The organism is Cupriavidus gilardii, assembly GCF_013314895.1.
GTDB classification, from domain to species: Bacteria; Pseudomonadota; Gammaproteobacteria; order Burkholderiales; family Burkholderiaceae; genus Cupriavidus; species Cupriavidus gilardii_C.
The window spans coordinates 1-56874 of sequence record NZ_JABTYE010000013.1 but is presented as its reverse complement, the minus strand read 5'-3'; the positions used below and the strand labels follow the sequence as shown (position 1 = coordinate 56874).

The following is a 56874-nucleotide window of genomic DNA, read 5'->3' as shown; positions in this document are numbered from 1 at the left end:
TGCGCGAGTCGCATGTCCACGACGTGCAGATCACCAAGGAAGCACCGAACTACCATATCGACTAACGTCAGCGACTGACCGGCGAGCGCCGCGCCATGCGCGATGCCGCCGATGCGCGGCTGCACGGCCAGAGGGCGGTGCAGCCGCGCGTCACATCCGGGCCCCCGTATTGAACGGTTTGGCCGGTGATGCTCACTGGCCCGCTGGGCTCAGTCGGTGTCAGTCCACCAAGGAGAATCGATGAAGGTCCTGCTCCGCGCCGTGTTGTTCTTCGATGCCCTGTTCGACCTCGCGCTCGGCGCCGTGCTGCTGCTCGCGCCGTTCGCCACGTTCTATGCCGCGCTGCAATTGCCGCAGCCGCAACCGGCGCTGTATGGACAGCTGCTCGGCTTCACGCTGCTCGGCGTCGCGTGGCTGCTCGCTCAGGCCGCCTTCCGCGGTCAGTTGACCGTGCCGGTGGCACGCATGGCAGGGCCTGTCAATCTGGCGTGCGCGTTGCTGATCGCGGCATGGCTGATCTTCTTCGATCTGCCGGTGCAGGGCGCCGGACGAATCTGGCTCGGTCTGCTCGCCGCGATGCTGGCCTTCTTCGCGCTCGTGCAGATTCCGCTGGCCAAGCGCATCCGCAACCGCGAGCGCGAGGAACTGCTGCGCCGCGAAGCGGAACTCGCGGCGGCCAACCGGCCCGCTCCCGCTGCCCCGACCATTCATCCATCCCCATCCCCCGAATTCCGGCGCGAGCCGGTCATCACGCCGCCGCCCGGCTACGGTCCCGGCACCGAAGTGGTGACCGATGTCGAGCCGGTCGACACGTCAATCGCTCCCCATCATGCACGACAAAATCCTCATCCTTGATTTCGGCTCGCAAGTTACGCAGCTGATCGCGCGACGCGTCCGCGAGGCGCACGTCTATTGCGAGATCCATCCGAACGACGTGTCGGACGAATTCGTGCGCGAGTTCGCGCCGAAGGGCATCATCCTGTCGGGCAGCCACGCCAGCACCTATGAAGACCATCAGCTGCGCGCGCCGCAGGCGGTGTGGGACCTGGGCGTGCCGGTGCTCGGCATCTGCTACGGCATGCAGACCATGGCCGTGCAGCTGGGCGGCAAGGTCGAGTGGAGCGACTCCCGCGAATTCGGCTACGCCGAGGTGCGCGCGCACGGCCATACCGAACTGCTGAAGGACGTGCAGGACTTCGTTACGCCCGAAGGTCACGGCATGCTGAAGGTCTGGATGAGCCACGGCGACAAGGTCACCGAACTGCCGCCGGGCTTCAAGCTGATGGCCTCGACCCCGAGCTGCCCGATCGCCGGCATGGCCGACGAAGCGCGCGGCTACTACGCGGTGCAGTTCCACCCCGAGGTCACGCACACGGTCAAGGGCCGCGAAATGCTGGAGCGCTTCGTGCTGAAGATCGCCGGCGCGCGCCCGGACTGGGTGATGCGCAACCATATCGACGAGGCCGTGGCGAAGATCCGCGAGCAGGTCGGTGATGAGGAAGTGATCCTCGGCCTGTCCGGCGGCGTCGATTCGTCGGTCGCCGCGGCGCTGATCCATCGCGCGATCGGCGACCAGCTGACCTGCGTGTTCGTCGATCACGGCCTGCTGCGCCAGGACGAAGGCAAGCTCGTGATGGAGATGTTCGCGGGTCGCCTGCATGCCAAGGTCGTGCACATCGACGCGTCGGAGCAGTTCCTCGGCCATCTGGCCGGCGTCACCGATCCCGAGCAGAAGCGCAAGATCATCGGCCGCGAATTCGTCGAGGTGTTCCAGGCCGAGGCCAAGAAGCTGACCCGCGCCAAATGGCTGGCCCAGGGCACCATCTACCCGGACGTGGTCGAGTCGGGCGGCACCAAGACCAAGAAGCAGACCACGATCAAGAGCCACCACAATGTCGGCGGCCTGCCCGAGACGCTGGGCCTGAAGCTGCTCGAGCCGCTGCGCGACCTGTTCAAGGACGAAGTGCGCGAGCTCGGCGTCGAACTCGGTCTGCCGCCCGAAATGGTCTACCGCCACCCGTTCCCCGGCCCGGGCCTGGGCGTACGGATTCTGGGCGAGGTCAAGCGCGAATACGCCGACCTGCTGCGCCGCGCCGACGCGATCTTCATCGAAGAACTGCGCGGCACCATCGCCACGCCTCAGGACGCCGCTGCGGGACTGTGCACGGAAGAGCAGGTCGGCAAGAGCTGGTACGACCTGACGAGCCAGGCCTTCGCCGTGTTCCTGCCGGTCAAGTCGGTCGGCGTGATGGGCGATGGGCGGACCTACGACTACGTCGTGGCACTGCGCGCGGTGCAGACCACCGACTTCATGACGGCGCACTGGGCGCATTTGCCGTATGCGCTGCTGGGGCGCTGCTCGAATCGGATCATCAATGAAGTGCGGGGTTTGAACCGGGTCGTGTATGACGTTTCGGGGAAGCCGCCGGCGACGATCGAGTGGGAGTGATCTGGTATCTCCCACCGGCTGCCACATAGAAGCCTCCCAGTACATCGAAGCCCGCTTAATTGCGGGCTTTGCATTTGCGATTGACCCGGCCTTTCATGCGATGCGATCTCTCGCGTCAAATGCCCCGTATTTCACCAGTCAGATGCTGCATTCCCCATGATCTCGGTGCACCAGTCGATGAAGGCACGAATGGTCGGTGCAAGGTGGCGGCTGTGGGGATAGAGGATGGATACCGGCTCGGGTGGTGCTTCGATATCCGCCAGCAGCCTGACCAAGCGGCCGTCCGCAATATGCTGTCGCACCATATAGCTGGCCACGCGGATCAAGCCCAGGCCGGCTACGCCAGCCGCCACATAAGCATCGGTGTCATCCACGCTGACATGCTCCGACATCGGCAATGTGACGACGTTTGTGCCTTGCTGGAAAATCCACCGGATTGAACGGCCTGTTTGGCTGTGGATGTAACCGACCGCAACGTGCCGCTTGAGCGCGTCCAGCGTGGTGGGCTCGCCATGGCTTTGCAGATAGTTTGGTGAAGCACATACATACCAATGAATCTCGCCAATGCGCCGCGCAACCAGCCGGGACGGGGAAGGTTCTCCGGCTCGAATGACGCAATCGAGGCCGCGCTGGATGATATCGACGGTGGCGTCATCCAGCTGAAAGTCCAGCGTTATCCCCGGGTAGCGTTCACGAAAGCTTGGCAACGCCGGGATAAGGAAATTCTTGGCAAGCGATGGCGTGGTGCCGACCCGGATGGCTCCCTGCAGCATGCCTGTCTCTTGCGCAACCATGCTTTCGGCCACCCTCACATCCGACAGGATCGCCTTGCAACTGTCGTAGTAGCGCAGCCCCGCGTCGGTCATGCTGAGGGCGCGTGTCGTCCTGTTCAGCAGTCGCGCACCCAGGTGCGACTCGAGCTCCTTGATCGTGCGTGTCACGGTGGAAGGAAGCACGTGCATGGTATCGGCCGCCTTCTTGAAGCTGCCGGCTTCGATCACGCGAACGTAGGTTTCCATGGCCTGCAGTCTATCCATGCGATTTGCCTTGCCTCATGTGTTGTGGCGTTGCGGGCGAGATTATTCGATTAAATCAAATGATGAAGTTGACCCGCTGAATGCTATTTCTACGCTGATTCGGTGCAGCATAACGGCTGTCGACACCAGATCGCCTCGTTTGCTGGTATTCGGCTCCACAGGGTGCAACGAAAAGGATTGGGATATCCGTGGGCACTTCGTGGAGGTCGGGAAATTACATCGAAATTCTGAAGGAATAAAGAGCATGACTCAGCGTGATTCGGTCCGGCAGGACGTGCTTGTCCTGGGCGCTGGCCAACTGGGGATGGCCGTTTTGCGCGCGCTCGCGCCGCGTATGCGAGCGCGGCAGGCGTCCGTCACCGCACTGGTATCGCCCGGTACCGTCGGCAACCCATCGCGGCAAGATGCCAAGCATCTCGCTGAACTTCGGGAGTTGGGGGTAGCCGTCATCGGCTTCGATCTGGCTTCCGACGAAGAAGCACTGAAGAAGCGATTCGAGGCGTACGACACTGTCCTGAACTGCACGGGCTTCGTTGCCGGGCCTGGCACGCAATTGAGGATCACCCGTGCGGTGCTGGCGGCGGGTGTGCCGCGGTACTTCCCGTGGCAGTTCGGCGTCGATTATGACGTCGTCGGTCGTGGCAGTGGCCAGCCCGTCTTTGACGAGCAATATGAAGTCAGGCAATGGCTGCGTACTCAGAATGGGACCGAATGGGTGATCGTCTCGACGGGGATGTTCACAAGCTTCCTGTTCGAGCCGGCTTTCGAAGTGGTGGATCTGGAACGCAGGACGATTCACGGCCTCGGCAGCTGGGATACCAAGGTGACCGTGACAACGCCCGAAGACATCGGCCGGCTGACCACGGAAATCCTGCTGGCCGAGCCGCGGATTGCCAACGAGGTCGTATACGTGGCCGGTGACACGATCTCATACGGACAACTGGCGAAGGTCATCGAGCGTGTCACGGGGGAGACGTTCGAGAAGGCCTTATGGACCCTCGACAAATTGCGCGCCGACCTCGCGGCTGCCCCGGGCGACGCGATGGCGCGTTATCGTGCGGCGTTTGCCCTTGGCGACGGCATGTGGTGGGACAAGGCTGCAACTTTCAATGCCCGTAATGGGTACCAGACGATTGATGTCGAGCAGTACTTGCGTTCCCGCTTGCGCAAGCTGGACCGCCTGGCCTGATCTGATCGGGATTTCTTTTTACGATCGACAACGACAAGATTGCCGAACCGAATATCCCCTAAGCAGGGCCGACGTGCGATTAAGCCTGGCGCCGCGCTCGTTGCGCGGGCCGCCGGCGCTTCGCGACTGGCCGTGTCTCCGATGAAGGAAACACGCGCGCACAAAGAAAATCGACAAAAGCCCGCACCTTGGGCGACGGGTGCTTGCTCGCCGGCCACAGCACGTAAAACGGATTCGACCATTCCAGATAGCCTTCCAGCACGCGTGTGAGCTGACCGCTGACGACCAGATCCCTGACCGAAAAGTCGGGCACGAACGCGATCCCCAGGCCTTGCAGCGCAAAGCAAACGCGCGTCTCGATGTTGTTGCAGATCATCGATGTCGGAAGCTGCAGTTCCGGTTGGCGGGGCGCACGACGGAGCGGCCACGTTTCGAGCTTGCCGCTGTTGGGGAACCGATAGTGCAAGCAGGCATGGGCCAGCAGATCGGCTGGCACCTTCGGTGTGCCGCGTCGCGCCAGATAGTCTGGCGAGGCCACCAGCATCCCTTCGAAGACGCCCAGCCGGCGGGCTGACAGGCGTGAATCGGTCGGTTCGCCGGTTCTGACCACCGCGTCGAAACCTTCCTCGATCACGTCGACCATCCTGTCGGTGAAATCCAGATCGAGCTCGATGTCGGGGTAGTCGCGCATGAAGTCGGCAAGGACCGGCAGCAGCAGCGAACTGACCAGTGGCAGGCTGACGCGCAGCCGGCCTCGCGGTGCCTTCGTCGCTTCCGACAGTTCCAATTCCGCGGCTTCGATCTCGGCAAGGATCCGGCGGCTGCGCTCGAGGAACCGTGCGCCTTCGGCCGTCAGCGTGATGCTGCGGGTGCTGCGGTGGAACAGCCGTACGCCGAGCTTGTTTTCCAGCCGGGCCACGCTTTTGCCGATGGCGGAAGCCGACACGCCGAGTATTCGCCCGGCCGCGACGAAGCTGCGGGTTTCGGCTACCTGCACGAAGACCATGAAGCCGTTCAGGCTGTCCATGTCGCGATCTCCTTCTCCATCCTGACCTCTATCTGATTGCCGACATATTTGTCCGCATAAAGCGGAAATCTACCCCACTTTTTCTTCAATGCAGTGCTCTCTATCGTGACGGCGTCATTCCTCGAAGGAGAATTGCGTTGTCCGATTCCACACTCGCATTGCGCAAGACGGCTTGCGCGACGCCCCTTTCCGAAAGCATCGATACGGTTGTCCAGAAGGCGCTGGACGAACGCCGGCTGGTAGGCGCCGTCGTGCTGGTCGCCAGAGACGGGGAGCTCGTCCACCGCCAGGCCACAGGGCTTGCCGATCGTGAAAGCCAGCGGCCGATGGCGGTCGATACGGTGTTTCGCCTGGCTTCGATCAGCAAGCCCATCGTTTCGGCGGCAGCGATGGTGTTGGTCGCACGCGGGCAGATCGCTCTCGAAGATGGCATCGACCGTTGGCTGCCGGAATTCCGCCCGTGCCTGGCCGATGGCCGCGTGCCGCGGATCACGGTCCGGCAGTTGCTCAGCCATACCGCGGGCCTGGGCTACCGCTTCCTCGAGGCCGATGAACAAGGACCCTATGCGAGGGCCGGCGTATCCGATGGCATGGACCGGATCGGCATCGATCTCGACGAGAACCTGCGGCGCATCGCGAGCGTGCCGCTGGTGTACGAGCCGGGCACCGCGTGGGGCTACTCGGTAGCCACCGACGTACTCGGGGCCTTGATCGAGCGGGTCCATGGCGCGCCGCTCGACGTGGCGGTGCGCCAGCTGGTGACCGGGCCGCTTGGCATGATCGACACCGACTTCGTTGCCCGCGACGCGCAGCGCGTCGCCACGCCTTATGTCAACGATCGCCCGCAGCCGCATCGCCTCGGCGAAGGCGAGATCGTGCCGGTCTTCGACGGCACGGCGGGCATCCGCTACAGCCCGGCGCGCATTTTCGACCGGCACGCGTTTCCGTCGGGCGGGGCGGGCATGGCGGGCACGGCGGACGACGTGATGCGCCTGCTGGAGGCGCTGCGTCAGCGGAACGGCGCGTTATTGCCGAACGAACTGCTCGCCGAAATGGCACGGGACCAAACCGATGGCCACGAAGTGCCAGGCGCCCCGGGGTTTGGTTTTGGGCTGGGCTTCTCGGTATTGCGCGATCCGCTGCTCGCGGCATCGCCCGAGTCGGTCGGCACGTGGCGCTGGGGAGGCGCCTATGGTCACGCCTGGTTTGTCGATCCGGTACAACGGCTCAGCGTCGTGGCGCTGACCAATACCTTGTACGAAGGGATGTCCGGGCGTTTTGTCACCGATTTGCGTGACGCGGTGTATGGCGCGCTGGAGCAGGCATGAACGCGCCTCGTGAAGGTTTCCCCACCGAACTGAAGGCTGCACCGGCGCCGGGTTGCGACAGCCTGCCACTGGGCGCCTTGCTGGCGCTCGCCATGGCCGCCTTTATCACGATCCTGACTGAAGCGCTGCCGGCCGGCTTGTTACCGCAGATGGCCGTCAGCCTTGCCGTTTCCGAAGCCCTGGTCGGCCAGTTGGTCACCGTCTATGCCATTGGCTCGCTCATCGCGGCGATTCCGCTGACTGCCGCGACACAAGGGCTGCGGCGCCGGCCGCTGTTGCTGTTCGCCATTGGGGGCTTCGCCGTTGCCAATACCGTCACGACGCTTTCGAGCAGCTATGCCGTGACGATGGTGGCCCGCTTCGTGGCCGGGGTCTCGGCCGGGCTGCTATGGGCGCTGCTCGCGGGCTATGCTGCGCGCATGGTCCCCGAGCACCAGAAGGGCCGCGCGATTGCCATCGCCATGGTCGGGACGCCGCTGGCGCTGTCGCTCGGCGTGCCGGCGGGCACCTTTCTCGGTGCGCTGGCGGGATGGCGCGTCTGCTTCGGCATCATGAGCCTGTCCGCGCTGATTCTGTTGATCTGGGTGCGGACAAAAGTGCCGGACTTCGCCGGGCAAGCCAGCGGCAAGCGAGTACCGCTGACGCGGGTGATCGCCATGCCAGGCGTCCGCGCCGTGTTGTTCGTGGTGTTGGCGTTCGTGCTGGCGCACAACATCCTCTACACCTACATCGCGCCATTCCTGGGCGCCGCCGGCATGGCCGACAGTACGGACCTGGTCTTGCTGGCGTTCGGCATCGCGTCGCTGCTTGGCATCTGGATCGTCGGTGTTCTGATAGACCGTCACCTGCGTACGCTAACGCTGGCCAGCACGCTGCTGTTCGGCATGGCGGCATGGGCGCTCGGCGCCGCCGGACATGCGCCGCTCGTGGTGTATGCAGCGGCCGGTGTCTGGGGACTGGCCTTCGGTGGCGCGGCGACGCTGTTCCAGACCGCACTGGCCAAGACGGCCGAGGAAGCTGCCGATGTCGCGCAGGCCATGCTGGTTACCGCGTGGAATGCGGCCATTGCGGGTGGCGGCATCATTGGGGGCGTGCTGCTCGACCACTTTGGCGTCGGGGCGTTCTCTCCGGCCTTGCTTGCGTTGCTCGCGGTAGCGCTAGCCGTCGTCTGGGGCGCCAGGCGGTACGGTTTTGCTGCGTCAGTCGACTGAAATGTCGCGACTCAACCTGCGCGCTGGGGCAACCGCACCACCGTCTCCGACGGCCGCACCACCTTGCCGTCGGCAGTGCGGGGCTCCATCACGGTGAGCGGTTTTCCGGTGCTCTTGTCGACCAGCACCGAATGCGCATCTCTCGATCCGAACAGATACCGCTCCCCCCATTGCCGCAACGCCACGATCACGGGAAATAACCGTTCTCCCTTCGGCGTCAGCACATATTCCTGATACGACGTCCCGTCCGATGCCGGGCTGATCTCGAAGATGCCGGCTTCGACCAGCAGGCGCAGGCGATCGGCCAGAATGCTGCGCGCCACGCCGAGTCGGCGCTGGAATTCGCTGAAGCGCCGCACGCCATCGAACGCATCGCGCACGATCAGCAGGCACCAACGGTCGCCGATCAGGTCGAGCGAGCGGGCGACCGGGCAGGTTTCCGTCTCGTTGTCGCGGCGTCTTGCCATCAATGCTCCTTCGGTAAGGCGTGGGCCATCACTTGTTTCGTCGTAGTGGTTTCATTTTAAGACCACTTTGCCTACAATCCAACCGGTCTTGATTTGAAACCAGTGTCAGACCCACCTCGACGAAAGGAGAAACCATGCCGGACGAACCGCCGACAGGGCCTGTGCCAAAGCACCAAACGCCGTCCGCCAGCGCGATGCCCAGCGCATTGGTGGCGCTGTTCGCCTGCGCCTGCGGGCTCAGCGTGGCCAACGTCTACTACGCGCAGCCCTTGCTCGACGCGCTGGGCGCCGAGTTTGCGCTGGACCATGCAGCGGTCGGCGGCGTGATCACCGCCACGCAGATCGGCTGTGCGCTGGCCTTGCTGCTGCTGGTGCCGCTGGGCGACCGGATGAACCGGCGGCGCTTGATGCTGTGGCAGGCGGCCGCGTTGGTAGGCGCGCTGATCGGCGTGGCCACGGCCGCATCGGCACCGGCCTTGCTGGTCGGCATGCTGGCCGTGGGCCTGCTGGGGACCGCGATGACGCAGGGATTGATCGCCTATGCGGCGACCGCCGGCGCGCCTTCGGAGCGTGGCCGGGTGGTGGGCGCAGCGCAGGGCGGTGTCGTGATCGGCCTGTTGTTGGCCCGCGTGCTGGCCGGTTTGATTGCCGATATGGCCGGATGGCGCGGCGTATATCTGTTCTCGGCGGTGATGATGCTGGCGCTGTCGCTGATCCTGTGGCGTCGTCTGCCGGCGCAGGTCGCCGCGATTGCCCGGCTCAGCTACCCACGGCTGATCCTGTCGATGCTGACCTTGCTGTGGCAGGAGCGCGTGCTGCAGATCCGGGGCACGATCGCGATGCTGATGTTCGCGGCGTTCAGCGTGTTCTGGAGCGCGCTGGTGTTGCCGCTGAGCGCGCCGCCTTATGCGATGTCGCACACGGCGATCGGGGCGTTCGGGCTGGTCGGCGTGGTGGGCGCATTGGCGGCCGCGCGTGCCGGACGTCTTGCCGATCGCGGCCTGGGCCAGCAAGTCACGGGCGGTGCGCTGCTGGTGCTGCTGCTGTCATGGCTGCCGCTGTGGTGGTTCGATTCGCACGGCCTGTGGTGGCTGGTGATCGGCATCGTCGCGCTGGACCTCGGCGGGCAGGCGATTCATGTCGCCAACCAGAGCATGATCTTCGCGGCCAAGCGTGACGCGCACAGCCGGCTCGTCGGCTGCTATATGCTGTTCTATTCGGTGGGCAGCGGGCTGGGCGCCATTGCATCGACCTGGGTCTATGCGCTGGCGGGATGGCAGGCGGTTTGTCTGCTCGGCGCCGGCATCAGTGCCGCGGCGCTGGCGTTCTGGGCGCTGACGCTGCGCCATATGCCGAAGGTATCGACCTGCGCGCAACCCGCCTAAGCTGAAGGTTTCGAAGAAGGGGCCGCAAGCGCAGGCACAACGCCCGCCCTTTCTTCGTGCCACCGACACGCAGGAGAACGCCATGGACGACGACATCGATGCGATGAGCCGCGACCAGCTGGTCGAAGAAGTGAAGCGATTGCGAGCGGGCATCCGCCGCCATCGGGATGCCTCGGGCCACGACCTGTGCTGGCATCACCCCGACCTGTGGGCCTTGCTGCCCGATGCCGCCACGCACACGCCCGCGGTTCCTGACTGGCCGCAGTTCCTGCGCGGCTGCGTCAAATACCGGGAATCGCTGGACCGGCAGTGCCCGCAGGCGCCGCGCATCCAGCAGGAGTTCGGCGGGTAGGCGCAAGCGCGGGGCGATAGCGAATGCGCGGCTCGCTGCGCCCGCCTTACCCGAACACCAGCATCACGCCGAACCCGACCAGCAGCGCGCCGAACGCTCGGTCGATCCAGTGCCGCACGGCCAGCAGCCGCTCGCGCACCGGGCCCGTCGACAGGCACACGGCGACCAGGCTGAACCAGCCAATATGCGCGAGCGAAATAAAGGCGCCGTAGCCCAGTTGGGTGGCGAGCGGCGTGCCGGGCCGCACCACCTGCATGAACAGGCTGACGATAAAGACGGTGGTCTTGGGGTTCAGCGCATTGGTCAGGCAGCCGGTGCGCAATGCGGCGAGATCGGACAACGAGGTGACGGTGCTGCGAGGCAGGGCGCTGTCCGGTCTCGTTCGCAGCATCCTGATGCCGAGATAGACCAGATACGCGGCAGCGATCAGCCTGGCCGCATGAAACCACCATGGCGATTGCCGGATCAGCACGCCGACGCCCAGCAACGTGTAGCCGACGTGCACCAGCACACCCAGACCGATGCCGAGCGCCGTCAGCACGCCGGCGCGGCGCGACAGCAGCAGGCTGTTGCGGGTGACCATGGCAAAGTCCGGGCCGGGGCTGATCACGGCAAGCAGCGTGATGGTGATCACGGCTAACAGCTCGGTCATGAATTACTCTTTCGGTTCTTATTGCGGAATGCGGCGGCACGAGCCATATCTTATGGATACCGGCCACCGACGAATAACGATGTTTTCTGACCATCATGGTGAGTCCGACTCACCATCGAACGATGCCCGCCTGCCTTCGCTGCTGGCCCTGCGCTGCTTCGAGGCGGCGGCGCGGCTGGAGAACTTCAGCCGCGCCGCAGACGAACTGCATCTGACGCATGGCGCTGTCAGCCGCGCGGTGCGCGCGCTCGAGGACGACCTCGGCGTGGCGCTGTTCGAACGACGCAGCCGCCGCGTTTTCCTGACCGATGCAGGGCGCCGGCTGTCACAGGCCGTGCACGACGGGCTCGGCCTGATGCGGCAGGCCACGCGGGAGTTGCGCGCCAGTGCGAGGCAGGCGCGGCAATGGGTGCTGTCGTGCGAGCCGACCTTGCTGATGCGCTGGTTGATTCCGCGCTGGCCGGACTTCAGGGCGCGGCACCCCGGACTGGACGTTCATCTCGTCGCAGGGGGCGGGCCTGTTGCGTTCGACAGCGGCATCGACCTCGCGATTCGGCGCGATGACTTCGCTTTGCCCGACAGCATCCACGCGATGCCCTTATTCGTCGAACGCGTCGGTGCAGTGTGCCGGCCGGACAAGTCCGCCGCATGGTTCGCAGCGCGCAAGGGCCAGAAATGCCTGCGTCCTTCCGCACCGCGCCTGCATACGCGGACAAGGCCGAATGCCTGGCGGACCTGGGCCGACATCAGCGGACAGACGCTGTCGCGCGCACCGGAACAGAGCTTCGAGCATTTCTACTTCAGCCTGCAGGCGGCGGTGGCGGGCCTGGGCGTCGCGATCGGGCCCTGGCATCTGGTGCAGGACGATATCGCCAACGGCATGCTGGTCGAGCCGATGGGGTTTGTCGAGGACGGTTCCCGCTATTGCCTGTTGTCCCCGGCGCCGATCCGGGCCGACACGCCCGCTGCCGCGGTGCTCGAATGGCTGAAAACGACGGCGGCTCTCGACCGATTGCGTGCGGATTGAGCAGGTTCGACTATCTTGTTTGCGCGGGTCTTGCCGCAGCGCCAACGCCTACGCCTCGATCGGCGCCGCGGAGTCGCTCGCGCGCGGGGACAGCGCCTCGATCCGCTGCGCGATCCACGCGTCTGCCAGTGCCTGTGCTCGCTCGAGATAGGCGGGGCCACGCCGCAGATTGTCCAGCCGCAATACCGACAGGTCCTGAAGGCCCGCGGTCGCCAGCGCGTGACGCAGATAGGGCGTCAGAAAGTCCGGCTGCCCCTTGCCGTCATCGCCGAGCGGCCCGCCGTTGCCGACGATCAGGTAGACCGGGCGGCTGGCCAGCAATCCCTTCTTGCCTTCCGGCGTGCGCGCGAAGGTGCGGCCGGGGCGCAGGATCTGATCGATCCAGGCCTTCAGCGCCGCCGGCACCGTAAAGTTGTGCATCGGCGTGGAGATCACGATGCGATCCGCGGCTTCCAATTCGGCGATCAGCGAGGCCGACAACGCGAGCACGCCCGTAGCGCTGGCACCATCGGCCGCCTCCGCCGCGAGACTGGCGTGCGCAAACGCCTGGTCGACCAAGGGCGGCGGCTGACGCGCCAGGTCTCGTTCGATCACGCGCAGCGATTCGCGCTGTCGCATTCGTTCGATCAGCACGGCGCCCGTGCGCCGGCTGTTCGACGCGTCCCCATTGGGACTGGCGCTGATATGAAGTACGGTTTTCATCGTTGTTTGCGCTCGCGGATGCGCTCGCGCGTGTCTTTGTCGATCAACTCACGCATCGCCCGGAACAGCGGGTGCGTGTCGGTGTGCCGCTTGCCGTAGTCAAGGTTGAAGCGATAGTCGAAGTCCGGTGGATTGCTTCCCTGGTTGTGCTGGAGCAGCGTTTCCAGCTTGTCCAGCGCCTTGACGGCCTTGGTTTCCTGCGATGCCGCGGCTTCATATTCGTCCCACAGCGACAGGATGCCGTTCCGCACCGAGGCATCGAGCCCGCTCGTCAACGCCAGCAGGTCCTGCCGTTCGCGCTCGCCCTTGCCGGGGCTCGCCGCCTGTTCCGTGGCGGGAATGTCGCCATGGATCGCCTCGCCGAGGTCGTGGACGATGCACAGCTTGAGCACCTTGAGCCAGTCGAGCCCGGGCAACTGGTCCTCGAGCACCATCGCCATCAGGCATAGCCGCCAGCTGTGTTCGGCGGTGCTTTCGGCGCGGCCGGACGAGGTGCGCGCGCTGCGCAGCACGTCCTTGAGCCGTTCGGCGGCGCGCAGGAAGTCGAGCCTGCCCTCGATCAGTGCGATATCCATCGGTAGCGGTGTCCTGAAGCAGTGCGGGCGCTCAGCGTACGGCGCGTCCACGGCGCGGTCCACGGATAAAAGATGCGCCGTGCCTATCGCAGCGTTTCGACCAGCCGCGCCGCGGTGCCGTCGGACAGTGCGAGGCGGGTCCAGCGGCACAGGCTCGACCGGATCGGCACCACCGGCGAGCGGTTGGCGCCGCTGCCGAACGTCAGCGACGGCGGGGCGATGACATCGCGCCAGCCGATATCGTCGAGCTTGCGCTCCTGGCTGGCGATTTCGTCGGTCGCGTAGCGCCACAGCGACCGCCCCAGCAATTGCCGCACCGGCACACCGAATTCCTGCGCACGCGACGGCGAGCACGCCAGCAGGCGATGGGTCAGGTCGCAAACCAGATGGACGGCGCGGGGGCTCTCATTGACCAGGCCCGCCAGCACCCGGTCGGCCGCGGCCTCAAGCCTGGCTGACAGCAAGCGTTCGAGCTTGGCGCGCTCGGCCGGCTCCATCTGCTGGATGCCGGCCTCCCAGCGCGAAATGGTCGACTGGGCGACGCCGAACAGCTCGGCGGCGTGGCTCTGCTTGACGCGATGCAGCCGCCGCCAGCGGCGCAGCGCCGCGCCGAGCGAAGGTGGGGCAAGGACGAGGTCTGTCATATCGGATCCAGGAAGTCGGACCTGGCGGGCCGGAACACTATACCGCCATGGCGCTGGGTACCAGCGGTGTGCCTGCGGTGCGCCCGTGGTGTGCTGGCCGCACGCCCGTTTCAGCCCATCGCCTCCGAGAACCGCAGCCCGATGATGCCGACGACCGTCAGCGTCAGGAACAGCATTCGCTGCCACTGCACGCCTTCGCCGAAGCTGACGATGCCGATGGCAACGAGCCCCAGCGTGCCGATGCCGGTCCAGATGGCGTACGCAGTGCCGACCGGCAGATTGCGCAGCGCCTTGGCCAGCAGATAGATGCTGGCCAGGCCGGCCGCCACCGCCACCACGCTCGGCAGCAGCCGTGTCCAGCCCTGGTTCAGCTTCAGCGCGACGCCCATGACGATTTCCAGCGCGGCGGCGGCAAACAGAAAGGTCCAGGCCATCGCTCAGGCCTCCGTGGCGTGCTGCGTGGCGTCCTGCGCCGCAGCCGTCGGCCGGCGCAGGGCCGCCAGGCCGCGCTGCACCGCGGGACGTTCGGCGATGCGATCGAGCCAGCGCAGCACGTGTCGATATTCGCCGATGTCGAGCTGCAGCTCGTCATGGGTACGCAACCACGGAAACGCGGCAATGTCCGCAATGGTGTAGCGGTCCAGCGCCAGCCAGCCCGATCGGGACAGCTGACGGTCGACCACGCCATAGAGCCGATGCGCCTCCTTGGTATAGCGCTCGATCGCCTCGCGATTGCCGGTGCGCGAACCATGCCGGAACCACCACAGCTGCCCCAGCATCGGGCCGATGCCGCCGATCTGGAAATGCAGCCATTGCTGGACCTGCCATTGCTCGTGGCGATCCGCCGGATGCAGCGCGCCGTAGCGGCTCGACAGGTAGCCGAGGATGGCGCCGGATTCGAACACCGTGATGCCTTCGCCGTGATCGACCAGCGCCGGGATCTTGCCGTTCGGATTGATCGCCAGATACTCCGGTCGCTTCTGCTCGCCCTTGTCCAGGTCGATGTCGACCTGCCGGTAAGGCAGTCCCGCTTCGTGCAGATAGATGCTGATCTTCTGGCCGTTGGGCGTATTGGCGGCATAGAAGGTCAGGATGGGGCTGGCCGGATTTGCCGAGATGGCCGATGACATGATGATTCCCTCCGATGGTGTGCCGATGAATTGCAAATGCAATCGTTGCAGATGCAACTGTAGACGATGAAAGAGGCTTGGGCAAGCGGGGCCATCGGCGGAAGATCAAAAAGGAGGACGCATTGCCGCTGGCACGCGGGGCCGGGGCGAGCGCGTGCCTCGCCGGCGCGGCGACCGCCGGGGCACGTCAGGGCCAGGGTGCTGTCAGACGGCCGAAGCGTGGCGCAACGACCCAAGCAGGAGCGTCAGGACGCGCGCGGAACGGCCGCCGCGGCGCGAACCGCCTGGGCGGCGCGCTCCAGCGCGTCGGCGAAGCGTTGTTCGTCGTCGGGATCGAACTGGGACAGGAACAGGTCGGCGATCGTGGCCTGATAGACCTTCCACATCTTCTTGCGCAGCGCACGGCCTTCGCGCGTGATGGTGACGAAGGCAGCGCGGCCATCGTCGGCAGAGCGGGTTCGCGTGACCAGGCCCTCGCTCTCCAGCCGGTCGACCAGGCGGGTCAGGTTGTAGCGCTCGATGACAAGCGCGTCGGCCAGTTCATGCATGCGGCGCGCGCCGCCCGGGCCACTCTCCAGACCCCAGAGTACGTCGTACCAGGCATAGGTGGGCAGCCCCGCGTCGGCGAGGCGACGTTCCACCTCGCGGATGATCAGCCGGTGCGCGCGCACGAAGGAGAACCACAGGTCGGGCCCGTTTGTCGTCATGATGCTGTCCGGTATCGTTGTCGTTGCGTATTGTTGCAGTTGCAATTATGCGCGCGAGCGATGCCGTCGAACAGCGCCGGGGCAGGCGATGCGCTCCTGTCCCGGCTCCCCTCCGCTTACCAGCGGTGCTGATACATCGCCGTCAGCGTGATGCCCGACGCCGGCAGGCGGCTGGTGTTGTTGCTGTTGCGCAGCAGCTGGCTGTACAACGGGTAGTAGTCGCGATTGAGCAGGTTCTCGATGCCGATCGTGATGGTGTCCTTGCGCGTCAGCTGGTAGCGGCTGATCAGATCGAGCGTGGTGTAGCTGCCGGTATCGCGCCGGCCGAAGCTGTTCTGCCCGTTCAGGCGATAGTCGCGTCCGGCGTAATAGCTCAGCTGCAGCCGGTTGCTCCATTGGCTGACCGGCCGGTATTGCACATAGGCCGTCAGCTTCAGCGGCGGAATGCGGTAGCCCGTCATGTTCTGGAAGCTGCTGCCGCCTTGGGGCTGCTCGCGTCCGCGCATCCAGGTGAAGGTCCCGCCGACGCCCCATTTCTCGTCGTCGGTCAGATAGTCGGCCGCGGCTTCGACACCGAAGATGCGCTCCTTGGTGCGGGTCAGGATCAGCCCGTTGTTGAAGCTCTGCACGTCGCCCAGCTTCGAGGTCGTGTAGAACACCGCCACGTTGGCCAGCGTGTTGCTGCCGAGCGCGCCGCGCCAGCCCAGTTCGTAGTTGTTGGTCTTGACCGGTTCCAGGCTGGAGGCGTTGATGTCGAAGCCCGGACGCGCATTGCGGATCTGCAGGCCGATGTCGGGCAGCTGGAAGCCCTGGCTGAAGGCGCCATAGAATTCCTGGCCCTTGACCGGCGCAAAGGCCGCGCCGATGTTGAACAGCCAGGCGCCGTAGTCGACGGTGCCGCCCTTGACGCCGACCGGGTTGGCGACCTTCGATTGCGACAGCGGCACGAAATCGTCGAAGCTGGCGCTGGCGCGCTCGTAGCGCACGCCGCCTTCCATCGACCAACGCTCGTCGAACTTGTGCTGCAACTGGCCGAACACGCCGCCGCTTCGCGTGGTCAGCGGCGGCATATAGGTCAGCTGGCCGGTGCGCTGGAAGACCAGGCCGCCGCTGGCGTCGTAGCGCGACGCGTCGAATACGTCGAGCGGCATGTCGCTGCGTTCCTGGTTGTAGTCGGCCCCCCACAGCAGCTTGGTCTGCTTGCTTGTGCCCAGCGGCGTACCGACTGTCAGCCGGCCGCCGAATACGTTGCTGTTCTGGCTGATCTGATCGACATTGCCGCCGCGCGTGGCGACCGCGCGCGCATCGAACGGCGGAAAGCGCGTGAAATAGTCGCGATAGTAGAACTGCGTCGACACCGTGCTGCCGTAGAAGTCCTGATGCTGGTAGTCCAGGTTCAGCACCGTGTTGCGCAGCTCGTTCTGGTTTTCCAGCTGCAGGCCGCGAATCGCGCGTGCCGTGGCGGAGCCGGCAGGCAGCCGTCCGACCGAAGGGTCGGAGGCGTAGTCGGTGTTCTGCCGGGCTTGATACCGGCTCAGGCTCAACTGGACGCGCTGCTGGCCGTCGATGCGCCAGCCGAGCTTGCCGCTGATGTTGTAGACGTTGGAATCGAACAGATCGCCCTGGCTCGGCTCTGGCGCGATACGGTGACCGTGCGCATCGTAGGGGCTGCCGATGCGCTGCGCACCGACGTGGAAGGCGTAGTCGATCGGCCCCTGGCTGCCGGAGAAATGCTGCTGCACGTTGGCGCTGAGCCCCTCCTTGCTGAGCCGCGTCAACGGCGTGCCCAGCGTCACCGTGGTGTCGGCACTGGGCGGACCGCCCGCGGTGCGGGTCGTGATCGAGATGATGCCGCCGCTCGCGCCGGCGCCGTACAGCGCGCTGCTGCCGCGCAGCACCTCGATCCGCTCGATATTGCTCGGATCGATCGTGGCGAGATTGCGGGCGGAATCGCGGTTGGTATTGAGCGGAATGCCGTCGACCAGCACCAGCGCGCTGCGTCCGCGCAGCGTCTGACCGAAGTCCGTCACGGTGCGGCTCGAATCGGCCATGCCGGGAATCAGCTTGCCGAGCATCGTCGTCAGGTTGGTCGAGCCCGTCTTCAGCTCTTCGATCTGCTCGCGCTCGATCACGGTGACCTGCCGCGTGGGATTGACCAGATCGCTCTTGATCCGGTCGACCCGCACCTCGACGGTGTTGAGCTCATGCGCCGCCGCGGTGCCGCGGTCGGCGGACGGCGCCTGCTGCGCCAGCGTGGAAAGCGGGGCGCCGCCGGCGATGGCCGCGGCGATCAGGGCCGACGGCGTCAGCCGCGACGGTTGCAAATAGGCCAGTTTTTGTCTCATGGCGCGTGGTCCGGGCTCTCTCGTAATTTGCGGTTACAAAAAGCCGTCAATCTTATTGATAACCATTCCTGTTTGCAACATAAGACCGCATCCCGTCGGCGCCCCGGAACATAAGCAGGTCGGTCAGCCTTGCGCGGCGATGCGGGCCAGGGCTTCTCGAAACGCTTGCGCGGCGGGCCCGAGCGGCTGGTCCACGCGGTGCGCCAGATAGGCTTCGTACAGGACGCGCGCGTCGCGGCCCAGCGCAGTGGTGGCCACGCGCACGAGCCGGCCTTCGCGCAGGTCGCGTTCGACGAGCCAGCGCGGCAGCCGGCCCCATCCGAGGCCGGACAGGATCAGCGCGTATTTGGTGTCCTGAGTGTTGACGCGACACGTCTGCGGCGACAGCACGCCGAAGTCGCGGCCGGCGGACAGTGGCGTGGGGTCGGACTGCACGATCTGCAGGTGATCGGCCAGATCGGCCAGGCTCAGCGGCGGACCGCGCCGCCGCGACGCCAACGGATGGCGCGCCGACACGACCGCCACCACTTCGGTCGAGGACAGTGCCTGCAGCGCGACGCGCGGATCGCGGAAGCCTTCGCCGACCATCACGGCCAGGGTGGCACGTTGCTCCAGCAGGGCGGCGAGCGGTCCGCCCAGCGGCTCGACCGCCAGGCGGACCGCCACCGAGGGATAGCGCGCGCGCATCGCCTCCAATGCGGCACCGATTTGCGCCAGCGGAAACAGGTTATCGACCACCACGGACAGTTCGAGCTCCAGCTGCTGGCCGAGCCCACGCGCGCGCGCCCGCATTGCGTCGACGCGCAGCAGGATGTCGCGCGCATTGACCAGTAAATCCTGACCCTCCGCCGTCAATACCGGCCGGCGCCGGCTGCGGTCGAACAGCGCCACGCCGAGCTGCGCCTCCAGATTGGCGATCGCATGGCTGATGGCCGACTGCACGCGGGCCAGCCTGGCGGCCCCCGCCCGAAAGCTGCCGGCTTCGGCGACGGTGACGAAGGTGCGCAACTGGTCGAGGGTCAGGGCGTCGAGCATGGGGTCGTCCTTCTTTGATCTATCCAATCGATCGTTTGGATCGAACTTATATCACTTCCGTCGATTGACGACCGATGCGATGCTGTTCGCCATCGCGGTGTTTCAGTGCAGGAGAGCCTGATGAGCGAATGCGTGAACGGCCGGCCGGCATGGTCCGCCGGCAAAGGACAGGGCGAGGCCGCGTCGGTGCCCGCGCCGGCGGGCAAGGCGGCGATGTGGCTGACGGTGGCGGTCGTGGTCGGCGCCGGTGTCGTCGCGGCGCTGCAGATCGGCAAGGCCGCCATCGCGACGCCAATGCTGCAGGCGGACCTCGGCGCGAGCCTGGCACAGGCAGGCTGGCTGATGGCGATCGTGGCGGTGCTCGGCTCGCTCGGCGGGATTCCGGCCGGTGCCCTGGTGCCGGCCTTCGGCGACAGGCGCGTGTTGCTGGGGGGCTTGCTGACGGTGGTCGCCGGCGCCTGCGCTGGTGCGCTGGCCCAGACGCTGACTGCCCTGATGGCGTCGCGTTTCGTCGAAGGGCTGGGCTTCCTGCTGATCGCGGTGGCCGGCCCCGCAGTGCTGCAGCGCGTGGTGCCGCTGCGCCAGCGCGATATCGCGTTTTCACTGTGGAGCTGCTTCATGCCCGCCGGCATGGCGCTGGCGATGATTGTCGGTCCGTTGTTCGATGAATGGCGGGGACTGTGGTGGGGCAGCGCAGCGATTGCGGTCGTCGCGATGGCGGCGGCGCGGCTCGCGATTCCGGCCGAGGCGCAACGACAGGCATCGTCTGAGCCGTCCCTGAAGTCGCCATCGCCATCGCCATCGCTATCTCATGGTGCTGTCGCCATCGCCGCGGGGATGCGCGCCGATATAGCGGCGGTGCTCCGCGAGCGCCAGCCGCTGCGCCTTGCCGCCTGCTTCGCGCTCTACAGCCTGATGTTCTTTGCGTTGTTCAGCTTCCTGCCGGTGCTGCTGATCGAACGGATCGGCGCCTCGCATCGCATGGCAGGGCTGCTGACCGCGCTGGCGATCGGCGCCAACATGATCGGCAATCTGGCCGCCGGCTATCTGCTGGCGCGCGGCGTGTCGCGGCCCGTGCTGGTCGCGAGCACCGGTCTGACGATGGGGCTTGCTGCGCTTGGCATCTTCCTGTCGCTGTTCGGCGATGTGCCGACCTTCCTGCTGTGCCTGGTGTTCTCCGCGGTGGGAGGACTGATCCCGGCCGCCTTGCTGGCGAGCGGTCCGATCGTGGCGCCGACCTCCGCACTGGTGCCCGTCGTGATCGGTTTGCTGATGCAGGGCAGCAACCTCGGACAGGTGGTCGGCCCGATCACCGTGGGCGCCGCCATCGAGGCTTATGGCTGGCCCGCCGCTGCAGCCATCGTGGCGCTGTCGGCGTTGGGCGCGATGCTGCTGGCGCGGGGCATGCGGTTTTCGCGCGATTCTTCGCCCTGATCGTCGTGGGCGTCTCGGGGCGTTTGCGCACTGCTACCCGCACAGCGTTATGGCGCGGCAGATTTTCCGCGCCGTCGCGCCGTCGCCGGTGCGCGGGCCGGCGACGGTGCAGTGACGCGTTCGTCCAACGCCTGCAGGCTGTCCCAGACCCGCATCGCGCAGTCCACTACCCGGTGCAGCCGTTGGCGCGAAGCCCCGGTGCGGGCCTGGATCGACAGGCCCTGCAGCACCGTTTCGAAATACGCGGCAAGGGCGCCGACGTCCGTGTCGGCTGGTAGTTCGCCGGCCTCGACGCCCTGTTTCAGGCGCTGGCGCACCGACTCTCCCACCGTGCGCAGCTTGCTCGACAGCATGGTCTTCATCTCGCTGTCCTCGTCCGGGCAGGAGGCGGCCACCGATACCACCAGGCAGCCGCGCGGCGTCGTCGGGTCGCAGTAGGCGTCAACGTTGTCGCGCAGCATCGCCTCGACCGCGGCGCGCGCGGTGGGGCGGGCCAGCGCGGGCGTGGTGAAGTTCATGGTGCGCTGGTACAGCGCCGTGGCCTCGCGGAACAGCTGGGCCTTGTCGCCGAAGGCGGCATAGAGGCTGGGGCGGTTGATGCCCATGGCGGCGGTCAGCTCGCTCAGCGACGCCTGTTCGTAGCCGCGCTCCCAGAACACGCGCATCGCCGCCTGCAGGGCGGTGTCGCGGTCGAAAGCGCGGGGTCTTCCTCGTTGGCTCATGGATGGAACGGTGAATTCTGTACTGGCCAGATAGTAAATCCCTTGACCGTCGACGACAACGTGCCAATAATTCGCTTTAAATTTGTACCGACGAGTACAAATTGTAGATGAAACACGCGATGCCGCTTCGGCCGCCCCAGGGACGGCCGAAGCGGCGGACCCGGATACACCGTTGAACCACACGTTGAAGGAGCATGACATGGCATCACTGCAAGGAAAATCGGCCCTGATCACGGGCGGCAGCCGGGGCATCGGCGCGGCGATCGCGCGCCGGCTGGCGAAGGAAGGGGCGGACGTCGCGCTGACCTACGCCAGCGCCGAACAACAAGCCGAGGAAGTGGCAGCGCAAGTGCGGGCGCATGGACGCCAGGCGCTGGCGATTCGCGCCGACAACGCCGATCCCAAGGCCGTGGCCGACGCGGTGGCGCGCGCGGCGGAGCAATTCGGCAAGATCGATATCCTGGTGAACAACGCCGGCATCTTCCGCGTCGGCCACCCGACCGAACTGACCGTCGACGATTTCGACATCACGATGGCCGTCAATGTGCGCGCGGCCTTTGTCGCGGCCAAGGCGGTGGCGTCGGTGATGCCCGATGGCGGCCGCATCATCTCGATCGGCAGCAATCTGGCGGTACGCGTGCCGGGGCAGGGCATGTCGCTGTACAGCGCCAGCAAGGCGGCGCTGGTCGGCATGACGCAGGGCCTGGCGCGCGACTTCGGTCCGCGCGGCATCACGGTCAATGTCGTGCATCCCGGTTCGACCGCCACCGACATGAATCCGCCGGACGGCCCGCACGCCGAATGGCAGCGCTCGCTGATGGCCGGGCCGCAGCGTTTTGCTTCGCCGGACGATGTCGCGGCCGTGGTCGCCTTGCTGGCTTCGCCTGAGGCGCAGGCGGTAACCGGCGCCGCATGGACCATCGATAACGGTACCAACGCCTGATCGATCGGTTAAACGCTGGATCGCTGGATCGCTCGAACGCCCGAACGCCCGAACAGTCGGGCGATCGAGCCCGGGAAGGTGGGCACGGCAACATCCGCGTCCACGCTTCCCGCTTGACATCCGAATTTCCACGGCGGTATAAAGGCGCCGTGGGTAGAAGCGGTCGATTGAACAAGCAGCGGCGCAATGCCGCGATCGTTCAACTGGAGATTGCTCACTGACGGAGTACCGTCGGTGGCGCATTCTTCCAACGCTCCCCTCGACAGTGCTCCCGAACGCAACGCGCGCCCGGCCAGTCCCGCAACGACAGGCCCGGTCCCGCATGCCTTCAACCTGCAGCATTGCGAGGAGACACCCGCATGATCATCGACACCAGTTGCTATCCGACCAACCTGGTCGATCTGGCATGGCGGCACGATGGCGAGCCCTTCACCGGCGAGCGCCTGATCCAGATGATGGATGGCCCATTCCTGATCAATGGCAAGCCGCGCCGCATCGATCGCGCCTTTATCCAGCCGCCGCAAGGCAACACCATCTACACCTGGACCGACGGCAGCAAGTCGGGCAGCGAATCGATCGACGCCTATATGGCCTACACGGTCGAGATGGTGCGCAAATATCCCGACCGCTTCATCGGCTGCTTCGTCTACAACCCGCGCTGCGGCGTCGAGAACGGTGTCAATGCCATCGATCACTACGTGCGCAAGCTGGGCTTCAAGATGGTCCAGTTCCAGGCCAACATGCACGCCTATCGGCCCGACCGCGCGCTGGACTGGCTGCGTCCGGCGCTGCAGAAATGCGCCGAACTCGGCGTGCTGGTCAAGCTGCATACCGGTGACGGCCCCTACAGCATTCCGACCGAATGGGTGCCGATGATCAAGGAATTTCCGACGGTCAATTTCATCATGGCCCACTTCGGCGTGCAGACCGGCGGCGTCTATTGCTTCGAGCCGTTCCAGATGGCGATGGACATGCCGAACGTCTATTGCGAATCGGGCTGGTGCCTGCAATCGCGCATCGTCGAATTCGCCAAGGTGCTGCCCAAACACAAGATCCTGTTCGGCTCCGATACGCCGCCGAACGAGCCGGGCATGTGGCTGCGTTTGCTCGAGGTGCTGTGTTTCGAGCCGCCGCAGGGGCTCAATCTGGACGAAGACACGCTCGAGGACTACCTCGGCAACAACGTCGCGCGGATGATCGGGCTCGAACCGACGCCGGTGCCGCGCACGATCGAAGAGGCCCGCGCCAGGCTCGCCGCCTGATGTCCGCCCCGATCGTTTTCGTTCCCAGATAACGCAGCCCCGCACGGAGCCATTGCAATGATCATCGACACCCATCTGCATCCCACCAACCTGGTCGACGAGGCCTGGCGCCATACCGGCGAACCGTTTACCGGCGAGCGCCTGCTCAAGATGATGGACGGTCCCTACATCATCAACGGGAAGCCGCGCCGCATCGACATGGGTTTTATCCAGCCGCCGCCGGGCAATACGGGCTATCGCGACGGCAATCGCCGCGGCCGCGAAGGCGTGCGCGACTACATGGCCTATGTGGCCGAGCTGTGCCGGAAATATCCCGATCGCTTTATCGGCAATTTCACGTTCAATCCGCGCTGGGGCCCGGAAGAGGGTGCGCTGGAGCTCGAATACCACGTCAAGGAGTACGGCTTCAAGATGATGAAGCTGCATGCCAACATGCACGGCTATCGTCCCGACCGTGCCCTCGATTGGCTGCGGCCCGCATTGAAGATGTGTGCCAAGTACAACGTCGTGGTGCTGATCCATACCGGCGACGGGCCGTACACGATTCCGACGATGTTCTATCCGATCATCCGCGAATTTCCGATGGTCAATTTCATCATCGGCCATTTCGGCATTCAGACCGGCGGCAATTATTCGTTCGAGGCGTTCTGGATGGCGATGGACACGCCGAACGTCTATTGCGAGTCGGGCTGGTGCTTCCAGTCGCGCATCGTCGAATTCGCCCGCCAATTGCCGCGCAACAAGATCGTGTTCGGCACCGACACGCCGCCGAACGAGCCCGGCATGTGGCTGCGCGAACTGGAGATGCTGTGCGGCCCCGCGCCGCAGGGCATGGATCTGGACGAGGACGGGCTGGAGGACTACATGGGCAACAACATCGCCCGCCTGATCGGTCTGGAGACCACGCCGCCGCCGCGCACGATGGAGGAGGCGCAGGCCCGGCTGACCGACACCTACGCCGGCCTTCGCTGAACGGGCCGCGCCATGCGGCCGGGCCGGGCAGCGCCTGCGTGCGCCGCCCGGCCGGCGTGACAAGGAGAGATCGATGACATCGCGGCTCAATCCGGGAATCGATTCCGGGCCCAATTCGGGGCCCAATTCGGGGCGCTATTCGGGGCGCTATTCGGGGCGCTATTCGTCCTCGCAGGACTTTCGCGACTTTCTCGCGGCCTATCGCGACGCGCATCCCGACGATGTGCTGGTGGTCCGCGACGAGATCGGCGCGGATCAGGATGCGACCGCCGTGGTCTGGCAGCTGGCCGCTCAGGGACGCCATCCGATGCTGGTGTTCGAGCGCGTGCAGGGACTGGAGGCGCCGCTGGTGACCAATGTGTTCGCTTCGCGCGAGCGCGTCGGCCGGCTGCTCGGTGTCGGCGCCGACGGCATCCATGCCGAATACCAGGCGCGCAGCCGGCGTCTCGTGCCGCCGCGCGAGGTGGACAGCGGGCCGGTGCTGGACGTTGTGCAGACCGACGGCATCGACCTGCGCACGATCCCGGCCATCCGGCATTTCGCCACCGACCGCGGACCCTATATCACCAACGCGATCCTGATCGCGCAGGACCCCGAGACCGGCATCGGCAACGCCAGCTATCACCGCTCGATGGTGCATTCGCCGAACGGCATCGCCACCAGCCTGCATTCGCGCGGGCACCTTTGGCGCATGCAGCAGCAGGCCGCCGCCAGCGGCAAGCCGTTGCCGGTGGCGATGGTGATCGGCGCGCATCCGCTGTTCATGCTGGCCGGTGCGGCGCGCCTGCCGTACGGCGTCGATGAGCGCCACGTCGCGGGCGGCCTGTTCGGCGCGCCGCTGGAGGTCGTGCGCACGCCGCGCCATGGCATCGCGGTGCCCGCCAGCGCCGAGATCGTGCTGGAAGGCGTGATCGATCCCGAGGCGCGCGTCGACGAGGGGCCGTTCGGCGAATTCACCGGCTATTCGTCGGATCGTTCTACCAACAACCTGCTGCGCGTCGAGACGATCCTGCGCCGGCGCGACGCGATGCTGATCGACGTGGTCGGCGGCAATTCGGCCGAGCATCTGAATCTCGGGCGGATTCCGCGCGAGTCCGAGATGGTCGAGAAGCTGAAGGAGCGTTTTCCCAGCGTCACCGCGGTGCACTACCCGAGCTCGGGCACGCATTTTCACGCCTATGTCGCGCTCAAGCCGATGCGCGCGGGGGAGGCGCGCCAGGTCATGCTGGGGTTGCTCGGCTGGGATCCGTACCTGAAGACGGTGATCGCCGTCGACGAGGATGTCGATATCACGCGCGACGAGGAGGTGCTGTGGGCCGTCGCCACGCATCTGCAGCCGCATCTGGACGTGGTCGTCGTCGACGGCCTGCCGGGCAGCGCCCTCGATCCTTCCGCGTCTGGAGCGGGCACCACCTCGCGCATGGGGCTGGATGCGACGCGCGGCCCGCAGTTCGACGGCATCCGCGCGCGCATCGGCGACGATGCGATGGCGCGTGCGGCCCGTCTGCTGGCCGGCGCCGGAGCGGGGCCGCGATGAGCCGGCGCCTCGTCGTCGCCATCACCGGTGCCAGCGGCGCGATCTACGGCGTGCGTCTGCTGCAGTGGCTGGCGCAGCAGCCGGACTGGCGCACCGATCTGGTCGTGACGCCCTCGGGCTGGCTGACGATCCAGCACGAGCTCGGTCTGCGCCGCGCCGAGGTCGAGGCGCTGGCCGACGTCGCGCACAACGTCCGCGATATCGGCGCCACCATCGCCAGCGGCTCCTACCGCTGCGCCGGCATGGTGGTGGCGCCGTGCTCGATGCGCACGCTGGCGGCAATCGCGCATGGCCTCGCCGACAACCTGGTCACGCGCGCCGCCGACGTGATGCTGAAGGAAAGGCGCCGGCTGGTGCTGCTGCCGCGCGAGACGCCGCTGCATCTGGGGCATCTGCGCAATCTGACCGCGGTGACCGAGATGGGCGCGATCGTGCTGCCGCCGGTGCCGGCGTTCTACCACCGGCCCGGCACCATCGACGATCTGGTCAACCATACCGTCGGGCGCACGCTCGACCTGTTCGATATCGACCATGCCGGTCTGGTTGCGCGTTGGCAGGGGATGCGTCCCGCGCCCGCCGATGCGATGCCGACGGCCATGGCGGAGGAGGAGACACGATGAATGCCCTTACGTCCCTGACGTCCCTGAGGTCCCTGACGTCCCTGACATCCCTTGCACCCGAAGCGGTGCGCCCGGCCACCGTCGAGCAAGCCGCCGCACATCCTGCCGAGCGCGCTGCCGTGCCGGTTCCGGTGACAATCCTGACCGGCTTTCTCGGCGCGGGGAAGACCACGCTGCTGAACCACATCCTGACCGAACGCCATGGCCATCGCATTGCGGTGATCGAGAACGAGTTCGGCGAGGTTGATGTCGATTCGGATCTGGTGCTCAGTTCCGACGAGGAGATCTACCAGATGACCAACGGCTGCATCTGCTGCGTGGTCGACGTGCGCACCGATCTGGTCCGCATCCTGCAGAAGCTGCTGGCGCAGCCCGAACGCTTCGACCACATCATCGTCGAGACCAGCGGCCTGGCCGACCCGACGCCGGTCGCGGCGACCTTCTTCATGGACCACGAGGTCGCGCGCGAGGTGGCGCTCGACGGCGTGGTGACGCTGGTCGATGCGCTGCATATCGAAAGCCATCTCGACGACCCGCGTCTGCGCGGCTTCGACAATCAGGCGGTCGATCAGATCGTCGCGGCGGACCGCATCGTGATCAACAAGACCGACCTGGCCGAGCCGGCGGCGGTCGATGCGCTGGAGGCGCGCCTGCGGCGGCTCAACGAGGGCGCGCAGATCCTGCGCTCGAACTATGCGCGCGTGGATCTGCGGCAGATCCTCGGCATCGGCGGGTTTACACCGGGGCTGGCGGTGCTGGACGACAGCGAGAAGGAGCACGGCCACGGTCCCGATCACGGTCACGGTCACGATCATGACGGGGACCATGTCTGCGACGAGCACTGCGGCCATGACCACGAGCACGAGCACGAGCACGCGCACGCGCACCGGCACGATCCCTCGGTCACCTCGGTCTCGCTGGTGTTCGACCGGCCGTTCGACGGAGACCGTCTGGCCAGCGCGGTGCGCGCGCTACTGGCGGCGCAGGGCGACGATCTGTTCCGCATCAAGGGCATCGTCGCGGTTGCCGGCAGCGAGCGCCGCCATATCCTGCAGGCCGTGCACCGGCAGCTCGATCTGCATGCGGGCGAGCCGTGGATGGACGCGCCGCGCGACAGCAAGCTGGTCTTTATCGGCCGCAACCTGGACCGCGCCCGCCTGCAGACGATGCTGGGAATCTGCCTGGCACGCTGACGCGATGGCGTAGCGGACCGGCGCCGTGGCGGCCGGGGAAAAGCGCCGGCCGTCGCGGTGCGGTTCGATCGGTGTCTGCCGCTATGCTTCGCGCCGCAGCGCCCGGCGCAAGGTCTCGGACGGCAGCTCGCCGAATTCGCGCCGGTATTCGCGCGAGAACATGCTCAGATGCGAGAAGCCGTGCCGCAGCGCGATTGCGGTCACGGCGCCGGGCTGCCGCGGTGCCCGCAGCAGGCCGTCGCGCGCGCCCTGCAGGCGCAGCAGCCGCAGATATTCCATCGGCGTGGCGTTCTTGCTGCGCCGGAAGCCGACCTGCAGCGAGCGTTCCGACACGCCACAGTGGTCGGCGAGTTCGCGCATCGTGATCGGGCGATCGAGATTGCGGCGCAGATACTGGATCGCGCGCCGGACATAGGCAGGCAGCGTCGGCTGAAAGCGCCGCGGCAGCGTGGCGCCGTCGCCGGAGAACTGGTCGAACAGCAGCGTCGACACCACCATATGCTCGATGCTGGCGTCGATGGTCGGATTGGCGGCGCCGGCCCGGCGCGTGCGCATCTCCGCGCGCAGATAGCCCACCAGCGCGTGCCAGCGCTCGGCCAGCCCATTGAGCCCATCATCGCTCGCCAGCCGCGGCGTGAAGGCGATCGGCGCAGGCGGTTCGAAGCCGAAATGCTCGCGAAACGCGTGCTCGATCGCGCGCCGGCGCAGCACTACGCAGAAGCGTTCGCAATCCCCGTCGAGCAGCAGCCGCGTGCGCAGCGTCGGCGAGGCGACCAGCGTGCTGCCGTGCGGGAAATGCTGCGACTCGCCGTCGGTCAGCGCTTCGCAATGGCCGGCCAGCGTGGTCTGAATCACGTATTCGTCCTTGCCGGGCTGCGGCTCGATTTCCATCGCCGTGCTGTAGCGGACTTCGATCAGCGACAACTGCCCGATATGGCATTGCTCTACCTCGACATGCAGCGGCGCCTCGGCGTCGAGCGGCCGCAATCGCGTGGGTCCGAACAAGCGCGCGCACAGCGCCTCCACATGCGGCAATTCGCTGGCACGGTATCGATGGACGGCGCCGAGGGCGGGCGTGGAAACGTCGGAAGGCGGCTGCATGGAAGCGCGGATCGGGGATGCGATGGCAGGCACCTGGAGCGGCGGTGCGCGCTATCGTAAGGGCCGTCATTGCCGGCGGCAAAGCCGGGACAAACCCGCAGCGCCGCGGCATCGCCTCGCCATCGCGGACCTTGGCACGACCGGACGCACGACCGACGCACGACCGTCGCACGACCGTCGCACGACGGTCGCTCGGCGCGCCTCACATCGCTGCGCTTTGCGCCTATCGCCTTCGCAATTGCGCTATGACCGCGCACGTGCGGCCGCTACTGTGGCTGCAGGCGCCGCTTCGAGCGCCCTTCAGCCACCACCAAGGAGACGACGATGGCTTCGCCCCTACACCCGGTCGACGCGGTGCTGCCGCCGCGCGCCATGCTCACGCTGGGCTTCCAGCACATGCTGGTCAGCTATCTGGGCGCGATCACGGTGCCGATGATCGTCGCCGCCGCGCTCAAGATGACGCCGGCACAGACCACGCTGTTGATCAGCACCGCGCTGTTCACCTCGGGCATCGCCACGCTGCTGCAGACGGTCGGCATCTGGAAGTTCGGCGTGCGGCTGCCGATCATGCAGGGCGTCGCCTTCAGCTCGGTCGGGCCCGTGATCGCGATCGGCACCGATCCGTCGCTGGGCTTCCAGGGCGTCTGCGGGGCCATCATCGGCGCGGGCGTGATCACGCTGCTGCTGGCGCCGGTGATCGGGCGGCTGCGGCAGTTCTTCCCGCCGGTGGTGACCGGGTGCATCGTCACCGCGATCGGCCTGTCGCTGTTCCCGGTCGCCTATCAATGGCTGGGCGGCGGGCGCGGTGCGCCGCAGTTCGGGGCGCCGGTGTTCTTCGCGGTGGCGATCGGCGTGGTCGCGCTGATTCTGGCGATCAATCGCTACGGCAGCGAGTTCCTGCGCAACCTGTCGGTGCTGATCGGCTTGCTGGCGGGCGCAGCGGTCGCGACCGCGCTTGGCATGGGCGACTTCACCGAGGTCAAGCGGGCTCCCTGGTTCACGATGGTGCAGCCGTTCGCCTTCGGCCTGCCGGTGTTCGATATCGGCGCGATCGTCACGATGACGATCGTGATGCTGGTGCAGATGGTCGAGTCGATGGGGCTGTTCATCGCGATCGGCGATCTGGTCAAGCGCCCCGTCAGCGAACGCGAGGCGACCAACGGCCTGCGCGCCAACGGCCTGGCCAGCGCGATCGGCGGCATGTTCGCGGCCTTTCCGTATATCGCCTTCATGGAGAACGTGGGGCTGGTGATCGTGACCGGCGTGCGCAGCCGCTGGGTGGTGGCGACCTGCGGCGTGATGCTGTGCGCCGTCGCGCTGGTACCGAAGATCGGCGCGCTGTTTGCATCGATCCCGGCCGCCGCGCTGGGCGGCGCCGCGCTGGTGATGTTCGGCGTGGTCGGCGCGGCGGGCATCAAGACGCTGGGCCAGGTCGACTACGAACACAACCGCTCGAATCTGACCATCGTCGCCATCACGCTGGCCTGCGCGCTGATGCCGGTGATCATGCCGTCGGTGCTGGAGAAGCTGCCCGAAGCGCTGCAGCCGTTCGTGCACAGCAGCGTGATCATCGCCTGCGTGGTGTCCGTCTTCCTGAACCTGCTGCTCAACGGCGTGCCGCGCCGCGATGCACCGCTGGCCCATGCCGGCGAACATGCCCCGGAGATCTGATCTTGACTGAAGTCCAATGCCTGAACGAAAAACAGCGCGAGACCCTGCGCGAGAACCTGCTGATCCGCGGCGCCGCTGCGGTGATGACGGGCCTGGCCGGCCCGGCGGCGCGCGCCGGCGCGGCCGATATCCGCATCCGCGACGGCCGCATCGCCGAGATCGGGCCCGCACTGGCGCCGCTGCCCGACGAGCGGGTCATCGACGTCCCGGGCTGCGTGGTGTATCCGGGCTGGATCAACACGCATCACCATCTGTTCCAGAACCTGCTCAAGGCCGTGCCCGCCGGCATCAACGCCGATCTGCAGGCCTGGCTGGCGGCGGTGCCGTATCCGCGCCTGGCGGCGTTCACGCCCGAGGTGCTGCGGGCCGCGGTGCGGCTCGGCATGGCCGAGCTGCTGCTGTCGGGCACCACGACCTGCGCCGATCATCATTACCTGTACCACCACGGCCACGGCGCCGAGACCGGCGACCTGCTGTTCGAGGTGGCGCAAGAGATGGGGATGCGGCTGGTGCTGTGCCGCGGCGGCGCCATCCAGTCGGCGGCCGACCATCCCGGCATGTCGAAGACCGCGCTGGTGCCCGAGACGCTCGACGAGATGGTGGCCGATATCGAACGGCTGACGGCGCGTTATCACGATCCGGCCGGCGATGCGATGCGGCGCGTCGCGGTGGCGCCGACCACGCCGACGTTCTCGCTGCCGCCGGCCATGCTGCGCGAGTTGGGCGACGTGGGGAGGCGGCTTGGGCTGCGCCTGCACACGCATCTGTCGGAGACCGACAACTATGTGCGCTTTTGCCGGGAGAAATATCGCTGCACGCCGGTGGAGTTCGTCGGCGAGCATGGCTGGCTCGGTCCGGACGTCTGGTTCGCGCACCTGGTGACCTTGTCGCCCGACGAGATCCGCATGCTGGCGGCCACCGATACCGGCATGGCGCATTGTCCGGTCAGCAACGCGCGGCTGGGCAGCGGCGTGGCGCCGGTGCGCGCGCTGGCCGACGCCGGCGTGCGTATTTCGCTTGGCGTGGACGGCGTCGCCTCCAATGAATCGGGCAGCATGGTCAACGAGGCCAATTTCGCCTGGCTGGTGCATCGCGCGGTCGGCGGTGCCGCGCAGACCACGGTGGAAGAGGTGATCCATTGGGGCACGGCAGGAGGCGCCGCCGTGTTGGGCCTGCCGCGGATCGGCACGCTGGCGCCCGGGCAGTCGGCCGACCTGGCAATCTACGACGTCAGCGGCCTGCGGTTTCACGGCTTTCACGACGTGGCGGCGGCGCCGGTGGCGGCGGGCGAACCGACGCCGGTGCGCCATGTGTTCGTGCAGGGCCGCCATGCGGTGCGCGACGGAGCGATCGTCGGGCTGGATCTGGAGGGACTGCGCCGCGAGGCAGGCGATGCGATGCGGGCCCTGCAACGGCTGGCCGCGTGAGCCAGGCACGGACGCGGAGGCCGGAAGCCGGTCGGCACGCGGCTCAGTCTGGTAAATCCGGTGCGCGCGAACTGTAGTCTTTACCGGAATGCCGCACGCTTGGCGGGGCGTCAACGCGGTGTCGCGTCAGCGGTCCAGGCGTGCCGCGCCGGACGCCGGCACGTTGCTGACGACTTCGATCGCCGGCACGGCGGCCCGCTCGTCGTCCGGTGTCAGCGGATGACGGCAGCACTGCCGCAGCGCTTCCGCCAGGCGCCGCCGCGCGGGCGGGCACAGCATGCGACCGACCACCAGCGTCTCGTTGCCGTAGCGCAGCACGATGCCGGGCGTAGGGCCGTCGACCTCGAAGCGCACCAGCGAAGCGACCAGATTCCGGCGCATGGTCGCTTCGCAAACGGTGATCTCGACACACAGCACGTCGTGCGCGAGCGACAGACGTTCGTGATCGGTCGCGTGGCGGCAGTATCGCAGCAGCAGCGCGGCCAGCAGCGCCACCTCGACGAAGGCGAACAGCAGTACCGGCCAGTGACCCATGACCGTGAAGGCGAGCCCGATCGCCACGATCACGATGCTGGCGGCGGCGAAGCCGAACACCGTTTGCGCCGGTGTCAGCGAGCAGTTCTTCTTGATCAGCCAGACTCGCATGCGCGTTCTCCAAGGGGCGTTCGCCAATGCGTTGCTGCGGGCCCCGGCGCAAGGCGCGTGCCAATGCCGCAGAGGCGGGGTGCGAGTGGGCGCGCCGACCAATGGCATATCGATTGCTTGCTTGCCGGTTCCTGCCATCGCCAGCCCGTGTCGAGGGAGCCGACCATGAACAGCACGCAAGACGCCGCCACTGTCTCGCCCGGCGGCATCGCTGCCGACCATCCCGCTGCCGAGCCTTCCGCTGCCGACCACGACGCGCATCCGCATCATCCGGCGGGATGGCGGCGCTGGGTGTTCGCCACCAACCACAAGGACATCGGCACGCTGTATCTGTGGTTCAGCTTCACGATGCTGCTGGCCGGCGGCATCCTGGCCCTTGGCATCCGGCTCGAGCTGTTCATGCCGGGCCTGCAGTTCTTCCGGCCCGAGCTGTTCAACCAGATGGTGACGCTGCACGGACTGATCATGGTGTTCGGCGCGATCATGCCGGCCTTCGTCGGGCTGGCGAACTGGATGATTCCACTGATGATCGGCGCGTCCGACATGGCCTTCGCGCGGATGAACAACTTCAGCTTCTGGCTGCTGCCGCCAGCCGGGCTGCTGCTGGCGGGGTCCTTCTTCGTCGAGGGCGGCGCCACCGCGGCCGGCTGGACGCTGTACGCGCCGCTGTCGGTGCAGATGGGCGCGGGCATGGACATGGCGATCTTTGCGCTGCATCTGATGGGCGCCTCGTCGATCATGGGCGCCATCAATATCATCGTCACCATCCTCAATATGCGCGCGCCGGGCATGCAGATGATGAAGATGCCGATGTTCTGCTGGACCTGGCTGATCACGGCCTTCCTGCTGATCGAGGTGATGCCGGTGCTGGCGGGCGCGATCACGATGGTGCTGACCGACCGGCATTTCGGCACCACCTTCTTCAATGCCGCGGGCGGCGGCGACCCGGTGCTGTACCAGCACATCTTCTGGTTCTTCGGGCACCCCGAGGTCTACATCATGATCCTGCCCGCGTTCGGCATCGTCTCGCAGGTGGTGCCCGCCTTCTCGCGCAAGCCGCTGTTCGGCTATGCGTCGATGGTCTATGCGACCGGCGCGATCGCAGTGCTGTCGTCGATCGTCTGGGCGCACCACATGTTCAGCACCGGGATGCCGGTGGTCGGGCAGCTGTTCTTCATGTACGCGACCATGCTGATCTCGGTGCCGACCGCGGTGAAGATCTTCAACTGGATCGGCACGATGTGGCAGGGCAGCCTGACCTTCGAGACGCCGATGCTATGGGCGATCGGCTTCATCTTCGTGTTCACGATCGGCGGCTTCACCGGCTTGATGCTGGCGGTCACGCCGATCGACATCCAGGTCCACGATACCTACTACGTGGTCGCGCATTTCCACTATGTGCTGGTGGCTGGGTCGCTGTTCGCGCTGTTTGCCGGGGTCTACTACTGGCTGCCGAAATGGACCGGCTTCATGTACGACGAGCGGCTGGGCAAGTGGCACTTCTGGACGTCGATGATCTCGTTCAACGTCGCCTTCTTCCCGATGCACTTCCTGGGCCTGGCCGGCATGCCGCGGCGCTACGCCGACTACGCGCCGCAGTTCACCGACTTCCATTTCATCTCGTCGGTCGGCGCGTTCGGCTTCGGGCTGTCGCAGCTGCTGTTCCTCTATATCGTGCTGAAGGCGATCCGAGGCGGGGAGCCCGCGGCCGCGCGGCCCTGGGAGGGGGCGCAGGGCCTGGAGTGGTCGGTGCCATCGCCGGCGCCATTCCATACCTTCGAGGTGCCGCCGACGCTGCGGTAGCGGCGGGGCGGCGCCGGGCGGCCGATGCTTACGCCGAGCGCGTGGGGTCCGCCCGGCAAATGGGACGGCCCTGCGCCAGCGGGCCGCGCCGATGGCGCGGGTTTCCGCCGGCGCAGGGCCGGTTTGCGCTGCTGAAGGTCAACGGCCGCTGGAGCCGCCCGTGCCACCGGTGCCGCCCGTGCCACCGGTGCCGCCGCCCGAGCCGCCACTGGTGCCGCCCGAGCCGCTCATGCCGCCCGACGACGTGCCGCCGGTTCCGGTGCCGCCGGTTCCGGTGCCACCCGATCCCGACGTGCCAGAGCCCATCGAACCGGATGGGCTGCCCGTGCCGGTGCCGGAACCGCTGGTGCCGGAGCCACTGGTACCACTTGTGCCCGAGCCACCGGTACCGCTGCCGCTCGTGCTGCTGTCGCTGCCCGAACGCGAGCGCTTGCTGCTTGCGCCGCTCTTCTTCTTGTCCGACTTGCTGTCGCTATCGGTCGCACTCGTGCCGGTGCCGCCACTGCCGCTGCCGGTCGCACTTGTGCCGGTGCCCGCGCTGCCGCCGCCGCTGCTGCTGCCACTACCGCTGCCGCTGCCACTTCCGCCACCGCTGCCGCCACTTTGGGCGAGCGCGCCGCCGGCGGCCAGCGCCAGGCAGGCGGCGACTGCCGCTGCCAATGTCGTTGCTTTCATGTGTCTCTCCAGGAAGTGTGATGCCGGGCCAGGCCCGGCTTGGTCTTGTCTTTGCGCGTAGACGAACAATGCGACGCAATTTGCATGCCGTAGGGGCATGCATCACATCCACGGGGGCGGGCACGAACCGGTTTGCATCATTGGAAGCATTGGCGGGGAGGCGGTGCAGATTCGGCACCTGGCGGCCGGGTCGCGCAGTGCCGCCACGCTGGGTCGCAGGGCCTCTCGATGCGACTCGCCGCGACTCGCCGCGACCTGGCGCCACTCACCGCGACTTAGTGCGATATCGCGCCCGCGATACCGCCACCCCGATGGACCACGCCGTCAGCGCGATCGAGGCGGCCGCTCCAGGCCGTCAATGCCAGCGCGACGAGCACCACCACGGCACCGATCCACGGCGTATGCATCAACCCCAGGTGGGTCACGATCAGGCCACCGGCCCAGGCCGCGCCGGCGATGCCCAGATTGAACGCGGCGATATTGAGGCCCGAGGCGACATCGACCGCCTGCGGCGTGAAGCGCTCGGCCTGCTTGACGACATAGACCTGCAGGCCCGGCACATTGCCGAAGGCGACCGCGCCCCAGGCCAGCACCGTCGCCACCACCAGCCAGCGGTGCGGCGCGGTGAAGTTCAGCACCAGAAGCACCGCGGCCAGCAGCACGAACATCGTCTTGAGCGCCGGGATCGGGCCGTGACGGTCGGCCAGGCGGCCGCCCCAGATATTGCCGACCGCGACCGACAGGCCGTACACGAGCATCACCAGGCTGACCGCGCCGGCGTCGAAGCCGGAGACGTCCTGCAGGATCGGCGCGAGAAAGGTGAAGGGGATGAAGGAGCCGCCATAGCCGATCGCGGTCTTGGCGTAGACCAGCAGCAACCGCGGTTCGGCCAGCACGCGGGCCTGCTGCATCAGCGAGGCGGGCGGCGTGTGCCGGATGCCGGACGGCACGAACAGCAAGCTGCCGACGAAGGCGACCACGCCCAGCGCGGAAACGGCCAGGAAAGTCTCGCGCCAGCCGAAGTGCTGGCCGATGAAGGTGCCCAGCGGCACGCCGGTGACCAGCGCGACGGTCAGCCCGGTGAACATGATGGCGATCGCGCTGGCGGCCTTTTCGCGCGGCACCAGTCCGGTGGCGATGGTCGAGCCGATCGAAAAGAACACGCCGTGGGCCAGGCCGGTCAGCACGCGGGCCAGCACCAGCGAGCCGTAGCCCGGCGCCTGCCAGGCCAGCAGATTACCGAGGGTGAACAGCGCCATCAGCGACAGCAGCAGGGTCTTGCGCGGCAGCCGGCCGGTCAGCGCGGTCAGCAGTGGCGCGCCCACGGCGACGCCGAGCGCGTACAGGCTGACCAGCAGGCCGGCCGAGGGCAGCGACACGTGCAGATCGGCCGCGACGGTGGGAATCAGGCCGACGATGACGAACTCCGTCGTGCCGATGGCGAATGCGCTGATTGTCAGCGCCAACAAGGCGAGGGGCATGATGGCCTCCAGATATCGAATGGCACGCATTGTGGCCCTCGCTGGCTTGCCGATTAATCCGTTAATATGCAGAAAATATTTGCTTGCCAGTCAACAATCGCGACACGCCGGCGGGGCCGATCAGCGCCGGCGCCGCCGCCGCTTGCGCAGGAAACCGCGCCATGAAGATGACCCTGGAAGAACTGCTCGCCTTTGTCACCGTTGTGGACAGCGGCTCGATCACGGCGGCGGCCGACCAGCTTGGGCAGACCGTTTCCGGCGTCAGCCGGGCGCTGGCGCGGCTCGAGGACAAGCTGGCTACTGCGCTGCTGCGGCGGACCACGCGCCGGCTGGAGCTGACCGAGGAGGGCGCCGCGCTGCTCGCGCATGCCCGCGCCATCCTAGGCGCGGTGGACCAGGCCGAGGAGCAGATCGCGCTGCGGCGGCAGAAGCCGGCCGGCAAGCTGCGCATCAACGCCGCTTCGCCGTTCATGCTGCATGTGGTGGTACCGCTGGTCGAGGACTTTCGCCGCGCCTATCCCGAGATCGAGTTGGAGCTGCACAGCAGCGACCAGATCATCGATCTGCTCGAGCACCGCACCGATGTCGCGATCCGCATCGGCGCGCTGCGCGATTCGACGCTGCATGCCCGGCCGCTGTGCCACAGCCGGCTGCGCGTGCTGGCGAGCCCGGTCTACCTGAAGGCGCACGGGCGGCCGCGCTCGGTCCGAGAGCTGGCCCGCCACAGCCTGCTCGGCTTCACGCAGCCCGACAGCCTGAACCGCTGGCCCCTGCGCGACGAGGCCGGCAACGAGTTCGAAATCACCCCCGCGGTGTCCGCTTCCAGCGGCGAGACGCTGCGCCAGCTGGCGCTTGCAGGGCAGGGCGTGGTGTGCCTGGCCGATTTCATGACGGCGCAGGACCGGGCTCGCGGCGACCTGGTGCAGCTGTTTCCGCGCGAGACGCTCGATGTGCGCCAGCCCATCCATGCGGTCTACTATCTGAATACCCAGCTGTCGGCGCGGATTGCCTGCTTTCTGGACTTTCTGGCGGCGCGGATGCAGGGCGAAGCGCCGGACCGGCCCACGTCGGGCGGACCTGCGCGGCGTCTGCGGCATTGAGCTGTCTTTGGTATACTGTCGCGTTTCCCCGCGCCCGGGTATCCCTCGTCCGAGGCCAGCACCCCGTCGCCAATCTTCCAGGTCGATCCGACAGGTCGAGCCAACCCCAAGCATGACTTACGCCGTCAAGGAAATCTTCTACACGCTGCAGGGCGAGGGCGCCAACGCGGGCCGCGCCGCCGTGTTCTGCCGCTTCGCGGGCTGCAATCTGTGGAGCGGCCGCGAGCAGGACCGCGAGCAGGCGATCTGCCGCTTCTGCGATACCGATTTCGTCGGCACCGACGGCACGCTGGGCGGCAAGTACCGCAACGCCGAGGAACTGGCCGCGCAGGTCGCCTCGCAATGGCCGCAAGGCACGGGCGGGCGTCCGCTGGTGGTCTGCACCGGCGGCGAGCCGCTGCTGCAGCTCGATGCGCCGCTGATCGACGCGCTGCATGCGCAGGGCTTCGAGATCGCGATCGAGACCAACGGCACGATCGCGGTGCCGGACGGCATCGACTGGGTCTGCGTCAGCCCGAAGATGGGCGCCGAACTGGTGGTCACGCGCGGCGACGAGCTCAAGGTCGTGATTCCGCAGCCGGGCCAGGACTTCGCGGCATACGAGGCGCTGGATTTCCGCTATTTCCTCGTGCAGCCGATGGACGGCCTGCTGGCGCGCGAGAATACGGCTCTCGCCGTCGATTTTTGCCAGCGTCATCCGCGCTGGCGCCTTTCGCTGCAAACCCACAAGATGCTGGGCATCCGCTAGCAGCCGGTCGTTCGGCTCCCAACGGCACTCGGCACCGGTCTTCATGAACAAGCAAGTCTCGATCACGCGCCGGCTCGAATTCGACGCCGGCCACCGCATCCCCAACCATGGCGGCCAGTGCCGCAATATCCATGGCCACCGATATCGGCTCGACCTGACGCTGTCGGGCGAGGTCCTGCATCGCGAGGGCGCGGCCGACGAGGGCATGATCCTGGATTTCAGCGATATCAAGGCGCTGGCCAACCAGCATCTGGTCGACAAGTGGGATCACGCCTTCCTGATCTATCGCGGCGACACCGCGCTGCTGGAATTCCTGCGCGGCATGGATGGGCACAAGACGGTGGTGCTCGACGCGATCCCCACGGTCGAGAACCTGGCGCAGATCGCCTTCGACATGCTGGCGCCGGTGTTCAAGGACTGCTTCGGGCATCATCTGCAGCTGACCCGCCTGGTGCTGTTCGAAACGCCGAACTGCTGGGCTGAAGTGACCGCGCCCGCGGTCGCGCCGGCGCAGGACTGAACGCGTCGCGGCTGAACGCGTCGCGGCGTCTGTCGCCGCTGTTCGCCGCCAACGCGCCGAAAATTCACCGCCAATTCACCCCAAATTCACCGCCAAGTTCGCCACGGACGCGCCGATGACCGATACGCCGCCGCCATTGCCGACCGCAGCCGCCACGCCGCCCTTCGAGGGCCCGCTGGCCGACGAGCGCGACGCGCGCTTCATGCGCGCCGCGCTGGAGGAGGCCCGCTTGGCGGAGGCAGCGGGAGAGGTGCCGGTGGGCGCCGTGGTGGTCTGGAACGACACGATCATCGCGCGCGGCCACAATCTGCCGATCCGCTCGCGCGACCCGTCGGCGCATGCCGAAATGCAGGCGCTGCGCGCCGCCGCGCAGGTGATCGGCAACTACCGGATGCCCGAGTGCGAGCTGTACGTGACGCTGGAACCGTGCGCGATGTGCAGCGGCGCGATGCTGCACGCGCGGTTGCGCCACGTGGTATTCGGCGCGACCGATCCGAAGACCGGCGCCGCCGGCAGCGTGCTGGACCTGTTCGCCGAAGCGCGGCTCAATCACCAGACCACGATCCGCGGCGGCGTGCTCGCCGACGAGTGCGGCCAGCTGCTGCGCGACTTCTTCCGGGCGCGTCGACGCGCGCAGAAGGCGGACCGTGCCGCCGCGCCATTCGGCGGGGAACCCGGCAGCCGGCCCGGGAGCCAGCCCGGTACTGAGCCCGGCACTGAGCCCGGTACTGAGCCCGGCACAGAGCGTGGGGCCGAGGCCAGTGCCGCGCCCGGCGCCGCACCGTCATCCGACTCGCAGGGAAAGACCGACGCATGAACGCGCCCATCGAAGTCCGCCTGATCGCTCCTTCCGGCTATCCGCACGACATGGCCGTCGCCACGCGCGGCTGCGACTGGCTGCAGGCGCACGGCTACCGCGTCGCCAACCCCGAGGTGCTGGAGCGCCGCCATCAGCGCTTCGGCGGCACCGATGACGAGCGGCTGGCCGACCTGCATGGCATCGGCAGCGGCGCGCCCGGCGCGCTGACGCTGGCGGTGCGCGGCGGCTATGGCATGGCGCGCCTGCTGCCGCGCATCGACTTCCAGCGCATCGCCGAGCAGGCTGGCCGCGCGGGCACGCCGATCGTCGGCCACAGCGATTTCACGGCGTTCCAGCTGGCCTATCTGGCCAGGGTCGGCGGCATCAGCCTGGCCGGCCCGATGCTGCTGGCCGACTTCGGCGCCGAGCCGGTCGACCCTTTCATGTGGCGGCATTTCGAGGGCCTGCTGCGCGCATCGACCTACACCGTCGACATCGAGGCGCCGCAGGATGGCGGCCAGCCGTTTTCCGGCGAAGTGGCGGGCACGCTGTGGGGCGGCAATCTGGCGATGCTGTGCAGCCTGCTCGGGACGCCGTACCTGCCGCAGGTCGACGGCGGCATCCTGTTCCTCGAGGACGTCAACGAGCCGCCTTACCGCGTCGAACGGATGCTGCTGCAGCTAGAACAGGCGGGCGTGCTGGGCGCCCAGCGCGCGGTCCTGCTTGGCGACTTCTCCAGCTACCGCGTCAGCGATTACGACAACGGCTACGATCTGCCGGCGGTCGTGGCCTATCTGCGCGAGCGCCTGCCCGTGCCCATCCTGACCGGGCTGCCGTTCGGGCACTGCACGCGCAAGCTGACGTTGCCGGTGGGCGGGCAGGGCATTGTCCGGGCCTCGGCTGACGGCTTCACGCTGACGATGTCGGGGCATCCGCGGCTGCCGCCCCCGGTCTGAGCGCCGTCCGTTATCCGTCCGTCACGGCGCCATGGCGGCGCGAGGAGCGCGCTTGTTGCACGCTCGTTGCAGGCTCGTTGCCGCGATGAATGGTAAACTCGCGGATTCTCCCCAAGGTAAACGGCTCCCCCTGTGGCTATTCCGGCCGGCCCGCTTTTGTTCGGCCGCATTCGGTACTTGCCACGCCGGCCGCCCAATGCGGCACGGTCCGCCACGGCACGGGGTCTCGCCCTCTTTACCGCTACACCGCATTCCAAAAGGTTCTTCGACGTGCTATCTACCGCAAACATCACCATGCAGTTCGGCCCCAAGCCCTTGTTCGAGAATATCTCGGTCAAGTTCGGCGAGGGCAACCGCTACGGCCTGATCGGCGCGAACGGCTGCGGCAAGTCCACCTTCATGAAGATCCTCGGCGGCGACCTGGAGCCGAGCGCCGGCAACGTGATGCTGGAACCGGGCGTGCGCCTGGGCAAGCTGCGCCAGGACCAGTTCGCCTATGAAGACATGCGCGTGCTCGACGTGGTGATGATGGGCCATACCGAGATGTGGGCGGCGGCGCAGGAGCGCGACGCGATCTACGCGAACCCGGAAGCGACCGACGAAGACTACATGAAGGCCGCCGAGCTCGAGGCCAAGTACGCCGAATACGACGGCTACACGGCCGAGGCGCGCGCCGGCGAGCTGCTGCTGGGCGTGGGCATCCCGACCGACCAGCATCAGGGCACGATGAGCAATATCGCGCCGGGCTGGAAGCTGCGGGTGCTGCTGGCGCAGGCGCTGTTCTCGAATCCGGACGTGCTGCTGCTGGACGAGCCGACCAACAACCTGGACATCAATACGATCCGCTGGCTGGAACATGTGCTCAACGAGCGCAATTCCACCATGATCATCATCTCCCACGATCGCCACTTCCTGAACTCGGTCTGTACGCACATGGCCGACATGGACTACGGCACGCTGAAGGTCTACCCGGGCAACTACGACGACTACATGGAAGCGTCGATGCAGGCCCGCGAGCGCCAGATGGCGGCCAACGCGCGCGCCAAGGAGCGGATCACCGAGCTGCAGGACTTCGTGCGCCGCTTCTCGGCCAACAAGTCCAAGGCCCGCCAGGCCACCTCGCGCCTGAAGCAGATCGACAAGATCAAGGTCGAGGACATCAAGCCGTCGTCGCGTCAGAACCCGTTCATCCGCTTCGAGTTCGAGAAGAAGCTGCACAACCTGGCGGTCACCGCGGAGAACATCAGCAAGGCCTACGACCGCCAGATCCTGAACAATCTGTCGCTGTCGATCCAGGCCGGCGAGCGCGTCGCCATCATCGGCGAGAACGGCGCGGGCAAGACCACGCTGCTGCGCTGCCTGCTGAACGGCGCGGTGCAGACCGGCGTGCAGCGCGGCATCGAGGTCGACCACGGCACCGTCAAGTGGGCCGAGAACGCCAATGTCGGCTACATGCCCCAGGACACCTACGAGGAGTTCCCGGAAGACACCAACCTGATGGACTGGATGACCCAGTGGACGCAGGCGGGCGACGACGACCAGTCGCTGCGCGGCACGCTGGGCCGGCTGCTGTTCTCGGCCGACGACATCAAGAAGTCGGTCAAGGTGCTGTCCGGCGGCGAGAAGGGCCGCATGATCTGGGGCAAGCTGATGCTGGGCCGCCATAATGTGCTGGCGCTGGACGAGCCGACCAACCACATGGACATGGAGTCGATCGAATCGCTGCAGATCGCGCTGGACAAGTTCACCGGCACGCTGATCTTCGTTTCGCACGACCGCGAATTCGTCAGCGCGCTGGCCACGCGGATCATCGAAATCCGCACGGACGGCACGGTGACCGATTATCTGGGCACCTACGACGAATACCTGGAATCGCAGGGTATCGCCGGCTGATCGGCTGGCTGCCCGCCCATCTGGCGACCCGTTCGCTGCCCGCTGTGCCGGGGCACTCGACGAACAAAGGCCGCAACGCATCGATGCGTTGCGGCCTTTTTTATCGCTGCGGTGCACGATCGGCGCGCGATTATCGGCGGAATATCGGCGCCGGTGGGGCCCACGCGGCGCGACCAGTCGATATCGGCTGGCAAAATCGGCTCTACAATGTCGGCACGGAAAAAACTTAAAACAATCGCAAACGCCCTGAAACGGCTGATTCAGTTTGGAAACGCCTGAGGGCCAACCGCCCGAGGGCTCACCGAGGAATTGTGGCTATGCAGCAACGAGACAAACTCTTTATCAACGGCAAATGGGTGACCCCGCACGGCACCGGGCAGATCGACGTCATCCATTCCACCACCGAAGAGGTGATGGGCCGGATTCCGGAAGGCCATGCCCGCGATGCCGAGGATGCCATCCAGGCGGCCCGCGCCGCCTTCGACGGCTGGGCCGCGACGCCGCCGCAGCAGCGCGCGGACTATATCCGCAAGGTTGCCGAGGGCCTGAAGGCGCGCACCGAGGAGCTGGCGCAGCTGATCGCCGCCGAGGTCGGCATGCCGATCAAGCTGGCCCGCGCGATCCAGGTCGGCGGTCCGGTCTTCAACTGGAGCCAGGCCGCCAAGCTGGTCGAGTCCTTCACCTTCGAGGAAGAGGTCGGCAATTCGCTGGTGGTCCGCGAGCCGGTCGGCGTGGTCGCCGCCATCACGCCGTGGAACTATCCGCTGAACCAGATCACGCTGAAGGTCGCCCCCGCGCTGGCCGCTGGCTGCACGGTGGTGCTCAAGCCGTCCGAGGTGGCGCCGCTGAACGCCTTCGTGCTGGCCGAGGTGATCGAGGCCGCCGGCCTGCCGCCGGGCGTGTTCAACCTGGTGACCGGCTACGGCCCGGTGGTCGGCGAGGTGCTGGCCAGCCACCGCGAGGTCGACATGGTGTCGTTCACCGGCTCGACGCGCGCCGGCAAGCGCGTCTCCGAACTGGCCGCGCAGACCGTCAAGCGGGTCGCGCTGGAACTGGGCGGCAAGTCCGCCTCGGTGATCCTGGACGACGCCGACCTGCCGGCCGCCGTCAAGGGCACCATCAACGCCTGCTTCCTGAACTCCGGCCAGACCTGCTCGGCGCATACCCGCATGCTGGTGCCGCGCGCCCGCTATGACGAGGTCAAGGAGATCGTGCAGAAGGTGGTGGCGGGCTTTACCGTCGGCGATCCGCTGCAGGAAACGACCAGGCTGGGACCGCTGATCTCGGCCGCGCAGAAGGATCGCGTGGTCGGCTATATCCAGCGCGGGCTCAACGAGGGCGCCGAACTGGTGGCGGGCGGCACCGAGCCGCCGGCCGGCCTGGACAAGGGCTACTTCGTGCAGCCGACCGTGCTCGGCAACGTCGATCCCAAGGCGACCGTCGCCCAGGAAGAGATCTTTGGGCCGGTGCTGTCGATCATCTGCTACGACACCGAGGAAGACGCGGTGCGCATCGCCAACGACAGCGTCTACGGCCTGGGGGGCGGCGTGTGGTCGGGCGACGAGGCGCGCGCGATCCGCGTGGCGCGCCGCATCCGTACCGGCCAGGTCGACATCAATGGCGGTCCGTTCAACATGCTGGCGCCGTTCGGCGGCTTCAAGCAGTCGGGCCATGGACGCGAGGCCGGCAAGTATGGCCTGGAAGAGTTCCTCGAGTACAAGGCGCTGCAGCTGAAGAAGCCCGCGGCCTGAGCGCCGACTGCTTTCACGATGCCCGGCCTGTCCGGGCATTTTTACGTCGACCATAATCGACGACAGCACGTCGACGACAGCACGTCGACAACAGCACGTCGACAACAGCACGTCGACAACAGCGCGTCAACAACATCACGTCAACGACATACGACCGCAACGAACGGTTTGACGGGGGAGGGGAAGGCGATGCATTGGCTCAAGCGGCTGGCATGGCTGACGGTCATCGTGGCCGGATTGGGACTGGCCGCGGCGATAGGCGGCTATGCCTGGTATCGGCAGGCATCGCAGCCTGAGGTGGCCGGTACCGTTGCGCTGGCGGGTTTGCACGGGCGCGTCACCATCGTGCGCGATCGCCATGCGATTCCGCGCATCGAGGCGGGCGATCCGCGCGATGCCTATTTCGGCCTGGGCTTCGTCCATGCGCAGGATCGGCTCTGGCAGATGCAGATGAACAAGCGCATCGCCGCGGGGCGGCTGGCCGAGATCCTCGGGCCGAGCGCGCTGCCGACCGATCGCTTCCTGCGCACCATCGGCGTACGCCGAAACGCCGAGGCCGCCTTCGCCGCCAGCACGCCCGAGACGCGGGCCGCGCTGCAGGCCTATGCCGATGGCGTCAATGCCGGCATCGACAGCCACAAGGGGCCGCTGCCGCCCGAATTCGCCATCCTGCGCACCGTGCCCGAGCGCTGGGAGCCGGCCGATACGCTGGCCTGGCAGACCATGATGGCCTGGGACCTGAGCGCCAACTGGAGCCGCGAGGTGCTGCGCATGCGGCTGGCGCAGACGCTGCCGCTGTCGCGCATCAACGAACTGCTGGCGCCGTATCCGGGCGAGCAGCCGCTGCGCACCACCGACTATCCCGCGCTGTACCGGCAACTGGCACCGCTGACCACGGCAATGGCGCGCGTCGAGGCGGCCGCGCCGCCGGGCCTGGTCGAAGGCATGGGCTCGAACAACTGGGTCGTCTCCGGCGCCCATACCCGTTCGGGCAAGCCGCTGCTGGCCAACGATCTGCACCTGGGCCTGCAGGCGCCGGCGCTGTGGTATTTCGCCACGCTGCGCGCGCCGGGCCTGGACGTGACCGGCGCCACGCTGCCGGGGATGCCGGTGGTCGTGATCGGCCATACGCCGCGCATCGCCTGGGGCTTCACCAATACCGCGCCGGATCTGCAGGATCTGTATATCGAGCGGCTCCGGCCAGGACGGCCCGAGCAGTACCAGGCGCCCAATGGCTGGGCCGAATTCGCGGTGCGCGAGGAAACCATCCGCGTCAAGGACCAGCCCGACGTGACGGTGCGGGTCCGCTCGACCCGCCATGGGCCGGTGATCTCCGATGTCGCCGAACCGCTCGCCGAAGCCGTCGCGCCGCTGGGCGCGCAGTATGTGGTGGCGTTTCAGTGGGTCGCGCTGCGGCCCGACGACCGCACGGTGCAGGCCGGCCTGAAGCTGAACCGCGCGCACGACTGGACCAGCTTTACCGAGGCGCTGCGCGACTTCCACACGCCGCAGCAAAGCGTCGTCTATGCCGATGTCGACGGCAATATCGGCTTTATCGCCCCGGGCCGCGTGCCGCTGCGCCACGCGGCCAACGATCTGAAGGGCCTGGCGCCCGCGCCAGGCTGGGACGCGCGCTACGACTGGAACGGCTTCATTCCGTTCGAAAGGCTGCCGCGCAGCTTCAATCCGTCCGGCGGCATCGTGGTGACCGCGAACCAGAAGATCGTGCCGGACGACTATCCGTATTTCCTGACCAGCGAATGGACCGTGCCCTATCGGCACGACCGCATCCGCGCGTTGTTGAGCGCCCGGCGCCCGCACACGCTGGACACGTTCGCCGCGATCCAGAAGGACGAGCTGTCGCTGGCAGTCAAGGAGGCCCTGCCGCTGCTGCTCGGCGCGTCGATCGCCGCCGACGACACGCGGCCGGCCCGAGAGCGCGAGCTGTTTGCGGCGTTGGGGCGCTGGGACGGCACCATGTCGGCGGACCGCGCCGAGCCGCTGGTCGCTACCGCCTGGCTGCGGGAGCTGTCGCGCGGCATGTTCGAAGACAAGGTCGGCGATGGCGTGTTCGCCCGCATGTGGGAGCAGCGTAATGTGCAACAGGCGATGCTGAACATCCTGCGCAGCTCGCGCGGCCTGGGGCGATTCTGGTGCGACGATCCCAGGACGCCGGCGCCCGAGGACTGCAACGACGCGATGGGCGCGGCGTGGAAACGCGCCATCGCCGATCTGCAGCAGCGCTATGGCGACGACCCGCGGCGCTGGCGCTGGGGCCAGGCCCATGCCGCGCGCGCCGAGCACCGGCCGTTTGCCAAGGTGCCGTCGCTGGCGGGGTTCTTCAACGTCAAGGTGCCGACGGGCGGCGATACCTATACGGTCAATGCCGGCCGCCACAATATCGGCGACGAGCAGGCGCCGTTCGAGAACGTGCATGGCGCGAGCGTGCGCGCGATCTACGATCTGGCCGATCTGTCCGCCTCGCGCTTCATCACGCCGACCGGGCAGTCCGGCAACGTGTTGTCGCCGCACTATCGCGACTGGACCGAGCAGTGGGCGCGCGGCGAATACGTGACGATCCGCGGTGCCGGGCATCCGGCCGGGGCGAAGGCGTTCGAGACACTGGTGCTGACGCCGGCGGCGGGCGATGGCAGCCGGGCGAGCGGGGCGAGCCGTTGAGGGTTCGGAACCGGCGTGGGACGGGATGGACTAGCCGCGCTGGAAACGGCGCGCGGTGCCTTCGCGGGTGATGCGCTCCCACACCGCCTGCTTTTCCGCGTCGCTCATGAAGACCCAGTTGCTGACCTCGAAGGCGGTGCGGCCGCAGCCCTGGCACACCTCGTCGAACAGCGTCGAGCAGATGCCGATGCAGGGGCTGTCGGGGCCGTCGAACAGGCTGTCGTCGGCGGCCTCGGCGGGTTCGGGCAGGGCAAGCGGGTCTGGCGCGGAATCGGGGCGGGTTTGCGGCATGGCGGCTGGGCGAGGCAAAGGCGGCCATTATAAGCGGCGGGGTGGGCCGGTGCCGGAGCCGGTGCCGGTGCCGCAGCCGCAGCCGCAGCCGCTTGAGCGGATTACCTGCCGGGTAATTGAGCCGCGGCACCGCCGGCTGCCATCATGGACCCATCGCGACATACCAACGATCCTTCTGCAGGAGCCCGCATGATGTCTTCGCTGACCACGCTCTCGACCGCCGACCGCCACACCGAGGTGGCGCCCCGCATCCGGGCCATGGTCGAGGAAATCCTGATCGGCTCGCCGGTGGCCCGCACGCTTGGCGTCGCACTAGACGTGCTGGCGCCCGAGCATGTCGAACTGGTACTGCCGTTCAGCCAGGCCAATGTCACGGTCGGCCAAACGGTGCATGGCGGCGTGATTGCCACGCTGATCGATATCGCGGGCGCGGCGGCCGCGGCGTCGGGCGCGGACCCGGACAAGGTGCGGGGCGGGGCGACCAGCGCGCTGTCGATCCAGTACGTGGCCCCGGCCGAGGCGGCCTCGCTGCGGGCGGTCGCGACGGTGGTGCGCCGAGGCCAGCGGCAGATCGCCACCGAGATCACGGTCTATGCGGAGCAGCCCGAGGCGGGCACCGTGGTGGCCAAGGCGCTGATGAACAGCGTGCTGTTCGGTTGAAGAAGGGCAGTTGAACGGGCTGCGGATCAAAGGGCCCGGCGGTTCAAAGGGCCCCGCGGTTCAAAGGGCACACTGGCGGGTTTGCCTTTCAGTTAACCTTTCGGTTTGCTCCATGCCGATGAAACGCAATTAACCGCCAACTAATCGACCCACACCGCCAATGCTGGAGCCGCTACGCGGCCCCAGCCAGGCTGCCTTCAAGCGACCGGGTTCCAGTCGCCCGGCACGCGCACCCAGCCTTCCATCAGCACCCGTGCGCTGCGGCTCATGATGGCCTTCCTGACCACCCATTCGCCATCGACCTGGGCGGCTTCGGCGCCGACGCGCAGCGTGCCCGACGGATGGCCGAAGCGTACCGCCTGGCGCTTGCCGCCGCCGGCCGCCAGATTGACCAGCGTGCCGGGAATGGCGGCTGCGGTGCCGATCGCCACCGCGGCCGTGCCCATCATCGCGTGGTGCAGCTTGCCCATCGACAGCGCACGCACCAGCAGATCGATGTCCTCGGCGCGCACCGGCTTGCCGCTCGAAGCGGTATAGCTCGCCGGCGGGGCGACGAAGGCGACCTTGGGCGTGTGCTGTCGCCGCGCGGCCTCGTCGACGTTCTGGATCAGCCCCATCCGCACGGCACCGTAGGCGCGGATGGTCTCGAACATCGCCAGCGCCCTGGGGTCGCCGTTGATCGCCTCCTGCAGCTCGGTCCCGGTGTAGCCGATCGCGTCGGCGTTGACGAAGATGGTCGGGATGCCGGCATTGATCATCGTCGCCTTCAGCGTGCCAACGCCCGGTACCTCGAGGTCGTCGACCAGGTTGCCGGTCGGGAACATCGCCCCGCCGCCGCCTTCTTCCTCGGCGGCCGGGTCCATGAATTCGAGCATGATCTCGGCGGCGGGGAAGGTCACGCCGTCCAGCTCGAAGTCGCCGGTTTCCTTGACCATGCCGTCGACGATCGGCACATGCGAGACGATGGTCTTGCCGATATTGGCCTGCCAGATGCGCACGGTGGCGACGCCCTCGCGCGGGATGCGCGCCGGGTCGATCAGCCCGGCGGCGATCGCGAACGGGCCCACCGCGGCGGAGAGGTTGCCGCAGTTGCCGCTCCAGTCGACGAAGGGCTGGTCGATCGCAACCTGGCCGAACAGATAGTCGACGTCGTGGTCGGGCCGGCTGCTGCGCGACACGATCACCGTCTTGCTGGTGCTCGACGTCGCCGCGCCCATGCCGTCGATCTGCTTGCCGTACGGGTCGGGACTGCCGATCACGCGCATCAGCAGCGCATCGCGGGCGGGGCCGGGCGACTGCGCTGCCTCGGGCAGGTCCTGCAGGCGGAAGAACACGCCCTTGCTGGTGCCGCCGCGCATATAGGTGGCGGGAATGCGGATCTGGGGAAGGGAAAGCATGGATGCCTCGTGCTGATTCAGGGTGGGGCGCCGCGCCGCGTTCATGCAGCCGATGCGGCCGACGCCGCCCGCGCCGCCTTGGTCGAATCGAGGAAGTCCTGCGCGAAGCGCTGCAGCACGCCGCCGGCCTCGTAGATCGATACTTCCTCGGCGGTATCGAGGCGGCAGGTCACCGGCGTTTCGACCCGCTCGCCGTTCTTGCGGTGGATCACCAGCGTCAGGTCCGCGCGCGGCTGGCGCTCCCCGATCACGTCAAAGGTCTCGGTGCCGTCGATCTGCAGCGTCAGGCGATTGGTGCCCGGCTTGAACTCCAGCGGCAGCACCCCCATGCCGATCAGGTTGGTGCGGTGGATCCGCTCGAAGCCTTCGGCAACGATCGCTTCCACGCCGGCCAGCCGAACGCCCTTGGCCGCCCAGTCGCGCGACGAGCCCTGGCCATAGTCCGCGCCGGCGATGATGATCAGCGGCTGCTTGCGCTCCATATAGGTTTCGATCGCTTCCCACATGCGCACGACCTTGCCGTCCGGCTCGATGCGGGCCAGCGAACCCTTCCTGACCTTGCCGTCGACCACCGCCATTTCATTGACCAGGGTCGGGTTGGCGAAGGTCGCGCGCTGCGCGGTCAGGTGGTCGCCGCGGTGGGTCGCGTACGAGTTGAAGTCTTCCTCTGGCAGGCCCATCTTCGCCAGGTATTCGCCGGCGGCGCTGTCGGGCAGGATCGCGTTCGACGGCGACAGGTGGTCGGTGGTGATGTTGTCGCCGAGCACCGCCAGCGGACGCAGGCCCTTGAGCGTGCGCTCGCCGGCCAGCGCGCCTTCCCAGTACGGCGGTCGGCGGATATAGGTGCTCTGCGGCCGCCAGTCGTACAGCGGGCTGATCGTCTCGGCGTTGGCCGCCTGCACCGCGAACATCGGCTCGTAGACCTTGCGGAACTGCTCCGGCTTGACGCTTTGCGCGACGATCGCGTCGATCTCTTCGTCGCTCGGCCAGATGTCCTTCAGCGTCACCGGCTGGCCGTTGCGGTCGTGCCCCAGCACGTCGCGCTCGATATCGAAGCGGATGGTGCCGGCGATCGCATACGCCACCACCAGCGGCGGCGAGGCCAGGAAGGCCTGCTTCGCATAGGGATGGATGCGGCCGTCGAAATTGCGGTTGCCCGACAGCACGGCGGTCGCATACAGATCCCGTTCGACGATCTCCTGCTGGATCGCCGGATCGAGCGCGCCCGACATGCCGTTGCAGGTGGTACAGGCGAACGCGACGATGCCGAAGCCCAGCTGCTCGAGCTCGGGCAGCAGACCGGCTTCCTCCAGATACAGCTGCACGACCTTGGAGCCCGGCGCCAGCGAGGATTTGACCCAGGGCTTGCGCGTCAGGCCGCGCGCATTGGCATTGCGCGCCAGCAGGCCGGCGGCGATCACGTTGCGCGGATTGCTGGTGTTGGTGCAGCTGGTGATGGCGGCGATGATCACGGCGCCATCCGGCATCTGCCCGGGCACCTCCTGCCATTGGCCGGCGATGCCGCGTTCGGCCAGCGCGGTGGTCGGCAGGCGCTTGTGCGGGTTCGACGGGCCGGCCATGTTGCGCACCACGGTCGACAGGTCGAACTCGAGCGTGCGCTCGTATTCGGCGTGCTTTAGCGTGTCGGCCCACAGGCCGGCGGTCTTGGCGTAGGTCTCGACCAGGCGCACCTGCTCGTCGCTGCGGCCGGTCAGGCGCAGATAGTCGATGGTCTGGCCGTCGATGAAGAACATCGCCGCGGTGGCGCCGTACTCGGGCGCCATGTTCGAAATCGTCGCGCGATCGCCCAGCGTCAGGCTGGCCGCGCCTTCGCCGCGGAATTCGAGATAGGCGCCGACCACGCGCTGGCTGCGCAGGAATTCGGTCAGCGCGAGCACGATATCGGTCGCGGTGATGCCCGGCTGCGGCTTGCCGCGCAACTCGACGCCGACGATGTCCGGCAGCCGCATCCACGAGGCGCGGCCCAGCATCACGTTCTCGGCCTCGAGGCCGCCGACGCCGATGGCGATCACGCCCAGCGCGTCGACATGCGGCGTGTGGCTGTCCGTGCCGACCAGCGTGTCGGGATAGGCCACGCCCTCGACCGCATGGATGACCGGCGACATCCGCTCCAGATTGATCTGATGCATGATGCCGTTGCCCGGCGGAATCACGTCGACGTTCTTGAACGCTTTCTTTGTCCACTCGATGAAGTGGAAGCGGTCCTCGTTGCGGCGCTCCTCGATCGCGCGGTTCTTGGCGAAGGCATCCTTGTCGAAACCGCCGTGCTCGACCGCCAGCGAATGATCGACGATCAGCTGGACCGGCACCACCGGATTGACCTGGGCCGGATCGCCGCCCTGGTCGGCGATCGCATCGCGCAGGCCGGCCAGATCCACCAGCGCGGTCTGGCCAAGGATGTCGTGGCAAACCACGCGCGCGGGGAACCAGGGGAAGTCCAGTTCGCGCTTGCGTTCGATCAACTGCGTCAGCGCGGCGGCCAGCAGCGACGGTTCGCAGCGGCGTACCAGGTTTTCGGCCAGCACGCGCGAGGTATAGGGCAGCTTCTCATAGGCGCCGGGCTGGATCGCATCGACCGCGGCGCGTGCGTCGAAATAGTCCAGGCCCGTGCCGGGCAGCGGTTTGCGGTAGGCAGTGTTCATGGGGTGGGGTCAATACGGGTGGTGCTCGGCGCGCCGGGGGATGTCGTGGGGACTTCGGGGACGGAAGCGGTGCGTGTGGCGGCCGCTTCCGTCTGCTGCTGTCAGCCGCCAAGGCATCAGCGGCGTTTTTCGATCGGCACGAACTTCAGATTGTCCGGGCCGATGTAGTTGGCGCTCGGGCGGATGATCTTGTTGTCGACGCGTTGCTCGATGATGTGCGCGGCCCAGCCCGAGGTCCGCGCGATCACGAACAGCGGCGTGAACATCGCGGTCGGCACGCCCATCATGTGGTAGCTGACTGCGCTGAACCAGTCGAGGTTGGGGAACATCTTCTTGATGTCCCACATCGTGGTTTCCAGCCGCTCGGCGATGTCGAACATCTTCATCGAGCCGGCGTCCTTGGACAGGCGGCGCGCGACTTCCTTGATCACCTGATTGCGCGGATCGCCGGTGGTGTAGACCGGATGGCCGAAGCCGATCACGACTTCCTTGTTCTCGACGCGGCGCGTGATGTCGGCCTGGGCCTCGTCAGGCGTGTCGTAGCGCTTCTGGATCTCGAACGCGACCTCGTTGGCGCCGCCGTGCTTCGGTCCGCGCAGCGCGCCGATCGCGCCGCAGATCGCGGAGTAGATGTCGGAACCGGTGCCGGCGATCACGCGGCCGGTGAAGGTCGACGCGTTGAATTCGTGCTCCGCGTACAGGATCAGCGAGGTGTGCATCGCGCGCTCCCACAGCTCGCTGGGCTTGCGGCCGTGCAGCAGATGCAGGAAGTGGCCGCCGATCGAGTCGTCGTCGGTCTCGACCTCGATGCGCCGGCCGTTATGGCTGTAGTGATACCAGTACAGCAGCATCGAACCGAGCGAGGCCATCAGGCGGTCGGCGATATCGCGCGCGCCCGGCAGATTGTGGTCTTCCTTCTCGGGCAGCACCGTGCCGAGCACCGACACGCCGGTGCGCATCACGTCCATCGGGTGAGCCGAGGCGGGCACCCATTCGAGCGCGGCCTTGACGTTGGCGGGCAGGCCGCGCAGCGCGCGCAGCTTGGTCTTGTAGCCGTTCAGTTCGGCCTGGGTCGGCAGCTTGCCGTGCACCAGCAGATAGGCGATCTCTTCGAATTCGCACGTTTCTGCGACGTCGAGGATGTCGTAGCCCCGATAGTGCAGATCGTTGCCGCTGCGGCCGACCGTGCACAGTGCCGTGTTGCCGGCGACGACGCCGGACAGCGCGACGGATTTCTTGGGCTTCGGGGTGGCTTGCGCCGGAGTGGCTTCGGACATGTCGTCTCCTTGCTTCGCTCTGTTCTGGTTACTTGGCCTTGGCTTGCGCGAACAGCGCATCCAGCTTCTGTTCGTATGCATGGTAGCCGATGCTCTCGTAGAGCTCGGCGCGCGTCTGCATGGTGTCCAGCACGTTCTGCTGGGTGCCGTCGCGGCGGATCGCCGCGTAGACGTTCTCGGCGGCCTTGTTCATCGCGCGGAACGCCGACAGCGGGTAGAGGATCATCGCGACGCCGGCACCGGCCAGCTCGTCGCGCGTGAACAGCGGCGTGGCGCCGAACTCGGTGATGTTGGCGAGCACGGGCACCTTCACCGCGTCGACGAACTTGCGGTACATCGACAGGTCGGTCATTGCCTCCGGGAAGATCGCGTCGGCGCCGGCCTCGACGCAGGCCACCGCGCGCTCGATTGCCTTGTCCAGGCCTTCGACCGCCAGCGCGTCGGTACGCGCGATGATCACGAAATGCTCGTCGGTGCGGGCGTCGACCGCGGCCTTGATGCGGTCGACCATCTCGTCCTGCGTGACGATCTCCTTGTTCGGCCGGTGGCCGCAGCGCTTCGCGCCGACCTGGTCCTCGATATGCATCGCGCCCGCGCCGAACTTGATCAGCGAGCGGGTCGTGCGGGCCACGTTGAAGGCCGAGGCGCCGAAGCCGGTGTCCACGTCGACCAGCAGCGGCACGTCGCAGACATCGGTAATGCGGCGGATGTCGGTCAGCACGTCGTCAAGGTTCGAAATGCCGAGGTCGGGCAGGCCCAGCGACCCGGCCGCGACGCCGCCGCCGGACAGGTAGATCGCCCGGTAGCCGGCGCGCTTGGCCAGCAGGGCGTGGTTCGCGTTGATGGTGCCGACGATCTGCAGCGGCTGCTCGTCGGCCAGGGCCTGGCGGAAACGCGCGCCGGCCGAGCGGGCCAGGTCTTGGGAGGTCAGGGTCATGGTGGCGTCCTGGGTGAGCGGAATGAGCGGAATCAGCGGAATGTCGGACGAGCGCAAGCGGCGTGCCAGGGGCGGGAAAGCGCGGGGCGGGTGCGGCTCGGCACGTGCTGACAAGGGATGGCGGCAGTTTGACCGCATCAGGTGGCGCACTTGTCACTGTTAGTGCATTTCAATTGTGAAATGCAACCCCAGGAATTGAAATGCAAGGTCGTTGGGCGCAGAATGCAGCGACGCCGTCGTCAAGGTCCTATTGTGGCCGCTTCCGCCGCTGCATCCGCTCGGGCTGACGGCATTTGCCTTTTTCTTTCGAATCGATGACTCCCGCTACCCCGATTCCTCCTGGCCGGCCCCGCATCTGGGCGGTCGGCATCAGCCGGCTGTCTCGTGCCTTTGCCGATCTGATTCCTTCGTATGCCGCTCAGGCCGACTTTCGGCTGGTCGGCAAAGGCTACGAGGCGGCCGCCACCGCGATCATGCGGGAGGTGAGGGAAGGGCGACTCGACGCGGTGGTGGCTGCCGGGTCCAATGGCGCCTATCTGCGCCAGCATGTGGACGTGCCGGTCACGCTGGTCAAGGTGACGGGATTCGATGTGCTCAGCGCGCTGGCAACGGCACGGCGTATCTCGCCGCGGGTCGCGCTGGTGACCCATGCTGCCACTTATCCCGAAGTCGACGAGTTTGCGCGCGCGTTCGGCCTGCCGATTCCGTCGTATACGTATCTGACCGAGGACGACGCCACGGTGCGCGTCAAGGCGCTGCGGCAGGAGGGCATCGAAGTCGTGGTCGGGCCCGGGCTCGTCACCGAGCTCGCGGATCGGCTCGGGCTGACCGGGGTGTTCCTGTACTCGGGGCAGTCGGTGAAGCTCGCGCTCGAGGACGCGATCGAGGCGGCAAGGCTGCGGCGCATCGAATCGAGCCGACGCGAATACGTCAACACGATCCTGGCGCATCTGAACGAAGGCGTCGTCGCGGTCGATGCCGATGGGCGGATCCAGTCGTTCAATCCGGCAATGGAGCGCTTTCTGGGCACGCCGGCTGCCGATGCGGTGGGCCGCAAGCTGCAGGGCCTCGCTCCCGATCTGTCGCTCGACAGCGTGATGCGGACCGGCGCCAAGGAACTCGAGGCGATCCACAAGCTGGGCGACCGTATGGTCGTGGTCAACCGGATTCCAATTCAGGGCGAAGGCGGCCCCGCGGGCGCGGTGCTGACGATCCAGGATGCCAACGCGATTCAGCGGGTCGACCGCCATCTGCGCCGGCGCGCGAGTGCGCGCACTACCGGCGTTCGCTATCGGCTCGACGATCTGGCAGGCGAGTCGCCGGCCATGCGCCAGTTGCGCGAACTGGCGCGGCGCTATGCCGCCGTCGATTCGACCGTGCTGATCAGCGGGGAGAGTGGCACCGGCAAGGAGGTGCTGGCGCAGGGCATGCACGACGCCAGTCCGCGCCGGGCCTTTCCCTTCGTGGCGATCAATTGCGCGGCGTTTCCGGAGGCGCTGCTGGAGAGCGAGCTGTTCGGCTACGAGGAGGGCGCATTCACCGGCGCCCGGCGCGGCGGCAAGGCGGGGCTGTTCGAGTCGGCGCATAACGGCACCCTGTTCCTGGACGAGGTCGGCGATATGCCGCCGGCCCTGCAGACCCGACTGCTGCGCGTGCTGCAGGAAAAGCAGGTGCTGCCGATCGGCGGCGTGGACGCGGTGCCGGTCAATGTGCGCGTGATCGCGGCCACCCATCGGGATCTTGCCGCGCTCGTGCGCGACGGAGCGTTCCGCCAGGATCTCTATTACCGGCTCAATATCCTGCGGATCGCCATGCCGCCGCTGCGTGAGCGCAAGGCCGACCTGCCTGAACTGGCCGAGCTGCTGTACCGGCGCGCGCAACAGCGGCTCGGCCTGCCTCGTCCGGACAGCTTGCCGGAGGCGGCCCGAACCCGCCTGACCGCGTACACCTGGCCGGGAAATATCCGCGAACTGGAGAACGTGGTCGAGCGGATTGCGGTGCTGCTGGCGGGCAGGGCGCTTAGCAACGAAGCGTTGCTGCGCGAGTTGCGCGCGACGGTGCCCGAGCTGTTCGGCGGCGAAGGCATGGACGCGGCGTCGCCGGCGGCGGTAAGTGCGCGATCCGGCAGCCATTCGCTTGCGGGAGTGGCGCGTTCATCTCAGGCGGAACATATCCGCCGTGTGCTGGACGAATGCGGTGGGGACCGCGCAGCGGCGTGCCATCTGTTGGGCATCAGTCCGACCACGTTGTGGCGGCGGCTCAAAGAGGCAGCATAGGGCTCGTCCTTGGTCGGGCAAAAAAGCGCTTGCATTGGCTGTCACGCTCCCTTAATATTCGCCCCCTCGCAGCCGAACGGCGGCGGGGTTGGCAGGGAGGCAAAGGCGCTACGGTGCTGGCGCCGCAGCAGAAAGTGCTGACAAACCTGTTGACGAGAAGCGAAAGGTTCTGCATAATC

At 67.1% G+C, this 56874-nt stretch carries 51 protein-coding genes (1 of these 51 only partly in view); 29 read left to right on the top strand and 22 right to left on the bottom strand.

Annotated elements, in window-relative coordinates:
• The 3 genes from guaB to guaA all read left to right on the top strand — a co-directional run.
• A protein-coding gene (gene guaB / locus HTY53_RS14310; protein WP_174107274.1) for an IMP dehydrogenase crosses the window boundary here: on the top strand, positions 1-65 show its final stretch. 1399 nt of this gene lie to the left of the window's left edge; the window shows 65 of its 1464 coding nt (coding positions 1400-1464); the start codon falls outside the window, past its left edge; the stop codon is at positions 63-65.
• 175 nt (positions 66-240) lie between these two features.
• Entirely contained in the window at positions 241-855 is a 615-nt protein-coding gene (locus HTY53_RS14305; RefSeq protein ID WP_174107273.1) for a hypothetical protein, read from the top strand.
• Positions 830-2449, top strand: a complete 1620-nt coding sequence (guaA, locus tag HTY53_RS14300) for a glutamine-hydrolyzing GMP synthase (RefSeq protein ID WP_174107272.1) — start codon at positions 830-832, stop codon at positions 2447-2449. Before HTY53_RS14305 ends, guaA begins: the two co-directional genes overlap by 26 nt.
• A 131-nt stretch (positions 2450-2580) precedes the next feature.
• Here guaA and HTY53_RS14295 read toward each other — a convergent pair whose 3' ends face one another.
• Positions 2581-3486 (bottom strand): LysR family transcriptional regulator, encoded by a 906-nt coding sequence (locus HTY53_RS14295; protein WP_174107271.1) that lies wholly within the window; start codon positions 3484-3486, stop codon positions 2581-2583.
• Positions 3487-3730: 244 nt separating this feature from the next.
• Here HTY53_RS14295 and HTY53_RS14290 point away from each other — a divergent pair, with 244 nt between their 5' ends.
• Positions 3731-4675, top strand: coding sequence for an aromatic alcohol reductase (locus HTY53_RS14290; protein WP_174107270.1), 945 nt, complete (start codon positions 3731-3733; stop codon positions 4673-4675).
• A 79-nt stretch (positions 4676-4754) separates the two neighbouring features.
• On the opposite strand, the gene HTY53_RS14285 is transcribed toward HTY53_RS14290, so the two are convergent.
• Positions 4755-5702 (bottom strand): LysR family transcriptional regulator, encoded by a 948-nt coding sequence (locus HTY53_RS14285; RefSeq protein WP_174107269.1) that lies wholly within the window; start codon positions 5700-5702, stop codon positions 4755-4757.
• A gap of 137 nt (positions 5703-5839) precedes the next feature.
• On the opposite strand from HTY53_RS14285, the gene HTY53_RS14280 reads away from it, so the two are divergent.
• Positions 5840-7030: a serine hydrolase domain-containing protein gene (locus tag HTY53_RS14280; RefSeq protein WP_254599959.1), complete on the top strand. Its 1191-nt coding sequence runs from the start codon at positions 5840-5842 to the stop codon at positions 7028-7030.
• Positions 7031-7122: 92 nt separating this feature from the next.
• The gene (locus HTY53_RS14275) at positions 7123-8241 is read left to right on the top strand and encodes an MFS transporter (protein ID WP_254599962.1); all 1119 of its coding nucleotides are present in this window, start codon (positions 7123-7125) and stop codon (positions 8239-8241) included.
• A gap of 11 nt (positions 8242-8252) precedes the next feature.
• Here HTY53_RS14275 and HTY53_RS14270 read toward each other — a convergent pair whose 3' ends face one another.
• Positions 8253-8708, bottom strand: a complete 456-nt coding sequence (locus HTY53_RS14270) for a winged helix-turn-helix transcriptional regulator (protein ID WP_174107267.1) — start codon at positions 8706-8708, stop codon at positions 8253-8255.
• A 134-nt stretch (positions 8709-8842) separates the two neighbouring features.
• Between HTY53_RS14270 and HTY53_RS14265 the strand changes: the two genes are divergently transcribed.
• Both HTY53_RS14265 and HTY53_RS14260 read left to right on the top strand, forming a co-directional pair.
• Complete coding sequence (locus tag HTY53_RS14265; protein ID WP_438820961.1) at positions 8843-10093, top strand: MFS transporter; 1251 nt, start codon at positions 8843-8845, stop codon at positions 10091-10093.
• Positions 10094-10175: 82 nt separating this feature from the next.
• Positions 10176-10445: a hypothetical protein gene (locus tag HTY53_RS14260; RefSeq protein ID WP_174107266.1), complete on the top strand. Its 270-nt coding sequence runs from the start codon at positions 10176-10178 to the stop codon at positions 10443-10445.
• 46 nt (positions 10446-10491) lie between these two features.
• Here HTY53_RS14260 and HTY53_RS14255 read toward each other — a convergent pair whose 3' ends face one another.
• Positions 10492-11097: a LysE family translocator gene (locus HTY53_RS14255; RefSeq protein WP_174107265.1), complete on the bottom strand. Its 606-nt coding sequence runs from the start codon at positions 11095-11097 to the stop codon at positions 10492-10494.
• 79 nt (positions 11098-11176) lie between these two features.
• Here HTY53_RS14255 and HTY53_RS14250 point away from each other — a divergent pair, with 79 nt between their 5' ends.
• A complete protein-coding gene (locus HTY53_RS14250) occupies positions 11177-12124 on the top strand; it encodes a LysR family transcriptional regulator (protein ID WP_174107345.1) in 948 nt (315 codons plus the stop codon).
• Between the two features lie 48 nt (positions 12125-12172).
• Here HTY53_RS14250 and HTY53_RS14245 read toward each other — a convergent pair whose 3' ends face one another.
• From HTY53_RS14245 to HTY53_RS14210, 8 genes are all read right to left on the bottom strand, one after another.
• Entirely contained in the window at positions 12173-12826 is a 654-nt protein-coding gene (locus tag HTY53_RS14245; protein WP_174107264.1) for an FMN-dependent NADH-azoreductase, read from the bottom strand.
• Positions 12823-13401, bottom strand: coding sequence for an HD domain-containing protein (locus HTY53_RS14240; protein WP_174107263.1), 579 nt, complete (start codon positions 13399-13401; stop codon positions 12823-12825). Before HTY53_RS14240 ends, HTY53_RS14245 begins: the two co-directional genes overlap by 4 nt.
• Before the next feature lie 83 nt (positions 13402-13484).
• On the bottom strand, positions 13485-14045 hold the full coding sequence (locus tag HTY53_RS14235; RefSeq protein ID WP_174107262.1) for a helix-turn-helix domain-containing protein: 561 nt from the start codon (positions 14043-14045) through the stop codon (positions 13485-13487).
• Positions 14046-14155: 110 nt separating this feature from the next.
• Positions 14156-14479 (bottom strand): DMT family transporter, encoded by a 324-nt coding sequence (locus HTY53_RS14230; protein ID WP_174107261.1) that lies wholly within the window; start codon positions 14477-14479, stop codon positions 14156-14158.
• Between the two features lie 3 nt (positions 14480-14482).
• Positions 14483-15175: a glutathione S-transferase family protein gene (locus HTY53_RS14225; protein ID WP_174107260.1), complete on the bottom strand. Its 693-nt coding sequence runs from the start codon at positions 15173-15175 to the stop codon at positions 14483-14485.
• 245 nt (positions 15176-15420) lie between these two features.
• Positions 15421-15882, bottom strand: a complete 462-nt coding sequence (locus HTY53_RS14220; RefSeq protein ID WP_174107259.1) for a MarR family winged helix-turn-helix transcriptional regulator — start codon at positions 15880-15882, stop codon at positions 15421-15423.
• 116 nt (positions 15883-15998) lie between these two features.
• Positions 15999-18227 (bottom strand): TonB-dependent receptor, encoded by a 2229-nt coding sequence (locus HTY53_RS14215; protein WP_174107258.1) that lies wholly within the window; start codon positions 18225-18227, stop codon positions 15999-16001.
• Between the two features lie 123 nt (positions 18228-18350).
• Positions 18351-19262, bottom strand: coding sequence for a LysR family transcriptional regulator (locus HTY53_RS14210; protein WP_174107257.1), 912 nt, complete (start codon positions 19260-19262; stop codon positions 18351-18353).
• Positions 19263-19382: 120 nt separating this feature from the next.
• Here HTY53_RS14210 and HTY53_RS14205 point away from each other — a divergent pair, with 120 nt between their 5' ends.
• Positions 19383-20696, top strand: a complete 1314-nt coding sequence (locus tag HTY53_RS14205) for an MFS transporter (protein ID WP_254599958.1) — start codon at positions 19383-19385, stop codon at positions 20694-20696.
• A 47-nt stretch (positions 20697-20743) separates the two neighbouring features.
• Here HTY53_RS14205 and HTY53_RS14200 read toward each other — a convergent pair whose 3' ends face one another.
• Entirely contained in the window at positions 20744-21418 is a 675-nt protein-coding gene (locus HTY53_RS14200; protein WP_174107256.1) for a TetR/AcrR family transcriptional regulator, read from the bottom strand.
• Positions 21419-21617: 199 nt separating this feature from the next.
• Between HTY53_RS14200 and HTY53_RS14195 the strand changes: the two genes are divergently transcribed.
• From HTY53_RS14195 to HTY53_RS14170, 6 genes are all read left to right on the top strand, one after another.
• Positions 21618-22361: an SDR family NAD(P)-dependent oxidoreductase gene (locus HTY53_RS14195; protein ID WP_174107255.1), complete on the top strand. Its 744-nt coding sequence runs from the start codon at positions 21618-21620 to the stop codon at positions 22359-22361.
• Positions 22362-22720: 359 nt separating this feature from the next.
• Positions 22721-23623 carry an amidohydrolase family protein gene (locus tag HTY53_RS14190; protein ID WP_174107254.1) on the top strand — a complete coding sequence of 301 codons (903 nt, stop codon included), beginning with the start codon at positions 22721-22723 and terminating at the stop codon, positions 23621-23623.
• Positions 23624-23680: 57 nt separating this feature from the next.
• Positions 23681-24595 carry an amidohydrolase family protein gene (locus tag HTY53_RS14185; RefSeq protein ID WP_174107253.1) on the top strand — a complete coding sequence of 305 codons (915 nt, stop codon included), beginning with the start codon at positions 23681-23683 and terminating at the stop codon, positions 24593-24595.
• Positions 24596-24668: 73 nt separating this feature from the next.
• The gene (locus tag HTY53_RS14180; protein WP_174107252.1) at positions 24669-26132 is read left to right on the top strand and encodes a UbiD family decarboxylase; all 1464 of its coding nucleotides are present in this window, start codon (positions 24669-24671) and stop codon (positions 26130-26132) included.
• Positions 26129-26752, top strand: a complete 624-nt coding sequence (locus tag HTY53_RS14175; RefSeq protein ID WP_174107251.1) for a UbiX family flavin prenyltransferase — start codon at positions 26129-26131, stop codon at positions 26750-26752. The genes HTY53_RS14180 and HTY53_RS14175 overlap by 4 nt, the downstream gene beginning before the upstream one ends.
• 119 nt (positions 26753-26871) lie before the next feature.
• Positions 26872-27945: a CobW family GTP-binding protein gene (locus HTY53_RS14170; protein ID WP_174107343.1), complete on the top strand. Its 1074-nt coding sequence runs from the start codon at positions 26872-26874 to the stop codon at positions 27943-27945.
• 81 nt (positions 27946-28026) lie between these two features.
• Here HTY53_RS14170 and HTY53_RS14165 read toward each other — a convergent pair whose 3' ends face one another.
• Entirely contained in the window at positions 28027-29046 is a 1020-nt protein-coding gene (locus HTY53_RS14165) for an AraC family transcriptional regulator (protein WP_174107250.1), read from the bottom strand.
• A gap of 324 nt (positions 29047-29370) precedes the next feature.
• Between HTY53_RS14165 and HTY53_RS14160 the strand changes: the two genes are divergently transcribed.
• Together HTY53_RS14160 and HTY53_RS14155 are read left to right on the top strand one after the other, a co-directional pair.
• The gene (locus tag HTY53_RS14160) at positions 29371-30717 is read left to right on the top strand and encodes a nucleobase:cation symporter-2 family protein (protein WP_174107249.1); all 1347 of its coding nucleotides are present in this window, start codon (positions 29371-29373) and stop codon (positions 30715-30717) included.
• Positions 30718-30719: 2 nt separating this feature from the next.
• On the top strand, positions 30720-32144 hold the full coding sequence (locus HTY53_RS14155; RefSeq protein ID WP_302480481.1) for an amidohydrolase family protein: 1425 nt from the start codon (positions 30720-30722) through the stop codon (positions 32142-32144).
• A 126-nt stretch (positions 32145-32270) separates the two neighbouring features.
• On the opposite strand, the gene HTY53_RS14150 is transcribed toward HTY53_RS14155, so the two are convergent.
• Entirely contained in the window at positions 32271-32789 is a 519-nt protein-coding gene (locus tag HTY53_RS14150; RefSeq protein ID WP_174107248.1) for a DUF2244 domain-containing protein, read from the bottom strand.
• Between the two features lie 165 nt (positions 32790-32954).
• On the opposite strand from HTY53_RS14150, the gene ctaD reads away from it, so the two are divergent.
• Entirely contained in the window at positions 32955-34592 is a 1638-nt protein-coding gene (gene ctaD / locus HTY53_RS14145) for a cytochrome c oxidase subunit I (protein ID WP_174107247.1), read from the top strand.
• Between the two features lie 138 nt (positions 34593-34730).
• Here ctaD and HTY53_RS14140 read toward each other — a convergent pair whose 3' ends face one another.
• Positions 34731-35267 carry a hypothetical protein gene (locus HTY53_RS14140; protein ID WP_174107246.1) on the bottom strand — a complete coding sequence of 179 codons (537 nt, stop codon included), beginning with the start codon at positions 35265-35267 and terminating at the stop codon, positions 34731-34733.
• A gap of 275 nt (positions 35268-35542) precedes the next feature.
• Positions 35543-36748, bottom strand: a complete 1206-nt coding sequence (locus tag HTY53_RS14135) for an MFS transporter (RefSeq protein WP_174107245.1) — start codon at positions 36746-36748, stop codon at positions 35543-35545.
• A gap of 161 nt (positions 36749-36909) precedes the next feature.
• Between HTY53_RS14135 and HTY53_RS14130 the strand changes: the two genes are divergently transcribed.
• The 8 genes from HTY53_RS14130 to HTY53_RS14095 all read left to right on the top strand — a co-directional run bounded on the left by HTY53_RS14130 (position 36910) and on the right by HTY53_RS14095 (position 47194).
• On the top strand, positions 36910-37848 hold the full coding sequence (locus HTY53_RS14130) for a LysR family transcriptional regulator (RefSeq protein ID WP_174107244.1): 939 nt from the start codon (positions 36910-36912) through the stop codon (positions 37846-37848).
• A 112-nt stretch (positions 37849-37960) separates the two neighbouring features.
• Positions 37961-38596 carry a 7-carboxy-7-deazaguanine synthase gene (gene queE / locus HTY53_RS14125; RefSeq protein ID WP_174107243.1) on the top strand — a complete coding sequence of 212 codons (636 nt, stop codon included), beginning with the start codon at positions 37961-37963 and terminating at the stop codon, positions 38594-38596.
• A gap of 43 nt (positions 38597-38639) precedes the next feature.
• Positions 38640-39116 (top strand): 6-carboxytetrahydropterin synthase QueD, encoded by a 477-nt coding sequence (gene queD, locus HTY53_RS14120; RefSeq protein WP_174107242.1) that lies wholly within the window; start codon positions 38640-38642, stop codon positions 39114-39116.
• Positions 39117-39231: 115 nt separating this feature from the next.
• Positions 39232-39933, top strand: a complete 702-nt coding sequence (tadA, locus tag HTY53_RS14115; RefSeq protein ID WP_254599956.1) for a tRNA adenosine(34) deaminase TadA — start codon at positions 39232-39234, stop codon at positions 39931-39933.
• A complete protein-coding gene (ldcA, locus tag HTY53_RS14110) occupies positions 39930-40871 on the top strand; it encodes a muramoyltetrapeptide carboxypeptidase (RefSeq protein ID WP_174107241.1) in 942 nt (313 codons plus the stop codon). The genes tadA and ldcA overlap by 4 nt, the downstream gene beginning before the upstream one ends.
• A gap of 270 nt (positions 40872-41141) precedes the next feature.
• Complete coding sequence (locus tag HTY53_RS14105) at positions 41142-42764, top strand: ABC-F family ATPase (RefSeq protein WP_174107240.1); 1623 nt, start codon at positions 41142-41144, stop codon at positions 42762-42764.
• A gap of 317 nt (positions 42765-43081) precedes the next feature.
• Positions 43082-44515 carry an aldehyde dehydrogenase family protein gene (locus HTY53_RS14100; protein ID WP_174107239.1) on the top strand — a complete coding sequence of 478 codons (1434 nt, stop codon included), beginning with the start codon at positions 43082-43084 and terminating at the stop codon, positions 44513-44515.
• A gap of 189 nt (positions 44516-44704) precedes the next feature.
• Positions 44705-47194: a penicillin acylase family protein gene (locus HTY53_RS14095; protein ID WP_174107238.1), complete on the top strand. Its 2490-nt coding sequence runs from the start codon at positions 44705-44707 to the stop codon at positions 47192-47194.
• A 30-nt stretch (positions 47195-47224) separates the two neighbouring features.
• Here HTY53_RS14095 and HTY53_RS14090 read toward each other — a convergent pair whose 3' ends face one another.
• Complete coding sequence (locus HTY53_RS14090; protein WP_174107237.1) at positions 47225-47485, bottom strand: DUF1289 domain-containing protein; 261 nt, start codon at positions 47483-47485, stop codon at positions 47225-47227.
• Positions 47486-47674: 189 nt separating this feature from the next.
• Here HTY53_RS14090 and HTY53_RS14085 point away from each other — a divergent pair, with 189 nt between their 5' ends.
• Positions 47675-48145 carry a PaaI family thioesterase gene (locus HTY53_RS14085; RefSeq protein WP_174107236.1) on the top strand — a complete coding sequence of 157 codons (471 nt, stop codon included), beginning with the start codon at positions 47675-47677 and terminating at the stop codon, positions 48143-48145.
• Between the two features lie 197 nt (positions 48146-48342).
• Here the strand turns inward: HTY53_RS14085 and prpF are convergent, their stop codons facing one another.
• From prpF to prpB, 4 genes are all read right to left on the bottom strand, one after another.
• Positions 48343-49542: a 2-methylaconitate cis-trans isomerase PrpF gene (gene prpF / locus HTY53_RS14080; RefSeq protein WP_174107235.1), complete on the bottom strand. Its 1200-nt coding sequence runs from the start codon at positions 49540-49542 to the stop codon at positions 48343-48345.
• Between the two features lie 41 nt (positions 49543-49583).
• Complete coding sequence (gene acnD, locus HTY53_RS14075; RefSeq protein WP_174107234.1) at positions 49584-52205, bottom strand: Fe/S-dependent 2-methylisocitrate dehydratase AcnD; 2622 nt, start codon at positions 52203-52205, stop codon at positions 49584-49586.
• A 116-nt stretch (positions 52206-52321) separates the two neighbouring features.
• A complete protein-coding gene (gene prpC / locus HTY53_RS14070; protein WP_174107233.1) occupies positions 52322-53482 on the bottom strand; it encodes a bifunctional 2-methylcitrate synthase/citrate synthase in 1161 nt (386 codons plus the stop codon).
• A gap of 28 nt (positions 53483-53510) precedes the next feature.
• A complete protein-coding gene (prpB, locus tag HTY53_RS14065; protein WP_174107232.1) occupies positions 53511-54419 on the bottom strand; it encodes a methylisocitrate lyase in 909 nt (302 codons plus the stop codon).
• Between the two features lie 314 nt (positions 54420-54733).
• Here prpB and prpR point away from each other — a divergent pair, with 314 nt between their 5' ends.
• Complete coding sequence (gene prpR / locus HTY53_RS14060) at positions 54734-56695, top strand: propionate catabolism operon regulatory protein PrpR (protein WP_174107231.1); 1962 nt, start codon at positions 54734-54736, stop codon at positions 56693-56695.
• Positions 56696-56874: the final 179 nt, after the last annotated feature.

Excerpts from the sequence above, each read along its gene's own strand:
- HTY53_RS14305 (WP_174107273.1), top strand. The coding sequence starts at position 241 with ATGAAGGTCCTGCTCCGCGCCGTGTTGTTCTTCGATGCCCTGTTCGAC.
- guaA (WP_174107272.1), top strand. The coding sequence starts at position 830 with ATGCACGACAAAATCCTCATCCTTGATTTCGGCTCGCAAGTTACGCAG.
- HTY53_RS14295 (WP_174107271.1), bottom strand. The coding sequence starts at position 3,486 with ATGGATAGACTGCAGGCCATGGAAACCTACGTTCGCGTGATCGAAGCC.
- HTY53_RS14290 (WP_174107270.1), top strand. The coding sequence starts at position 3,731 with ATGACTCAGCGTGATTCGGTCCGGCAGGACGTGCTTGTCCTGGGCGCT.
- HTY53_RS14285 (WP_174107269.1), bottom strand. The coding sequence starts at position 5,702 with ATGGACAGCCTGAACGGCTTCATGGTCTTCGTGCAGGTAGCCGAAACC.
- HTY53_RS14275 (WP_254599962.1), top strand. The coding sequence starts at position 7,123 with ATGGCCGCCTTTATCACGATCCTGACTGAAGCGCTGCCGGCCGGCTTG.
- HTY53_RS14270 (WP_174107267.1), bottom strand. The coding sequence starts at position 8,708 with ATGGCAAGACGCCGCGACAACGAGACGGAAACCTGCCCGGTCGCCCGC.
- HTY53_RS14265 (WP_438820961.1), top strand. The coding sequence starts at position 8,843 with ATGCCGGACGAACCGCCGACAGGGCCTGTGCCAAAGCACCAAACGCCG.
- HTY53_RS14260 (WP_174107266.1), top strand. The coding sequence starts at position 10,176 with ATGGACGACGACATCGATGCGATGAGCCGCGACCAGCTGGTCGAAGAA.
- HTY53_RS14255 (WP_174107265.1), bottom strand. The coding sequence starts at position 11,097 with ATGACCGAGCTGTTAGCCGTGATCACCATCACGCTGCTTGCCGTGATC.
- HTY53_RS14250 (WP_174107345.1), top strand. The coding sequence starts at position 11,177 with ATGTTTTCTGACCATCATGGTGAGTCCGACTCACCATCGAACGATGCC.
- HTY53_RS14245 (WP_174107264.1), bottom strand. The coding sequence starts at position 12,826 with ATGAAAACCGTACTTCATATCAGCGCCAGTCCCAATGGGGACGCGTCG.
- HTY53_RS14240 (WP_174107263.1), bottom strand. The coding sequence starts at position 13,401 with ATGGATATCGCACTGATCGAGGGCAGGCTCGACTTCCTGCGCGCCGCC.
- HTY53_RS14235 (WP_174107262.1), bottom strand. The coding sequence starts at position 14,045 with ATGACAGACCTCGTCCTTGCCCCACCTTCGCTCGGCGCGGCGCTGCGC.
- HTY53_RS14230 (WP_174107261.1), bottom strand. The coding sequence starts at position 14,479 with ATGGCCTGGACCTTTCTGTTTGCCGCCGCCGCGCTGGAAATCGTCATG.
- HTY53_RS14225 (WP_174107260.1), bottom strand. The coding sequence starts at position 15,175 with ATGTCATCGGCCATCTCGGCAAATCCGGCCAGCCCCATCCTGACCTTC.
- HTY53_RS14220 (WP_174107259.1), bottom strand. The coding sequence starts at position 15,882 with ATGACGACAAACGGGCCCGACCTGTGGTTCTCCTTCGTGCGCGCGCAC.
- HTY53_RS14215 (WP_174107258.1), bottom strand. The coding sequence starts at position 18,227 with ATGAGACAAAAACTGGCCTATTTGCAACCGTCGCGGCTGACGCCGTCG.
- HTY53_RS14210 (WP_174107257.1), bottom strand. The coding sequence starts at position 19,262 with ATGCTCGACGCCCTGACCCTCGACCAGTTGCGCACCTTCGTCACCGTC.
- HTY53_RS14205 (WP_254599958.1), top strand. The coding sequence starts at position 19,383 with ATGAGCGAATGCGTGAACGGCCGGCCGGCATGGTCCGCCGGCAAAGGA.
- HTY53_RS14200 (WP_174107256.1), bottom strand. The coding sequence starts at position 21,418 with ATGAGCCAACGAGGAAGACCCCGCGCTTTCGACCGCGACACCGCCCTG.
- HTY53_RS14195 (WP_174107255.1), top strand. The coding sequence starts at position 21,618 with ATGGCATCACTGCAAGGAAAATCGGCCCTGATCACGGGCGGCAGCCGG.
- HTY53_RS14190 (WP_174107254.1), top strand. The coding sequence starts at position 22,721 with ATGATCATCGACACCAGTTGCTATCCGACCAACCTGGTCGATCTGGCA.
- HTY53_RS14185 (WP_174107253.1), top strand. The coding sequence starts at position 23,681 with ATGATCATCGACACCCATCTGCATCCCACCAACCTGGTCGACGAGGCC.
- HTY53_RS14180 (WP_174107252.1), top strand. The coding sequence starts at position 24,669 with ATGACATCGCGGCTCAATCCGGGAATCGATTCCGGGCCCAATTCGGGG.
- HTY53_RS14175 (WP_174107251.1), top strand. The coding sequence starts at position 26,129 with ATGAGCCGGCGCCTCGTCGTCGCCATCACCGGTGCCAGCGGCGCGATC.
- HTY53_RS14165 (WP_174107250.1), bottom strand. The coding sequence starts at position 29,046 with ATGCAGCCGCCTTCCGACGTTTCCACGCCCGCCCTCGGCGCCGTCCAT.
- HTY53_RS14160 (WP_174107249.1), top strand. The coding sequence starts at position 29,371 with ATGGCTTCGCCCCTACACCCGGTCGACGCGGTGCTGCCGCCGCGCGCC.
- HTY53_RS14150 (WP_174107248.1), bottom strand. The coding sequence starts at position 32,789 with ATGCGAGTCTGGCTGATCAAGAAGAACTGCTCGCTGACACCGGCGCAA.
- ctaD (WP_174107247.1), top strand. The coding sequence starts at position 32,955 with ATGAACAGCACGCAAGACGCCGCCACTGTCTCGCCCGGCGGCATCGCT.
- HTY53_RS14140 (WP_174107246.1), bottom strand. The coding sequence starts at position 35,267 with ATGAAAGCAACGACATTGGCAGCGGCAGTCGCCGCCTGCCTGGCGCTG.
- HTY53_RS14135 (WP_174107245.1), bottom strand. The coding sequence starts at position 36,748 with ATGCCCCTCGCCTTGTTGGCGCTGACAATCAGCGCATTCGCCATCGGC.
- HTY53_RS14130 (WP_174107244.1), top strand. The coding sequence starts at position 36,910 with ATGAAGATGACCCTGGAAGAACTGCTCGCCTTTGTCACCGTTGTGGAC.
- queE (WP_174107243.1), top strand. The coding sequence starts at position 37,961 with ATGACTTACGCCGTCAAGGAAATCTTCTACACGCTGCAGGGCGAGGGC.
- queD (WP_174107242.1), top strand. The coding sequence starts at position 38,640 with ATGAACAAGCAAGTCTCGATCACGCGCCGGCTCGAATTCGACGCCGGC.
- tadA (WP_254599956.1), top strand. The coding sequence starts at position 39,232 with ATGACCGATACGCCGCCGCCATTGCCGACCGCAGCCGCCACGCCGCCC.
- ldcA (WP_174107241.1), top strand. The coding sequence starts at position 39,930 with ATGAACGCGCCCATCGAAGTCCGCCTGATCGCTCCTTCCGGCTATCCG.
- HTY53_RS14100 (WP_174107239.1), top strand. The coding sequence starts at position 43,082 with ATGCAGCAACGAGACAAACTCTTTATCAACGGCAAATGGGTGACCCCG.
- HTY53_RS14095 (WP_174107238.1), top strand. The coding sequence starts at position 44,705 with ATGCATTGGCTCAAGCGGCTGGCATGGCTGACGGTCATCGTGGCCGGA.
- HTY53_RS14090 (WP_174107237.1), bottom strand. The coding sequence starts at position 47,485 with ATGCCGCAAACCCGCCCCGATTCCGCGCCAGACCCGCTTGCCCTGCCC.
- HTY53_RS14085 (WP_174107236.1), top strand. The coding sequence starts at position 47,675 with ATGATGTCTTCGCTGACCACGCTCTCGACCGCCGACCGCCACACCGAG.
- prpF (WP_174107235.1), bottom strand. The coding sequence starts at position 49,542 with ATGCTTTCCCTTCCCCAGATCCGCATTCCCGCCACCTATATGCGCGGC.
- acnD (WP_174107234.1), bottom strand. The coding sequence starts at position 52,205 with ATGAACACTGCCTACCGCAAACCGCTGCCCGGCACGGGCCTGGACTAT.
- prpC (WP_174107233.1), bottom strand. The coding sequence starts at position 53,482 with ATGTCCGAAGCCACTCCGGCGCAAGCCACCCCGAAGCCCAAGAAATCC.
- prpB (WP_174107232.1), bottom strand. The coding sequence starts at position 54,419 with ATGACCCTGACCTCCCAAGACCTGGCCCGCTCGGCCGGCGCGCGTTTC.
- prpR (WP_174107231.1), top strand. The coding sequence starts at position 54,734 with ATGACTCCCGCTACCCCGATTCCTCCTGGCCGGCCCCGCATCTGGGCG.